This is a genomic window from Flavobacterium sp. (assembly GCF_027490375.1).
Taxonomy (GTDB): domain Bacteria; phylum Bacteroidota; class Bacteroidia; order Flavobacteriales; family Flavobacteriaceae; genus Flavobacterium.
This window is the reverse complement of the sequence record NZ_JAIXYH010000091.1, coordinates 1-40,841: the sequence shown is the minus strand read 5'-3', so window position 1 is coordinate 40,841 and position 40,841 is coordinate 1. Positions and strand designations below refer to the sequence as shown.

32 protein-coding genes, 1 tRNA gene and 1 CRISPR repeat array are annotated in these 40,841 nt (G+C 38.8%); of the genes, 18 read left to right on the top strand and 15 right to left on the bottom strand.

Going from position 1 to position 40,841, the window contains the following annotated elements; all coding sequences use genetic code 11:
- Nucleotides 1-236: 236 nt before the first annotated feature.
- The 5 genes from Q0064_RS13875 to Q0064_RS13855 form a co-directional block, all read right to left on the bottom strand.
- The gene (locus tag Q0064_RS13875) at nt 237-809 is read right to left on the bottom strand and encodes a nucleotidyl transferase AbiEii/AbiGii toxin family protein (protein ID WP_298148805.1); all 573 of its coding nucleotides are present in this window, start codon (nt 807-809) and stop codon (nt 237-239) included.
- Between the two features lie 75 nt (nt 810-884).
- Nucleotides 885-1,388, bottom strand: coding sequence for a HigA family addiction module antitoxin (locus Q0064_RS13870; protein WP_298148804.1), 504 nt, complete (start codon nt 1,386-1,388; stop codon nt 885-887).
- A gap of 269 nt (nt 1,389-1,657) precedes the next feature.
- Entirely contained in the window at nt 1,658-2,059 is a 402-nt protein-coding gene (locus Q0064_RS13865; protein WP_298148803.1) for a hypothetical protein, read from the bottom strand.
- A gap of 88 nt (nt 2,060-2,147) precedes the next feature.
- Nucleotides 2,148-2,888: a hypothetical protein gene (locus Q0064_RS13860; protein WP_298148802.1), complete on the bottom strand. Its 741-nt coding sequence runs from the start codon at nt 2,886-2,888 to the stop codon at nt 2,148-2,150.
- Nucleotides 2,889-2,892: 4 nt separating this feature from the next.
- On the bottom strand, nt 2,893-3,471 hold the full coding sequence (locus Q0064_RS13855; protein ID WP_298148801.1) for a hypothetical protein: 579 nt from the start codon (nt 3,469-3,471) through the stop codon (nt 2,893-2,895).
- A 510-nt stretch (nt 3,472-3,981) separates the two neighbouring features.
- On the opposite strand from Q0064_RS13855, the gene cas1 reads away from it, so the two are divergent.
- On the top strand, nt 3,982-4,863 hold the full coding sequence (gene cas1, locus Q0064_RS13850; protein ID WP_298148800.1) for a type II CRISPR-associated endonuclease Cas1: 882 nt from the start codon (nt 3,982-3,984) through the stop codon (nt 4,861-4,863).
- On the top strand, nt 4,854-5,183 hold the full coding sequence (gene cas2 / locus Q0064_RS13845; RefSeq protein ID WP_298148799.1) for a CRISPR-associated endonuclease Cas2: 330 nt from the start codon (nt 4,854-4,856) through the stop codon (nt 5,181-5,183). The genes cas1 and cas2 overlap by 10 nt, the downstream gene beginning before the upstream one ends.
- A 295-nt stretch (nt 5,184-5,478) precedes the next feature.
- Nucleotides 5,479-10,379: a CRISPR direct-repeat array (repeat unit 36 nt; unit sequence AATATCGTGTTTTCCAATCTTCAATCAAACCACAAC).
- A 121-nt stretch (nt 10,380-10,500) separates the two neighbouring features.
- On the opposite strand, the gene Q0064_RS13840 is transcribed toward cas2, so the two are convergent.
- Genes Q0064_RS13840 through cas9 form a run of 3 tightly spaced genes read right to left on the bottom strand, consistent with a single transcriptional unit; the run spans nt 10,501 to nt 14,422 of the window.
- Nucleotides 10,501-10,776: a type II toxin-antitoxin system RelE/ParE family toxin gene (locus Q0064_RS13840; protein ID WP_298148798.1), complete on the bottom strand. Its 276-nt coding sequence runs from the start codon at nt 10,774-10,776 to the stop codon at nt 10,501-10,503.
- Entirely contained in the window at nt 10,769-11,008 is a 240-nt protein-coding gene (locus tag Q0064_RS13835; protein WP_298148797.1) for a CopG family transcriptional regulator, read from the bottom strand. Before Q0064_RS13835 ends, Q0064_RS13840 begins: the two co-directional genes overlap by 8 nt.
- 45 nt (nt 11,009-11,053) lie before the next feature.
- Nucleotides 11,054-14,422 carry a type II CRISPR RNA-guided endonuclease Cas9 gene (gene cas9, locus Q0064_RS13830; RefSeq protein WP_298148796.1) on the bottom strand — a complete coding sequence of 1,123 codons (3,369 nt, stop codon included), beginning with the start codon at nt 14,420-14,422 and terminating at the stop codon, nt 11,054-11,056.
- Nucleotides 14,423-14,725: 303 nt separating this feature from the next.
- Here cas9 and Q0064_RS13825 point away from each other — a divergent pair, with 303 nt between their 5' ends.
- A complete protein-coding gene (locus Q0064_RS13825) occupies nt 14,726-15,835 on the top strand; it encodes an HNH endonuclease domain-containing protein (RefSeq protein WP_298148795.1) in 1,110 nt (369 codons plus the stop codon).
- Nucleotides 15,836-16,011: 176 nt separating this feature from the next.
- Here the strand turns inward: Q0064_RS13825 and chrA are convergent, their stop codons facing one another.
- On the bottom strand, nt 16,012-17,136 hold the full coding sequence (chrA, locus tag Q0064_RS13820) for a chromate efflux transporter (protein WP_298148794.1): 1,125 nt from the start codon (nt 17,134-17,136) through the stop codon (nt 16,012-16,014).
- A 316-nt stretch (nt 17,137-17,452) separates the two neighbouring features.
- Entirely contained in the window at nt 17,453-18,046 is a 594-nt protein-coding gene (locus tag Q0064_RS13815; protein WP_298148793.1) for a trypco2 family protein, read from the bottom strand.
- A 281-nt stretch (nt 18,047-18,327) separates the two neighbouring features.
- Here Q0064_RS13815 and rdgB point away from each other — a divergent pair, with 281 nt between their 5' ends.
- The 5 genes from rdgB (at nt 18,328) to Q0064_RS13790 (ending at nt 24,708) form a co-directional block, all read left to right on the top strand.
- On the top strand, nt 18,328-18,927 hold the full coding sequence (gene rdgB / locus Q0064_RS13810) for an RdgB/HAM1 family non-canonical purine NTP pyrophosphatase (RefSeq protein WP_298148792.1): 600 nt from the start codon (nt 18,328-18,330) through the stop codon (nt 18,925-18,927).
- A gap of 88 nt (nt 18,928-19,015) precedes the next feature.
- Nucleotides 19,016-19,843: an energy transducer TonB gene (locus Q0064_RS13805; RefSeq protein WP_298148791.1), complete on the top strand. Its 828-nt coding sequence runs from the start codon at nt 19,016-19,018 to the stop codon at nt 19,841-19,843.
- A 1,432-nt stretch (nt 19,844-21,275) separates the two neighbouring features.
- A complete protein-coding gene (locus tag Q0064_RS13800; RefSeq protein ID WP_298148790.1) occupies nt 21,276-21,713 on the top strand; it encodes a transposase in 438 nt (145 codons plus the stop codon).
- 285 nt (nt 21,714-21,998) lie between these two features.
- Nucleotides 21,999-23,852, top strand: coding sequence for a DEAD/DEAH box helicase (locus Q0064_RS13795; protein WP_298148789.1), 1,854 nt, complete (start codon nt 21,999-22,001; stop codon nt 23,850-23,852).
- Nucleotides 23,853-23,937: 85 nt separating this feature from the next.
- Nucleotides 23,938-24,708: a carboxypeptidase-like regulatory domain-containing protein gene (locus tag Q0064_RS13790; protein WP_298148788.1), complete on the top strand. Its 771-nt coding sequence runs from the start codon at nt 23,938-23,940 to the stop codon at nt 24,706-24,708.
- On the opposite strand, the gene Q0064_RS13785 is transcribed toward Q0064_RS13790, so the two are convergent.
- Entirely contained in the window at nt 24,705-25,373 is a 669-nt protein-coding gene (locus Q0064_RS13785) for an RNA methyltransferase (RefSeq protein ID WP_298148787.1), read from the bottom strand. The two genes, Q0064_RS13790 and Q0064_RS13785, sit on opposite strands and share 4 nt — an antisense overlap.
- A gap of 61 nt (nt 25,374-25,434) precedes the next feature.
- Here Q0064_RS13785 and Q0064_RS13780 point away from each other — a divergent pair, with 61 nt between their 5' ends.
- The 3 genes from Q0064_RS13780 to Q0064_RS13770 all read left to right on the top strand — a co-directional run bounded on the left by Q0064_RS13780 (nt 25,435) and on the right by Q0064_RS13770 (nt 29,955).
- A complete protein-coding gene (locus tag Q0064_RS13780; RefSeq protein WP_298148786.1) occupies nt 25,435-26,121 on the top strand; it encodes an NAD-dependent deacylase in 687 nt (228 codons plus the stop codon).
- A gap of 48 nt (nt 26,122-26,169) precedes the next feature.
- On the top strand, nt 26,170-27,516 hold the full coding sequence (purB, locus tag Q0064_RS13775) for an adenylosuccinate lyase (RefSeq protein WP_298148785.1): 1,347 nt from the start codon (nt 26,170-26,172) through the stop codon (nt 27,514-27,516).
- Between the two features lie 198 nt (nt 27,517-27,714).
- Nucleotides 27,715-29,955 carry a cation:proton antiporter gene (locus Q0064_RS13770; protein WP_298148784.1) on the top strand — a complete coding sequence of 747 codons (2,241 nt, stop codon included), beginning with the start codon at nt 27,715-27,717 and terminating at the stop codon, nt 29,953-29,955.
- Here the strand turns inward: Q0064_RS13770 and guaB are convergent.
- From guaB to Q0064_RS13755, 3 genes are all read right to left on the bottom strand, one after another.
- Nucleotides 29,943-31,415, bottom strand: a complete 1,473-nt coding sequence (guaB, locus tag Q0064_RS13765; protein WP_094485569.1) for an IMP dehydrogenase — start codon at nt 31,413-31,415, stop codon at nt 29,943-29,945. The two genes, Q0064_RS13770 and guaB, sit on opposite strands and share 13 nt — an antisense overlap.
- Before the next feature lie 574 nt (nt 31,416-31,989).
- Entirely contained in the window at nt 31,990-32,853 is an 864-nt protein-coding gene (locus Q0064_RS13760; RefSeq protein WP_298148783.1) for a hydroxymethylglutaryl-CoA lyase, read from the bottom strand.
- Nucleotides 32,854-32,895: 42 nt separating this feature from the next.
- Complete coding sequence (locus tag Q0064_RS13755) at nt 32,896-33,921, bottom strand: quinone-dependent dihydroorotate dehydrogenase (RefSeq protein ID WP_298148782.1); 1,026 nt, start codon at nt 33,919-33,921, stop codon at nt 32,896-32,898.
- Between the two features lie 319 nt (nt 33,922-34,240).
- Here Q0064_RS13755 and Q0064_RS13750 point away from each other — a divergent pair.
- A tRNA-Ser gene (locus Q0064_RS13750) sits at nt 34,241-34,325 on the top strand.
- 843 nt (nt 34,326-35,168) lie between these two features.
- Complete coding sequence (locus tag Q0064_RS13745; RefSeq protein WP_298148781.1) at nt 35,169-35,714, top strand: phage integrase SAM-like domain-containing protein; 546 nt, start codon at nt 35,169-35,171, stop codon at nt 35,712-35,714.
- A gap of 59 nt (nt 35,715-35,773) precedes the next feature.
- Here the strand turns inward: Q0064_RS13745 and Q0064_RS13740 are convergent, their stop codons facing one another.
- Nucleotides 35,774-36,016 (bottom strand): SEC-C metal-binding domain-containing protein, encoded by a 243-nt coding sequence (locus Q0064_RS13740; RefSeq protein WP_298148780.1) that lies wholly within the window; start codon nt 36,014-36,016, stop codon nt 35,774-35,776.
- A gap of 143 nt (nt 36,017-36,159) precedes the next feature.
- On the opposite strand from Q0064_RS13740, the gene Q0064_RS13735 reads away from it, so the two are divergent.
- From Q0064_RS13735 to Q0064_RS13715, 5 genes are all read left to right on the top strand, one after another.
- Nucleotides 36,160-37,017, top strand: a complete 858-nt coding sequence (locus Q0064_RS13735; protein ID WP_298148779.1) for a restriction endonuclease — start codon at nt 36,160-36,162, stop codon at nt 37,015-37,017.
- Between the two features lie 301 nt (nt 37,018-37,318).
- Nucleotides 37,319-37,528: a hypothetical protein gene (locus Q0064_RS13730; RefSeq protein WP_298148778.1), complete on the top strand. Its 210-nt coding sequence runs from the start codon at nt 37,319-37,321 to the stop codon at nt 37,526-37,528.
- A 229-nt stretch (nt 37,529-37,757) separates the two neighbouring features.
- A complete protein-coding gene (locus tag Q0064_RS13725; RefSeq protein ID WP_298148777.1) occupies nt 37,758-38,048 on the top strand; it encodes a transcriptional regulator in 291 nt (96 codons plus the stop codon).
- Nucleotides 38,049-38,128: 80 nt separating this feature from the next.
- Entirely contained in the window at nt 38,129-39,379 is a 1,251-nt protein-coding gene (locus Q0064_RS13720) for a type II toxin-antitoxin system HipA family toxin (RefSeq protein ID WP_298148776.1), read from the top strand.
- A gap of 77 nt (nt 39,380-39,456) precedes the next feature.
- On the top strand, nt 39,457-40,731 hold the full coding sequence (locus tag Q0064_RS13715; RefSeq protein ID WP_298148775.1) for a hypothetical protein: 1,275 nt from the start codon (nt 39,457-39,459) through the stop codon (nt 40,729-40,731).
- Nucleotides 40,732-40,841 lie beyond the last annotated feature (110 nt).

Here is a 40,841-nt window from a genome sequence, read left to right as displayed (position 1 = left end):
TTTAAGCGCTCGGAAAACAATGAACCTCACAGAATTTTGCGCAATAGGGTACCGTTGAGGAAAACACAGAACGTGTCAAGCCACCAAAAAATCGCACCAGCCTTCGACTAGCTCAGGCATCGGTCTTCGACAGGCTCAGGCAACGACGATACGCGGGTTCGGACGGGAAAACGATGCGTAAAATGGTGAATTCATCGATCCCGATAGCTATTGGGACTAGCTTCTAAAGTAATCCATCAATAATTCAAAACTTTCTCTTCAATATCTAACTTAATCAGCTCCCAATACTTACCTTTTAAACATATGGGGGCGAAATCTGAATCAGCATCACAAAAATCAAGCATTTTTCTCACTAGCTGATCTCTAGAAAAACCGTATGGATATCTTTTTTCATAAAATTCTAGAATCTCAGAAACGGAATAGTATTCCATTAATTCATGTAAATCCCAAAAGTCTTTTTTCCTTCCCCCCTGTCCTATAATTTCTAGCTTCATCGCCGTAATCTCTGCTAAATGAGATAATCTAACACCCTCGAAATCTAGATATGGAAACACAAAAGGATCCGTGTAAAAAAAATCTACTTTTATTAACTCATGTTTATCGTTTCCGACAAAGTACGTTCTGCCAATACTGTTGTTTCCTTCAGATCTCAGTTCCGTAAATGGAAAAGAGCTAAGAAACAAGTCGTCAATTCGCTTAAAATCAATCGAACCGTAGTCCGCAGCTGTAAACAAATCAATATCGACAGACATCCTATGACCCAACAATAAACTTAAAGAAGTACCCCCAACTAATTGAAATGAGCGCAACTCCTACAAATTCATCAATGTAGAAAGCGTGTTCCACAACAAGTCGGACACGGTATTTCTGTAGATTTTCAATTTTTATTTGTTGATAATTTTAAACCTAACTAGATTATGTTTGAAAGCCGGCAGAAAATCGTTGTTGCTGTTTTTTAATGCGTTTTTAACTACAAGTATTCCATAAAACGAGATGATTTCGTTAATTTCAACATCATTACCGCACTCAAAAATTCTCTTTATTACTGCTTTCTGCTTTTTTTGCCAGTCAATCTTTTTAAAATCTGTGTCCCAAAATAAAGCAGCTCGTATCTTACTTAAATCTGGCGTATTAGACTGTTTGGCTTCGATGGTCTTTTCAACATCATAACTTGCTTGAAGCAGCATGAAATAATCCTGCTCTGCACCAAATTGCCGACCTAATTTAATCGAAAGACTTGGATTAATACCTCGCTTTTCGTTTACTATTGAACTGATGGTTTGCGCGTGTTCATCCAATAAATTGGCTAATTCCTTACTTTTTAATCCACGCGATTTAAGCTCTCTTTTTAAGATTGCGCCTGGATGTATCCCTTTTATTTTAGACAACTCGGGCAACATAGTTTCTAATAATTTAATTCAAACTTACGCAATTATATAAAAGTAAACAAATTTGTTTATTTTTAGACGCAAAACTTTTTAAATCAATTATTTGCAATTAAAAATCGCTTAAAAAAACATAAAAACTAATAGGCCTATTTACCTTATCTTAAACATTCCTTTTGGTATCAATTCTTAATTTTCTGCATAAGTTGCGCTTTTGATAAAGATATTTACACCAAAATATATTGGTTTCTGTTGCAAAAAAAAGTAACAACTTATAAATTGTGATCCACAGCGTAGGTCAAAAACCAGCGACCGTTTCGAACTTCAAATCGATATTCACCCCAAAATCCGGAGTTTTCAAGCCAAAATTTCTCGTAAAACTGCGTATCCGTTTTCTCGTACCTAACTTTAATTTCTGTGGTATCCACATCGTGTATTCTAATCTTCAAAAGATTCCAATTTTCCTTTGTCCACTTGCGTTCAGGCCCGTTATCAAAAATACCTCCTTGGAGTGGAAATACGATTCTTGACATTTGAAATACCGAATCCTTGTGAAACCGATCGTAAAAAACCTCGAAATTTTCAATTTTTGAATCCGCAGTATCAGTTCCTTTCGTATTCGACTGGCAACTTGCTAAGATTAGTAAACAGAGTAAACCCAGGTAAGCTTTCATATCCTCATTAGATGGTTTTAAATTTTAAAATTAGATACTGGTTCATAAAACGTAGCTAAAATTCGACCATTAATCTACCCTACAGTTCTTATAAGTTAATTGCTGAAGCATTCGATTCGGAATCAAAAGTGGTCTTCGCTCTTCGGAAAATTCTAATTTGGGATTCAACTTTTTTATACCGATCCGTATATGGTTTACAGTTTCCGTCTAGAAAATTAGACGACCATGGAATCAATTTAGGCGCGTAAAATCTGTGTTGTTTTTTGAAGTTCAAAACCATTTTTTCTTCTTCTGTAGCCCTACGAACAACGTAAAAAGGCGCTCGAGGAACATGTTTTATATATTCAAAAAAATCATACAAGGCTTGATTCTTAATCGTATCTGTCTCACTTGCAAAGTAATAATGTTTGGCTCTATATTCATTAGCATTATCGAGAACATGAAGGTTGTTTTTAAAAAAACTGATAAAACTTCTGCTGCTCACCGTTACTAAATGCTCGGGTTTTAGTTCGATAAAGTTTGGAAAAGGATAATCGACCGAGCTTTCACCATCCAAATTATAAATCTTTGAAGTTTGATATAAATGAACGTCGTTGACACTGTCGAGGATAAAAACCATGTCCGTATAAAATCGATTTTGAAAATCCGGAGGAGCAGGCCGCGGAATGCTACTGTTTTTTTGTAGGGAATCCTGCTCAGAAATAACGTACAACCGCCGCTCGTTCTTTAAAGAACGTTGCTCACAGCCAAGCAACAGTAGCGAAAGCACAAATATTTTGATTGGAGCTATTCGCATAAAATGAAAAAATCCGGCAAGACTACTTTTCATTGTTTTAAACTTTATGATAGAAAAACAAAACACAAATTAAGCAAACAAGCGCAGTATTAATCCATAGCATAACACGTTCAATCGCTAAGCTTTTATCTGTGCTTCGAGTAAGTTTCGATGCTAAATTTACATTTCCGTCTTTAATTACAGTCGACATTCGAGGTATTTCGTAAAAAAGTGAGGTTCCGTTATCTAAAACCTTATTGAGGTAAACTATTTGATTTCTACTATCTTTTGCAACCAACCAGAAATTGCTGTTATCATTTTCAAGACAAAAGGCAGAAGTTTCGTTTGCACTCAATTCTGCGTGATAAATAGTGGCGCCCTGAGTCTGCCTATCAACATCATCCCAAAAAGTAATCGTATAAATTTTTAAGCGCTGCTCCGATTTATTGGTCAATTTTAGTTCAATAGGTGTCGACGCGCCAAAACAGGATTTATCGACACGGTAAATAAAGAACGTAAAAACACCAATTATCAAACCAAAATAAAGCACAGTTATGCTTTTCTTTTTTCCTGCAAACAGAAAATAGTACAAGAGTACCCCCGCTAGAAGCGCAGCTGTTAAAAGATATACATTCATTCAAATTAATTAAAAATCAATTACTTAAAAATTACTCACGATACTGTTCAAATACTTTGAAATGAACAACCTTTTGGCGAAACCGTGCAAGGAGCATGCAAGATTATAACAATTTTATTCCATAAACATTGTGTTCCCTGCAAAGCAACAGTACGATTATTGTGATTTTTTATTTGGGGGTGCCGGCGGTGCAATCGTAACGCTTCGCAAACGTTTCGCTGAACCGCCGTCGCGCCATCCGCTGTATCTTTTTTGCTTTAGCAGTAGTGGAAACTCCGTAGCGCAAAAAAGGATGTCGCTGCTGTCGCTCACCCAGGGGAAGGGGTTAAGAAGATTGGTTTTAAAAACAATTTCAATTATAAGAGCAGATTATAGAATTTTTTTCGAAAATTTATTAAAGTCTACAGCAATAGTCATCTTTACAATAAGCTCAAATAGAATAAAATAAAAAAGGCATAAGTTTTGTTGATTGAGTTATAAATAACCTATTAATAACCAATTTTTTAACTTATGATTAAGCGAAGTGTAATTATTGAAAGTAAAAGTTCATTAACGGTTTCGAATAACCAACTGAACATCGTTTCAGAAATGCGAAGTGGCAGCTTACCTATTGAGGATTTAGGGTATTTGGTACTCGATCATCATGAGATTTATGTAAGTATGCCTGCGCTTGTGGCATTGAGTGACAACAATGTGGCAACCATTATCTGTAATAAAAATCATTTACCTCAGGGAATGTTTCTAAGTTTAAACGCCCATCATATCCAACAAGAGATATTTTCTAGTCAAATACAAGCATCTGCCGCCTTAAAAAAGAATTTGTGGCGACAAACCATCGTAGAAAAGATTACAAATCAAGGCCTACTTCTTAAGCAAGTTAGAAATGAAGAAAATCATTTTTCTTTTTTAGCTAGTAAAGTTCTCAGCGGAGATAGTAGCAATATGGAAGCTGTTGCTGCTAGTTTTTATTGGAAACACCTGTGGGAAGCCGATTTTAAGCGCGAGCGGCACGGCGACTTCCCCAATTCATTCTTAAACTATGGTTATGCGATTTTGCGAGCCGCGGTAGCACGATCATTAGCTGCTGCAGGACTATTGAATACTTTGGGTATTCATCATAAGAGTAAGTATAATGCTTTTGCTTTGGCAGACGACATTATGGAACCCTTCCGCCCAGTTGTCGATGAAATTGTAGTTAATCTTGTAAGTGAAGGCATAACAGAACTTACACGCGAAGTAAAGGTAAAGTTTCTTGATATGTTAACCCGAACTGTCTACTGGAAAGACGAGGTTTCGCCACTAATGGTAGCTATTCAAAAAACATGTCAGAGTTTACGTCAGTGCTACGATGGCGATCGGAAGAAGATAAAATATCCGCAACTATGGAACTAAACGCCTACCGTATTATGTGGCTATTTGTATTTTTTGATTTACCAACCGAAACCAAGAAGAATCGGCGCGATGCCTCGATTTTTAGAAACGCTTTGTTGAAAGACGGATTTAGCATGATGCAGTTTAGTGTTTATATTAGGCATTGTGCGAGTGGCGAAAGTGCCGATGTACACGAAGCACGCGTAAGGCGACTGCTTCCTGAATACGGAAAAGTAAGCGTACTAAGAATAACCGACAAGCAATTTGGAAACATCATGAACTTTTGGGGTCGTGCACCGGTACCAAAAGAACCACCGCCGATGCAATTGGAATTGTTTTAATTAATAAAACGCGTCAATTTCGGGTTATCAATCCAAAAAAGACGCGTTTTTATCACGATATTTTCACTCTAAAACCAACAATATCAAAGGCTTACATCCGAACTAATATCGTGTTTTGGCTCCGCCGAATCTCCTTCGTCGATTTCCAATCTAAAAAATTCTTAAACCGATATTTAATCAAATTGCTTGAAAAGAAAAAACGCCTCAATTCCGGGTTATCAAGCCGAAAAAGACGCGTTTTTAGCACGATATCTTCAAATTAAAACCAACGATATCAAAGGCTTACAGCCGTGCTAATATCGTGTTTTCCAATCTTCAATCAAACCACAACGGAGCTGCGCAACAAAGCTGGGGAACTTTTAATATCGTGTTTTCCAATCTTCAATCAAACCACAACATAGTAACTGATAGATTGATTGGTTTTGCAATATCGTGTTTTCCAATCTTCAATCAAACCACAACAGTATCAGAGGACTATTATAGCAACACAGGAATATCGTGTTTTCCAATCTTCAATCAAACCACAACCATGTTTTTAGATTAAAGTGGTTAATACTAATATCGTGTTTTCCAATCTTCAATCAAACCACAACTAGCTGCTGGCGTTGAGGGTAAAACCATTAAATATCGTGTTTTCCAATCTTCAATCAAACCACAACAGGCAACGAGCTCGACTATTCGCACCTAAAAATATCGTGTTTTCCAATCTTCAATCAAACCACAACTGCTACGGGTACAGTTACTACCAACTTAAAATATCGTGTTTTCCAATCTTCAATCAAACCACAACAGTACTGCGACACGTTACAACCACCCGTTAAATATCGTGTTTTCCAATCTTCAATCAAACCACAACCTTCCGACGCTTTTAGTTTAACGCCTGAGCAATATCGTGTTTTCCAATCTTCAATCAAACCACAACACGGTTTGCGAATTGTTGTTATTTTGGTAGAATATCGTGTTTTCCAATCTTCAATCAAACCACAACTAACGTCATTATCAGATATGATAATCTGCAAATATCGTGTTTTCCAATCTTCAATCAAACCACAACTACGACGTAAACGTAATTTCATTTGACTCTAATATCGTGTTTTCCAATCTTCAATCAAACCACAACAGGGAATTGAATTGGTTTAATAAATAAAAAATATCGTGTTTTCCAATCTTCAATCAAACCACAACACCTGACAATATCAAACCTTTTCCAGCAATAATATCGTGTTTTCCAATCTTCAATCAAACCACAACTACTGATCATTATGCTTCTTCAATAGCGGTAATATCGTGTTTTCCAATCTTCAATCAAACCACAACCAATAGAACGTTCAAGTTCTTTACATTCATAATATCGTGTTTTCCAATCTTCAATCAAACCACAACTGCACCTGCTGTCATCTGTTTTTCTAATTAATATCGTGTTTTCCAATCTTCAATCAAACCACAACAGGTTTTCCGATTATTTGGAAAAACTACGTAATATCGTGTTTTCCAATCTTCAATCAAACCACAACTAACATTCCGCCGCCACCTGATGCCGTGTAAATATCGTGTTTTCCAATCTTCAATCAAACCACAACGTAAATATGGTTTACCCAAACTTATTGGCTAATATCGTGTTTTCCAATCTTCAATCAAACCACAACCTGTAATCTTTTTTCCATCGACGCCGTAAAAATATCGTGTTTTCCAATCTTCAATCAAACCACAACTCGAGAAAGAAGTAAAGGAATGCGATTCTTAATATCGTGTTTTCCAATCTTCAATCAAACCACAACCCGTAATCCCAAATAACGAAGCTACTTCTAAATATCGTGTTTTCCAATCTTCAATCAAACCACAACTCTGCGTCATACCATACGCCGTTAATTAATAATATCGTGTTTTCCAATCTTCAATCAAACCACAACACCTCGTGTGTGTTGGCTGTTTGCAGAACAATATCGTGTTTTCCAATCTTCAATCAAACCACAACGATTTGCCCATTTGCCGCAATGGCGGGACAATATCGTGTTTTCCAATCTTCAATCAAACCACAACCGCATTGCTCGAATTCGTTTACGATTGAAAATATCGTGTTTTCCAATCTTCAATCAAACCACAACGGCTTGGGGTTCAGCTTACATACATAGCACAATATCGTGTTTTCCAATCTTCAATCAAACCACAACTAAATAGACTAATTCTTCTAAATCAAATTCAATATCGTGTTTTCCAATCTTCAATCAAACCACAACTTTCCATTGTTTTTATGTTCCGAATCGTCTAATATCGTGTTTTCCAATCTTCAATCAAACCACAACGGTGGTAAGAGAGTTGTAAAATACCGTATTAATATCGTGTTTTCCAATCTTCAATCAAACCACAACGGTACTTTCAAAGTATAGTTTTTCTTTTGAATATCGTGTTTTCCAATCTTCAATCAAACCACAACTATTGGTTTGAATTGGTGCCGGTGTATAGGAATATCGTGTTTTCCAATCTTCAATCAAACCACAACTAACCGAGCTTTTCGGTGGTGCGCTTTGAAAATATCGTGTTTTCCAATCTTCAATCAAACCACAACACAACGGTTTCGCGCAAGCCGCATCTTAAGAATATCGTGTTTTCCAATCTTCAATCAAACCACAACTGTACGACAGTGTCCCTGACGTGCTGTCTGAATATCGTGTTTTCCAATCTTCAATCAAACCACAACTAAGAAATCATAATTGCTTTTAACTACTAAATATCGTGTTTTCCAATCTTCAATCAAACCACAACCAAATTCCCAAATAAGCTGATCAAATTCTAAATATCGTGTTTTCCAATCTTCAATCAAACCACAACGCGTTGGATGAAATTTATTTGCTTTATCTAAATATCGTGTTTTCCAATCTTCAATCAAACCACAACTGCAGTACGTCGAAGAGGTCGACGGTAAGCAATATCGTGTTTTCCAATCTTCAATCAAACCACAACTAAACTGTTTAACGGGCGCAGGAGTAGAACAATATCGTGTTTTCCAATCTTCAATCAAACCACAACCAGTTGTTCGATAATAACCTGAGCCGACAAAATATCGTGTTTTCCAATCTTCAATCAAACCACAACCTGTGGCAGTCGTATGTTTTGGTTCGACAAAATATCGTGTTTTCCAATCTTCAATCAAACCACAACCGTACCTGTCGATGTGCTTTGATATAGCCGAATATCGTGTTTTCCAATCTTCAATCAAACCACAACCCGTCGGTGTTGCACCTGTTTTCAATACACAATATCGTGTTTTCCAATCTTCAATCAAACCACAACGGCGTATTCTTTTTCTATTTCATCCCGCAAAATATCGTGTTTTCCAATCTTCAATCAAACCACAACTGTCGAGGGAACAATACAAAACCTTACCTAATATCGTGTTTTCCAATCTTCAATCAAACCACAACTACAAATCGTTGCTATGTAGTTTGCCCAATAATATCGTGTTTTCCAATCTTCAATCAAACCACAACTAAAAGGACATAAGTATTTACCTATTGACAAATATCGTGTTTTCCAATCTTCAATCAAACCACAACTTGTCGTACCTGTCGATGTGCTTTGAGATAAATATCGTGTTTTCCAATCTTCAATCAAACCACAACAACTCCGATAATTGGGATATGCCATTTCTAAATATCGTGTTTTCCAATCTTCAATCAAACCACAACTGTATATGTTTTTCACGCTCTTTGTGTAGAATATCGTGTTTTCCAATCTTCAATCAAACCACAACAAATATTTGCTGCACATTTAGTTCTAGGTAATATCGTGTTTTCCAATCTTCAATCAAACCACAACTCGAAAACTACGCAAAAACGACGTTTAAGAAATATCGTGTTTTCCAATCTTCAATCAAACCACAACCGTGTCGCCTTGAGGTGTATAAGCTTGTACAATATCGTGTTTTCCAATCTTCAATCAAACCACAACTACTGCGTCGCGTTGTTCTGAACTTCTTTTAATATCGTGTTTTCCAATCTTCAATCAAACCACAACACATGGTTTTCTATGTTTTTAATTACAGCAATATCGTGTTTTCCAATCTTCAATCAAACCACAACAAGCAACAGCCGTGTAAGCTGGAACGGAAGAATATCGTGTTTTCCAATCTTCAATCAAACCACAACAGACAAGTATTTTCTGCTTCCCGTGAATTTAATATCGTGTTTTCCAATCTTCAATCAAACCACAACTGATTTGTCAAAGCTGAGTTTTGATAAAGAATATCGTGTTTTCCAATCTTCAATCAAACCACAACGATTACGTTGTTATTGGAATTATCGCTTTAAATATCGTGTTTTCCAATCTTCAATCAAACCACAACGAATGGGAGTGTAAAAGGTCTTATTATCCAATATCGTGTTTTCCAATCTTCAATCAAACCACAACCCTGAACCTCAGAGAGGTGAAGCTGTTAAAAATATCGTGTTTTCCAATCTTCAATCAAACCACAACGGCGGTAAGAGAATTGTAAAATACCGCATTAATATCGTGTTTTCCAATCTTCAATCAAACCACAACGGTTGGTTTACGGTGACGTTTTTAGCTAAAATATCGTGTTTTCCAATCTTCAATCAAACCACAACGAGAACCCCCATGAGTGTCTAAAACAGTCAAATATCGTGTTTTCCAATCTTCAATCAAACCACAACGGTAGTATAATACAAACTTGAGCCTGAAGTAATATCGTGTTTTCCAATCTTCAATCAAACCACAACTGTTAAAATCTATTCTCGTGCCATCGCCTAAATATCGTGTTTTCCAATCTTCAATCAAACCACAACCGGTAGGGGTTCGATACCGATTTTCGGTAGAATATCGTGTTTTCCAATCTTCAATCAAACCACAACGAAATACCTTTACTTTTTTAACGCAACATAATATCGTGTTTTCCAATCTTCAATCAAACCACAACCGAATCGGAAATGGTTGATTTGCTTAAAGAATATCGTGTTTTCCAATCTTCAATCAAACCACAACCACCCCATCCTAAATTAGCCATCCACAGATAATATCGTGTTTTCCAATCTTCAATCAAACCACAACACGAAGGCGTTATCGACTTTTACAAAGCAAAATATCGTGTTTTCCAATCTTCAATCAAACCACAACTTTCGTAGTAGTAAGGCTCATTTAATAGTTAATATCGTGTTTTCCAATCTTCAATCAATTGCAATCACAAACACTCCTATAAAAAATAAAAGCCTGGTGTTTGTAAACCACAACGGAGTGACTGCGTAGAAACTCCGTTGTGGTTTGAGCTGTTTAAGAGTTGAGAAACATCTTTTCAAAGAATATTTTAGAAATCTTGCCTTCCAATTATTGCCATGATTTCCATTTCGTCTTCATTAACTCTATAAAAAATAGTGGCAACTCCACAAACACAGTAGCGGTACCCTTTTTTATAATGATCTGCACTTAGAAAAAGAAATGGGTTGGAAGAGATTTTTGAAAAACATTCAAAAAACATATCGTAGTACTTAGTTGCTTCATTCAAACCAAATTGACTCATTCCATATTCAAATATTCGGGTTAAATCTTCCTCAACCTGAATATTCAATCTATAGCTATACATTCAATTTTTTCTTAATATCTGCCAACAATTCTTCTTTAGTCTTTGTGCTAAAACCACTTTTTTCAGCTTTTTCTATTTTCATTCGCACAACTTCTACATAGGCATCTTGCTCGCGTGCTTGTTTAATTAAATAATTGATAGCCTCGCTTTTACTCGTAAATTCTTCGTTTGCTACTTGCTGTTTTAACCATTCATCGTTTTGATTGGCTAAAGTGATCGTTTGTCTTGCCATAATAAAACTGTTAAGTGGTGTAAATATACACCAAGAGGATTTGATTTACAACTTTTGGATTTTTCCTGAAACGGATACTTTTACTTTTATTGGGTTTAATAAAAATAATCCTTTCATACTCAAACGCTTTTCTTCTTTTTTAATATTAATTGAGGATGCTTTTGCTTCTCTGAAAAAATAATCACCTGATGTTAGCTTTTGCACTCTATACAAATGCTGTTTTAATACTTCATATTTAGGTTTTTCCCAATTAATTTCATCTTCTTTTAATCCAAGTAAGAACATGTCATTTATATGTAGTGTAGTTACAATCTCTTGCCCTCCTGCTGGTAGTTGATATGCCGATTGTCCTGTTCTTTTGCGTTCTACAACCGTCCAGAAAGTTACGACATCTTCACAGAGATTACCCTTTTCGTCCTTGTAAATCAAAACATGATGATTGTTTCTTGGGTTAACCCATTGATTCAAATTATCCTTAAGCTTTTCAGCTCCACCAATATTTTCTTTTATACGGACTTTTAAAATAGGCACCGGCTCTCCATTTTTATTTGGTAAAAAGATTTGTGGTTGTTTTACTCCTTTTTCGTTAACCACAAAAAAGGAATTTGCTGGAACTTTATCTTTTACAAAACCTCCTAATTCGTTTATTCTTTTTAGGATCAATTTTTTCACCGTTTCGTCTACTACTTTTTCAATTTGCTTTGCTGTTTCTAAACTGTCAATTGGTTTTCTTACATGGAATGCTTCATCACCATTGACAGTTCTTTTCCCAAAAACAGTCTCCTTATGTAACTGTCCTCTAGCAGCAACTCCTTTATTTACAAACTTTTTTCCATTTTTTTCTACCGTTTTGAAACGAACTGTTATATCATTGGAAACTTTTTTATGCGAAACTAGTATTTGTTCTACTGCTTTTTCTGCATCATAATTGAAGGTTTCCCAAGGCGTCGGGAAATTTTTCATTTCATGCGTTTTCTTATATCTGTTCCAACGAGACAATTCCTGTACATACGATAGTTTGGTGCACGCCATAACTAGTGCGTCAATAGCATGGTGGCGGTGGTCTTCCCTAGTCTTTTCGTTTTCGTCATTTAAAATATGATTTAAACCCCATTTTTGCCGCAAGTTCGATGTAGCCTGACCCAGAGAAACCATAACGTTTTTACAAATTTTTGACAAATAGTTTTTGGCTTCTTTGCTAATATACCGCGTGTCGTTTAACTGTCTTGACGAAAAATCGTCATCGTATTTTTGTTGCACGAAACGTTTAAATTTATGATAAGCATTTGGATACTCTTTAGTATCGGAAAACAAATACAAAGCCCGTTCCTTGATTTTTAACCAATTCCCCTTGTCAGTTCCATAAAACTCGTAAGGAGTTTTATCACCTTTCTTCCTGTTTTCATCGGCAAAACATAGTGTCTTGTTAGCAAAACTATCATTTAAAGACCTACTCCAAGGATGGATATGTTCAATTTGCACTTCTCCAGAAAATAATTGTGTTAATGAAATTGATTTCCCAGTATAGGGGCATGTTTTTTTACATTCTTCCCATAATTTATAAAGCAAGAGGTTATCGTGAGTTACACGCTGATTATTTTCAACTAATCTCGCTTTAACTCTATCGTTTTCCCGCTCTAATCGTTGCTGATTCCTTCTAATTTCGTTTCGCTGTGATTTAGATATCTTTAAATCTCGAGCCATTTCCACTTTGATTTCGTCAATTTTTCCGTGCTGGTCTATAAGCTCATTAACTAATTTTCGTAGTTCAAACAAAGCGGTAATAACTATTGGATTTTTTATTTTTTGAATTTCTTTGTCGGCTTCTTTATCTACTGGTAGTCTTTCCAACAATTCTGAAACATCAATTGCCGCGGAATGATGATATAACTTGCTAAGTTGCGCATCCGGAATACTATAGTCATTTCGCAAAATATCCTTAATAACCTCTATAAAACCGCCTTTGGTTTTGGAGCGCACAATTTCATAAACATTATCGTAGAAAAAGTCACTTTTCTCAGATGATAATGTATCCCATTTACTTCCAAAAACATTCTTTATGCCACCTAGTACAACAGCTACGTCATATGTATAACCCAGTTGCAAAAACGGTAAAATATTAGAAATTGCTTTTCGGCTTAAACTAGCATAACCATCTTTTACATTAAATTTTGATATGGATACTGCTTGGTCTTCTGTAAACTTCCAGTTTTTAACAGCGTACTCTTTTAGATTTGATTTACTATCAAAAAAATACAACACGTGCCAAATATCTTCTTGTTGCTTTTCCGAAAACTCGAACCACTGTGTCCCAAAATATTTTTTACTCGACAGATTAGAAATAGTATGTGTTCCTACTATTTTATCTTCATCTTTGTAATTAAATTTGAATTCTGCACCTTCTTTTTTTAATACTTTTCGAATCTTCTTGAATTCCAATTTTTCTTGCGAATAAAGGAGATCTACTACTTTTTCTCGCTCTTCTTTACTTATCTTTTCACCATTACATTCAACGGTGTTAACCCATTGCCATACTCTAAACTTTTCAAACGGTATCGCGCTTATTGGACATTTTGTTTTCGTCGGTTCAAAAGAACAATTTCCAACTAAATGCTTCTGAGAGCGCAGTGGGCGTTGGTGAAACAGAATGCCGTCGGTAGGGTAATTATCTAATTTTCTTCCACCTAATAACGTCTTAAGTTCAAAAGTTAACTCAGCATGAAATTGCGATTGCTTTTCCCAAATCAACTCGAATTCATCAACATACATTTTTCGTGTCGTGTACCGATTTCTAATGCGCTCTAATCCGATTTGATAAGATTGATTTTCTTTTGGGTAAATTTCAAATAAGTAGGAACCTAACGATTTATCTTGAATACTTTCTTGAGTCACTGTTATTCCAATCTTGCCTTCTTTAGGCACTCCTTTGAAAATAGTTCCTTTTTCATCGTCTTCACCTCCGCTTTTTCTGCTGTTACTTAAAAATCCGCGTCTTTGGATTAAGTGATAAAAAATTCTTCCAATTTCCTCTAAAGATAATTTTTCGCTCAACGATTTTTGTCTTAGTTCGTAAGGATTTAATGCAAACCATGATGATAATTTTTGCGACGGAAACTCTTTCGTTTTCTTCCAATCCTCAAAGTCGGACACTGAGATTGGACACATTTTGTTTTCTGAAAGTGCTTTTAGAAGTATTTTTTTTCTCAAACGTCTTCTGAAAAATTGTCTTCTAATGCCGCGTGCTGCAGTTCTTCCAGCATTTTTTGATATCTCCCTTCCCTCACCTTCACCAAGATTCTCTACACCCATAGGAAAAATACGACTACCAAGTCCAATTATCTTGTTTGAATTATCATCAACAATCGCCCAACCAATACTATTCGTTCCTAAATCTAAACCTAAAATGCGTGCCATAACGTTATTCCTTTTATAATGTGAATATACAGAAAAATACAACTTAACGTAAAAAAGTATTGCAGTATAAATTTTTTTGCTACTTTAGCAACAGATTAATATTTCCAATCTTTAATCTTATCACAATAAGGCTACATGCCGTAGACGAATGTCTTTAGTCCTGCTTCGGTGGGACTTTTTTTTAACTTGAATCGCGTTAAAGTGTTGATAAACGATGAGACAAATGTGTGTTAACATAAAATCGTTTTGCTTTTACTATTTTCGCCTTTAAGCATTCATTTAATTTCAGTCTAACCGCCCCAAATGTCCCCAGAAATATTCTCCAACATCAGTAAAATTATAGAACGCGATAGTAAGTCGACAACCTATAAATTTGCCCTTTTGCGCGGAGTCATCGAGATTATTCAGGATAACTCGCCCTACATTACCTTTTTCGAAAATCGGGTGTACATTCCTACCGGCTTACTCGTCGAAAAATGGTTATTGTATTACTACCCGTTGTTGCAATCGAAAACGCTCATTCCGCAAATTAACGGAACCACAGATCTGGCCTTTGCTACCGAATTTCGAAAACTTATTGCATACTACGAATCGCGCGGCGGCTTGAGCGCATTTTACAACGACCTGAAAACTAAAGGCATTCCTGAAGAAATTCGCGCCGACTTCACCGCACTCGCCCGGAAAATTCGCGCCACCGTCGTAAACATGCCCATGAAATACATCGGACGCTCGCTATCCGACGAATACTACTCTATTTTTGAACATAAACGACAAGCACTTGCCCGTTCACAAAACCTCGACCTGGAACGCATGATCACCGATTTCGGATCGTTTTCCATACCGGCCGATTATTACGAAGCGTTTAAAATTCTCGGTAGCTTCATGTCCGGACAAGATTCTATTCTATTTAAATGGGCCGAATTTTCGGTGAACGCCTCCGGAAAGCACCTATCTATGGAACGCGTCTTGAACGAAATTCTCGACTCACCCATCACCGAACGAAATATCGCCGAATCGAAAAAATTATACCGCGATATCTTATCCAAAAACGGAACCGTGTACTGCGTGTGGACGGGCAGGAAAATCAATACGTACGACATCGATCACGTTATTCCGTTTTCCGTTTGGAAAAACAACGATTTATGGAACCTCCTCCCCTCCGACTCCAAAATCAACAACCAAAAACGCGATAAAATTCCGGCGCCCGAACTCATCGAAAAACGCAAAGACCTAATCGTCGATTACTGGCAACTCATACACGAAACGCAAACCGCACGCTTTCGAAAAGAAATTCAACTGGCACTTTTGGGTCAAAACACCTTCTCCGGCTGGGAACAACAAGCCATTTCACGCCTGCAAAACAGCTGCGATTACCTCATTGAAGGCCGCGGCTTTGAACGCTGGATGGTGTGAGGTTTTTGGCATGTGGAAACTCCAAAACGTGCGTTCGACCTACTATCTCGGTCTACAACTGCTTTTAACATTTGCAGTTGCTTAAAACCGCACCCACACAAGCTACAAATACAACTGTTTGCATTCTTTTTTGCAGCCGTTTGTCTTATGTAAGTAATTAATTAAGAAGCAGTTATTTAATCTAACAAATACCCCAAAACGGCGCCGCCCAGCAATACAAAAACACTGTTCACATTTTTGTAGCGCAAGCAAATGATAAAACTAATCACAGCAATTAAAACCGTTTTCCAGTTGGTTATTGCTGTTGAGGTTAAATCGATGCAAACGCTTAGAATAAGTACAATTGCGGCCACGTTAACGGCATCAATAAAAACAGAAAAATGCGGCGATTCTCGAAGCCACTTTACCAACGGATTTAAAAATGCCACAAATAAAAACGCAGGTATAAAAATGGCAACCGTACTGACTATGGCCGCGGTAATTCCCTTGATTTGATACCCAATAAAAGTAACAGCCGAAAAAACAGGTCCGGGTGTAAATTGGCCCACAGCAATTGCATCGACAAGCGTTTGTTTTGAAAGCATGCCTGTAGCAACCAACTCGGCATCTAAAAAGGCAAAGAGTACGTAACCACTACCGTAAAGTATCGAACCAATTTTGAGGAAAACAAAAAACAACTTCCAATTGCTGAGGTTAACCTCGCACTTTGCTATTTTATCCGTTAAAAGGAATGGAAAAAGTAAAAACGTTGGCGCTATTTGTGCTTTTTTGATATACGCAACAATTAATGCTGCAAATCCGGAGCCGAACAACAATACCAGTTCGTTTAGCTGTAAAAAGACCCCTACTCCAACAAATAAGGCTAGCCATAAAAGTGCACGCGATTTAATCGATTTTCGAGCTAATGGAACAAGGGCGCCTGCCACTACAGCAATAATCGCTGGCTGAATTCCGTACACATATTGCCGTAATTCGGGAAGCTGTCCGTACTCTTTGTACGCGTATGCAAAAACAAACGTTATGAGAACCGCAGGCAAAATAAAACAAACACCTGCAAGAACTAATCCGCGCCATCCGCCTTTCTCTTTCCCGATGTGAATGGCTAATTCGGTACTATTCGGACCCGGAATTAAGTTTGTAGCACCTATCAAATCGAGGAAATCTTGTTCGGTGAGCCACTTTCGTTTGGATACTACCTCGCGATGCATCATGGCGATGTGTACCGCAGGTCCGCCAAAGCCTGTAATTCCAAGCTTTAAGAATAGTAGTGCAATGGCTTTTAAATGGGCGTTTCGACTCATGCTTTCTTAGTAGTTGCATTGGGAAGGTATTGCTTTTTATAAACGTAGAGTTAACGAAATCATTAAATTTTGAAGCTATTTCGAAGTTCGGAACGCGGTTCACTAAGCGTTGGTAACGCTTTTCCTAGCCCGGACGGCAGCGGCAGCCCGTAAGAAAAATACGGCTACGTGAACCGTGTTGCAATGGCGACCTAAGAAGCCAGAAGCAAGACGTGTGAACGTGCCGTATTTTTTGCGGACTAAAGCGAACAGCCGGAATAGCTTCTCAAAAGGAGTGTAATAACAGTTAAAATTCTGGCTATCGCATTTCTTTTAGCTACTTTTTTTCAGTTTTTTGAAGCTTTACGGTGATCGAATGTACCGCCTGTTTCGTTCTATCTAATTTCACTGAAGGAGTTACTGGCACTAATTCTATTTCACCTCCAAGAGCTTTGCTGCATGTAATAGTAAATTGAACGTTAACCTCGATTTCTTGCAAGGCAAACGTGCCTTCACCTGTTACACCTTTAGCTGAATTTAAGACTGATTTTAAATACTCCTTAAATTCTTTAATATTCTTGTCATCGGTAAATGACTCTAGCTTCGTTTCAGCCTGCTTAAATGTGTATGTGACTGATTTTGAACGAGACTGGTTTTTCTTGAATTCTCCACTGATGACAAAAACCTTAGCAGCATATTCTTGTGTAAACTCGGTAGTTGTAGCAAACGATAAATCAACACTTTTTAAGGTCATTTTACTGTCGTCAACTTCTGCCATAACTTCTTGTGTGGCTTTATAAACCTGTTTAAATGCTTTATCTACGTCGACTTTGACATCCTTGCATTTTGAAATTCCGCCTGCTGATCCACATGAAACTAGCATCATTACAACACCAAGAACAAAAATTTTTTTAATGTGAAATTCTTTCATAATCTTTTAATTTAGGTTAAAACTAACGCGCATTTTTAAATTACTTCCCCAGCAGGAAAAGCTAATTTGATGCATCGAAGTTATGCGGTTCAACTTTCTTAAAACTACCTACTTATAGGTATTTTTCGCGCCACCTTAAAAAATCATGCCGTCTCAAATACTTACTAACTTTTCGCGAAATACCGCGGCCATTGCAAACTTTTTATTAGTAAGATCAATACTTTTAAACACCAATTTAACCAAGACTTTACGTAAGTTTGAACCTATAAACACCATTCCAGATGACGCTTTTTTTCGCCTCAGCCAACGCCAATAAAGTACGTGAATTGCAGCAAATTTTCCCGCCTTCGTACGAATTAAAAAGTTTACTGGATTTAACGGAAGTTCCGGATATTCCCGAAACGGCAACAACTTTTGCAGGCAATGCGCTCCTTAAAGTAGAGTACCTTTCGGAACATTACGGCGTGTTGGGTTTCGCCGACGACAGTGGATTGGAAGTCGCCGCGCTAAATGGTGCTCCCGGCGTGTACTCGGCTCGTTATGCTGGCGAACACGGCAATGCCACGGCCAACATCGAAAAACTCCTGTGCGAATTGCAAAATGAAAGTAATCGAGCGGCGCGCTTTGTTACGGTTATTGCCTTAAAACTACCCGAAGGCGTGCACTATTTTGAAGGCGAGATTCGCGGAACCATCACCACAGAACTTCGCGGTCAGGAAGGATTTGGTTACGATCCGATTTTTATTCCGGAAGGCAGCACGCGCACTTTTGCCGAAATGAGTAAAGACGAAAAAAATGCGATTTCGCATCGTGGTCGCGCCGTCCGAAAACTACTCGACTTTTTAGAACAGCGCGCCTTGAACGAGTCTAAAGAAATTTAAGTCGCTCGCAATAAGAGCTCTGCCTTCTGCGTTATGAAGAAAAGAGCCGTTATGACACACCACTACGCTAACCAAAATTTTTATTTTTATGAGAACAGTGAGCGTTGTAAGTGCGTCGTGGATCGCCTTAGTATTCGAAAACCGCAATCAGGAGTATGGAGCTTATGAATTGCGTAAAAAATCCAACCAAATAACGGCCAAAGCCTTTTTCTTAGCCATTGCACTTTTATGTATGGGCGTTTCTGCCCTCATGTATGCGAGCAGAACGGATGCAACTGCAACTACTACAGACAACGGTCCGGAATATCTTGTAACTCCGGTACGACTGTCTAAAGTGACGTTAGAAGAACCCAAGCCAGAGCCAAAAGCTATGGAGCAGCCTAAAAAACGCACTTCAGTTGACCCAACCGGAAATTTAGGTTTTGCCACTGTTACTACTGCCACAGATGCATCGCCAGTCGAAGCATCTACAGTTACTACCGCGAAGTCGGATACGGGCGAAACGAACACAACGGGTAGTCCGCAGGGATCCGAAAACGGTACAGCAATTACGGGCGTTACAACAGATACGGGTAGTTCGGAAGCGGGTACGTCCGACAAGCCGCTAACTGCCGGCATGGTAGATAAAATGCCGGAATTTCCGGGTGGATTGCCCGCATTTTACCGCTATATCGCAGAAAATTTCGAGCGTCCAGATGTGGAGAGCGGTACCACCTTAAAAATTTTGGTTTCGTTTGTTGTAGAAACCGACGGAACGATTACCAATATCGAAGTATTACAAAATCCAGGTTACGGAACCAAACGCGCAGCAATTCGTGTTTTAAAGGATTTACGCACTAAATGGAAACCGGGCATGAAAGCAGGTAAACCGGTCCGTACAGTGTACAATTTACCAATAAGCATCCGAAATAATTAGCCTTCCTTTTTTTGGGCGTTCCGGCAGCTGCATCGAGTTTATTTAGAACTTGGTGCAGCTGCCGTCGCGTTTTCCGCTATATCTTTTGCCTCCGGAACTCCGGCAAAAGGATGTCGCTCCAACCGCTAACGCGAAAAATAGTGCACAGCTATCCAGTAATTAAAAAAGTGATTTTTTAGCAAAATCAGCGACTGTTTTTGCGGTTGTGCCATCGTCTAAGTTAGACAACGGTTTTCAACAATTAAATCATTGGCTATTACTATTTACGGCGACTTCAATTGTTTTTGATGTTTAACAAGTTTTTTGAAATATGCGGGAATTCCGTAATAAAGACTGGAGAAAAAGCGGTACTGTCAGATAAGTGGTAGATGGGGACGGTTTTCCAGGGAATGGGGTTGGTTGGGGTTGGTTGGGGTTGGTTGGGGCTTTTTGGGGCTTTTTGGGGTTGACGGTGGTAGATTGGGGTTGATGAGAGTTAGTTGCGTTTGGTTGGAGTTAACGGTGGCTGATTAGGGTTCGTTGTTTTTTTTTTGGGGGGGGTGATGAGAATTGGTTGCGTTTGGTTGGAGTTAACGGCGTTTGGTTACGGTTGGTTGCACTTTGCCAGAGTTGTTCGGGATTGATTGCATATTTCTGAGACCGAACGCTGTACATCTTCTGTAGCGTAGATCAGTTAGTGATAGCTACCCTATATCGACATGTATTGCAGTAACCTAGGAATAATAAGTATTGTGAAGTGATGATCGAGATTAAACACACTAGATTCTGACCAACCGGAGTTTCTAATCGTTACAGAAGATTCGTCGTGGATAGTCTTAGAAATTCGTAACTAGTCGTGGTTAGTAGTAACTTGTCGTGGTTAGTAGTAACTACTCGTGGTTGATGGTAGCTAGCCATAGTCAGCCATAGTTAGTTCTTCCTAGTAGTGGTTAGTAGTAGCTAACCGTAGTTAGTAGTAGCTAACCGTAGTTGGTAGTAGGTAGCCGTAGTTAGTTCTGCCAAGTGGTGGCCAGTCGTAGTTAGTCGTTTCGGGGCATGGTCAATTGTACCCTATCGTGGTCGTCCAAGACCAGCCAAGACCAGCCAAGACCAGCCAAGACGAGCCAAGATCAGCCAAGACTAGTCGTAATCAATCACTACTGTCTACACTAAGTAAAATCTAATTTCCCTAGATAATTATCAATCATGATTTATCCCTGTCGGCTGCTGTTAAAAATATGTATTCAAAGTATCTACTCCTTTTTCGCGAATACCATCATTTGTTCATTATTAAAGCGTGATTCTAAGTCCTAGTACACGCTTTGATACTTAGTCCGTTAACTCCACTCAAAAAAAATTACTTTAAAATCAAAATTTACGGAAAACCCGTAACCGCGTTAAATATTGACTTGTTACTTTTACATCTCTTAATCTAATTTTAAATATATACGCCATGACTGCAAAAGAAACTCACAACCTCGTTCGGGTAATTTGGGCAACAAGAGATGAAAGAAAAATCATTAATTCAGAATGCGAAAAAGCAATCGTGAATCTTATTCAACAACAATTGTCCATTAAATCTTGCCAACTGCACTTTATCTACAACGAAGAACACTATGTAGATATCATCATCAATCTACATGTATCTACTGATCTTTCGTCGGTTATGCAAGTTGTAAAAGGATCTATTTCCTATCACATCAACAGAAATAACCTTACTGAAATGAAATTTATTTGGAAAAAAGGATTTCATTCTGAACCAAAAACTCTTGAATGCCTTGAGAAAGCAATCGATACAGCTGGAGTAAAAAGAAAAACGACATACAGAGAGGAAACTAATGCGATAAAAAAACGCATTCGCCGTTTAGCAATGCTCGCTAAATACGCTTAAAAGCCGTATGAAACGCAAAATTTCTCAATTAATCGATAAGGTTAAAGAACCAAAAGTACAGCTCAACAACTACCTTTCAATCTCTTTTCTGAGCTTTAATTACAGTTACTTTTAGCACGACACGTCCGCTGTCCGACCGATTTCAACCCACAAAATTTAATCCCAAATCAACGACAGAATATTAAATAATTGATTTTCAAATACTAATAATTAAAAACCTTTACAACAAACGTTAGGCAGTGCCGATTTAACGACGTACTTTTGCAGCAAATTTTAATACCCTTTATGAATAACTTTGAACAATTAGGATTGAGTGATTCGCTACAACGCGCGATTGTCGATCTGGGATTTGAAAATCCTACCGAAATCCAGCAAAAAGCGATTCCAATTCTATTGGAGCAAGAAACAGATTTAGTTGCATTGGCACAAACCGGTACAGGCAAAACAGCCGCCTTCGGTTTCCCGCTTATCCAGAAAATGGACCTAAGCCAACGCGCAACTCAGGCACTGATTCTCGCTCCCACACGCGAACTGTGCTTGCAGATTACAAACGAACTTAAAAATTACGCCAAATACGATAACGGTCTTCGCGTAGTAGCCATATACGGCGGAGCGAGTATTTCTGAACAAGCACGAGAAATCAAAAAAGGCGCACACATCGTTGTGGCCACACCAGGTAGAATGCAGGACATGATCAACAGAGGTTATGTCGACATCTCTCAAATCAACTATTGCGTTCTCGATGAAGCCGACGAAATGCTAAACATGGGCTTTTACGACGATATCGTGAGCATTCTTTCTACAACGCCCGACGAAAAAAGAACTTGGCTTTTCTCGGCTACAATGCCCGCAGAAGTGGCACGTATCGCCAAAAAGTTCATGGAAGAACCAATCGAAATTACCGTTGGTGCTAAAAACTCGGGCTCAGCTACAGTATCTCACGAATTTTACCTCGTAAATGCTCGCGATCGTTACGAAGCTTTAAAACGCTTAGCCGACGCCAATCCGGATATTTTCTCTGTAATTTTCTGTAGAACAAAACGCGATACACAGCAAGTTGCTGAAAAATTGATTGAAGACGGATACAACGCAGCAGCTTTGCACGGCGATTTATCCCAAGCACAACGCGACGGTGTAATGAAAGCATTCCGTGGCCGACAAATCCAAATGCTTGTAGCTACAGATGTTGCTGCACGCGGAATTGATGTCGACAACGTTACACACGTAATCAATTACCAACTACCCGACGAAATTGAAACCTACAACCACCGCTCAGGACGAACCGGTCGTGCAGGAAAATCGGGTGTTTCTATCGTAATCATCACTAAAAGTGAACTGCGTAAAATATCTGCTATTGAGCGTATTATCAAACAGAAATTCGAAGAAAAGCCAATTCCTTCAGGAATCGAAATCTGCGAAATTCAGTTACTGCATTTAGCAAACAAGATAAAAGATACCGAAGTTGATCACGACATCGACAACTACTTGCCAGCAATTAATACTGTTCTCGAAGGTCTTACCAAAGAGGAACTTATTAAGAAAATGGTTTCTGTAGAATTCAACCGATTTATCAACTACTATAAAAAATCGAAAGATCTTTCTTCATCTGGCGAAAAACGCAGCAGCGCCGAACCACGTGAATTCTCCGGCGGAGCTATTCGCTATTTCGTGAACATCGGTTCTCGCGATAATTTCGATTGGATGTCTTTAAAAGATTTCCTTAAAGAAACACTCGACCTCGGAAGAGACGCAGTGTATAAAGTTGACGTTAAAGAAGGATTCTCATTCTTCAACACCGATCCGGAACATACCGATCACGTGATGGAAGTTTTAAACAACATGACGTTGGAAGGTCGCCGTTTAAACGTGGAAATCTCTAAAAACGAAGGCAGCAACAACCGCAGAGATCACAACGGTAGAAAATCGTTCGGACCTCGAAGCGAATCGAAACCACGCGAACAATTTGGCACGCCAAAAAGAGAGCGTACATTCCGTCGTACCGACAGTGCTCCAACGGAAAATAAAGGACGCCGATCTTCTTTTGCAGATGTCAAAAAGTCCGATCAACCCAATAGAGCATCACGCCGCGCCAATCAATTTGGTGCTGGAGACAAACCAAAAAGCCCTAGACGAAGCTAAAGTTTGTTAATTTTTGCTTACAAAGAGCGGAACGCAGCAAAATATATCCGAGTTTTACAATTCCAAAAACGATGAATAAACTCAAATGAAATATCTTGTTGCGTTGCTCTTTTTTTGTTTTATACCTTTCTCATTTGCGCAGTCTGATTCGCAGCAAACAGTTATTTCCGCAACTGTAGTTAATGAAGTTGATAACCGCCCGATTGCTAACGCTAACATCATTAACATTAATACCGTAAAAGGTGCTATTACCAACGAAAACGGTAAATTCACCCTAGCAGCTTCCGTAAACGATACCTTGCACGTTTCTATGCTCGGATTTAAGTCGCTGCGTTTACGTGTTACAAACGACTGGATTAAAAACAAAGAAACAACCATTTACCTCACCGAAAAAGCCTACGCTTTGGAAGAAGTTGTGCTGCGTCCGTACACACTTACCGGATACATTGAAGTTGACGCGAAAATTGTGCCTGTAAAAGAAAATTACCGGTATTCAATCAGCGGAATATCCGCGGGTTACGAAGTCGGTGACACTTCGCCACAAGCTTTTAAACGCGTGGTCGAATCCATTTTCAATCCGACCGACTTACTGTATAATGTCTTTGGGAAAAAGCCGCGAGAGCTGAAACGTTTACGCGAAATGAAAAAAGATGATACCGTTCGAAATCTGCTTGAATCCAAATACGACCGCGAAACCATTTCCATCCTGTTGGGCGTTTCTCCAAAAGAAATCAGCGAAATTCTAGAACGCTGTAACTATTCCGAATCGTTTATCAAATCGGCAAACGATCTCCAAATTATGGATGCAATCAGTGCCTGCTACGAAGAGTATAAAATCCTGAAAAAGAGAAGCTAACTCAAAGTACTAAAATACCGCTCTTCAATTAATTTTATATCTTTTATCGACGCTTTCGTCCAACGCAGTTTCGTTTCGTAATACGAGCGTTCATCGAGTTGCCAGTGCGGTACTTCGCGCCGAATCCGATCTGTTAATTGCTGAATGATAATAGCAGCACTTACCGAAATATTCAAACTTTCCGTAAATCCAACCATCGGAATTTTCAAAAACCGATCGGCTTGATCCAACACTTCCGCACTCAATCCGTGACGTTCCGTTCCAAAAAACACCACAAACGGCTGCTGAACGTCGAAATCGTGTAAATCGCAGTCGGTTCCACGCGGACTCGTAGCCACAATTTGATAACCGCGATTTTTCAAATCTAAAACGCAAGCATCCACACGATCAAATCGATGCACATCCACCCACTTTTGCGCTCCCATCGCAATTTCTTTATCGATTCGCTTTCCAAAACGCTCTTCAATAACATGCAGCTGCTGCACACCAAACGATTCGCAACTGCGCAAAACCGCACTGGTATTGTGCAACTGATAGACATCTTCTATCGCAACCGCTATATGATTGGTTCGATTTACCAACACTTCATCAAACCGAGCCTTACGCGCATCGGTCAAAAATGTTTCTAAATAGTGCAAATAATCAAGTTCAGCTTTCGAAATCATTTTCAGAAAATTCTTGTGTCAAAAGTCGGCGAAATTTCCGTATTTTGATAAAAATTGACGTATGAAAGAAAAATTAGTTGTACTCACAGGCGCAGGAATTTCAGCTGAAAGCGGCTTGAAAACTTTTCGCGACGCCGACGGACTCTGGGAAGGCCATCGCATCGAAGACGTTGCAACACCCGAAGCTTGGCAACGAAATAAACAACTGGTTTTGGACTTCTACAACGAACGCCGACGCCAGTTATTACAAGCAGAGCCCAATCCGGCACACTTTGCATTAGTCAATTTTGAAAAACACTTTCACGTAAATATCATTACACAAAACGTCGACGATTTACACGAACGCGCCGGAAGTTCAAACGTGTTGCACTTGCACGGCGAATTGCGAAAAGCTCGAAGTACCCGCAATTACAAATATGTGGTGGATTTTGATGGAGATATGTCGGATTCCGATCGCGACGACCAAAACCACCCGCTTCGACCACACATCGTCTGGTTTGGAGAAGCCGTTCCCGAATTACCCAATGCCGCAAATATCATTGCCGAAGCCGACGTAGTTTTCATCGTAGGTACTTCCATGCAAGTATATCCGGCGGCTTCTTTAATCGATTACGCGCCGCCTCACGCCCAAGTGCTTTACATCGATTTAAATCCGGCCGACGTAAGTCATATTCGCAGAAAAATCGCCATTCACAGCGGAAAAGCAGCCGAAATTTTACCTGCGCTTTTTCAAAAATTCACCAGCTAAATCGGGTTTTCTGGCTATCTTTGCCACTTCTTTAAAACAACAACAACTATGAGCGCTCTTAGTGCTTTAACTGCCATTTCACCGATCGACGGTCGCTATCGTAAAAAAACAGAAGCTCTTGGATTATTCTTCTCCGAACGCGCACTAATGTACTACCGCGTGCGTGTAGAAATTGACTACTTTATAGCTCTGTGCGAAATTCCACTTCCACAGCTTAAAGATTTTCCAAAAGACAAATTCGATGCGCTAAAAAGTATCTATCAAAATTTTAGTGACGAAGATGCGAAGCAAATCAAAGAGACCGAAAAAACGACCAATCACGACGTAAAAGCGGTTGAGTACTTCATTAAAGCTAAATTCGATTCCTTACAATTATCTGATTTTAAAGAATTTATACACTTCGGTTTAACCTCGCAAGACGTTAATAACACGGCGATTCCATTATCGTTAAAAGAAGCGTATTTCAAAGTTTATTTGCCGCTTTTCACCGAACTTACCGCGAAACTCAAAGAACTATCCATCACTTGGAAAGATATTCCAATGCTGGCACGCACGCACGGACAACCCGCCTCTCCTACCCGTTTGGGCAAAGAATTCGAGGTTTTTGTTGTACGACTCGAGGAGCAGTTGCGCTTGTTGCAAAACATTCCCTTCGCAGCAAAATTTGGAGGCGCAACCGGTAACTTTAACGCACATGCTGTGGCCTATCCGCAGATAGATTGGAAGCAATTTGGAACCACTTTCGTGGAAGATATACTCGGACTAAAGCACTCTTTTCCGACAACACAAATCGAACATTACGACCATTTAGCGGCTTTTTGCGATGCTCTTAAACGCATTAATACCATTGTTATTGATTTAGATCGCGATATCTGGACCTACATTTCTATGGATTATTTTAAACAGCGCATCAAAGAAGGCGAAATTGGCTCGTCGGCAATGCCGCATAAAGTAAATCCGATTGATTTTGAAAACAGCGAAGGAAATCTCGGTCTTGCAAACGCTATCTTTGAACACCTTGCCGCAAAATTGCCGATTTCACGTTTGCAACGCGACCTAACCGACAGTACCGTACTTCGAAATTTAGGTTTGCCCATTGCCCACACCATCATCTCGTTCGATGCTACGTTAAAAGGACTTAACAAACTGTTGTTGAACGAGCAAAAAGTTGCCGCCGATTTGGAGGACAATTGGGCAGTTGTTGCCGAAGCAATTCAAACCATTTTGCGTCGAGAAGGTTTCGAAAATCCGTACGAAATGCTTAAAGATTTAACGCGTAAAAACACAAAAATTGATCGCCAAGCCATTGCCGATTTTATCGAAAATCTTCGTGTTTCCGATGAATTGAAATCAGAACTCAAAGCAATTTCTCCTGCAACCTATGTAGGAATTTAATTTTTTTGGGGGTTCCGGCAGCAATTCGTAGCAGCTTCGCTAAAAAAGTAGGCTGCCGTCGCGCTTTACGCTGCAATCTGCTTTTGCCCTTCCCAATGCCTTGCCAAAAGCAGGATTTACGCTGCAATCGCTAACCCGGGCAATCGTTGCCGAAAAACGTTGTAAAAAAATCGTAACTTCCGACAACAAACTGTAACTATGCTTGCATTAGCTTCTTCTACGTTTCATCTCGATCCGTTGATCTACGACCTCGGACTCATTCTCTGTTCCGCGGGAGTTGCAGCACTCATTTTCAAACGTTTAAAACAACCTTTAGTTCTCGGTTATTTAATTGCCGGCTTCCTAGCTGGGTCAAAATTCGATTACTTTCCAACGGTAACCGACATCAAAAGCGTGAAAGTTTGGGCTGAAATCGGGATCATCTTTCTCTTGTTCAGTCTTGGTTTGGAGTTTAGTTTCAAAAAACTTCTTAAAGTTGGCGGAACGGCTTCGGTAACAGCGGGCACGCAAATTGGCGGTATGCTCGTTTTAGGCTATCTCTGCGGAACGGCGCTTGGCTGGAAAACCATGGACAGCATTTTTCTAGCAGCCATGCTTGCCGTTTCATCGACCACAATCATTTTGAAAACATTCGAGGAATTGGGCGTTAAAACCCGACGCTTCGCAGTAAACGTCTTGGGTTCGCTGATTGTCCAAGATATTTTGGCCATCATCATTTTAGTACTGCTCAGCACCATAGCCGTAACCCAATCGATTTCTGGAATTGCGCTCGTTACAGTTATTGTAAAACTGGTTTTTTTCTTAACACTTTGGTTCATTACCGGCATCTTCTTTATACCCTCGCTGTTGCGCTATGCCGGCAAATTAATTACCGAAGAAATGCTGTTAATCATTGCCATTGCACTTTGCTTAGTCATGGTAATTTTAGCGGCAAACGTAGGTTTTTCGCCAGCCTTGGGTGCTTTTGTTATGGGTTCTATTATTGCAGAAACCACCAAAGCCGAGCAAATCGAACATTTGCTTAAACCCGTTAAAGATCTTTTCGGAGCAGTTTTCTTTGTTTCCGTTGGTATGCTTATCGATCCGGTTACGTTGCAACACTACGCAATACCTGTCCTGATACTTACCTTAGTAACTATATTCGGTCAAAGCATTCTTGCTACTGCCGGCTCGCTGCTTTCGGGAATGCCACTGAAACAATCCGTTCAAAGCGGCGTGAGCTTTTCACAAATCGGAGAATTCTCGTTTATTATTGCAACACTCGGTGCCTCGCTTGGCGTTACAAGCGAATTCCTCTACCCGATTATAGTTGCCGTTTCGGCTGTAACAACTTTTACTACTCCTTACCTTATTAAATCGGGAGATCGCGTTGCCTTATTTGCCGAACGTATTTTGCCTCGAAAATGGATTAAAAATATCGAGCGTTACAGCGCAAACGCACAATCGATTCGGGCACAAAACGATTGGCACATTTTATTGCGAAAGTACTTTTTACACATCGCGTTGCATGCCAGTATCATTGTTGCTATCGTTTTACTTTCCGAGAAATTTATCTTGCCCTTTGCAAAAGACAACAGCAGCCTTCGATTTGTCGTTGCATTGGGTACGTTATTCGCCATAGCTCCTTTTATCTACGCCTTGGGCTGGCACAAAACCTCAGAAATTCAGGTACAAAACCTACTAAACAACAAACGTTATCGCGGTCCGATTGTCATGATGGTATTGTTCCGGTTTATGTTGTGCGTTTTACTTGTCGGTTTTCTAATCGACCATTTCTTTAGCACGCTGTTTGCCATCATTTTATTGGGTGTTTTCATTAGTTTGTATCTACTTTTTCCCAGAAAACTTAAATCGCAATACGCTAAAATCGAACGTCATTTTATTCACAACTTAAATGAACGAGAGATTTACATGCGAAACCGCAGCCGAAGCGACTTAACTCCGTGGGACGGACACATGACCAGTTTCGAAATAGATCCGGCTTCCGATATTTCTGGTAAAACGCTCGAAATATTGAAGTTACGCGAACTTTTCGGCGTGAATATCGCTTACATCAAACGTGCGGATTTCGTAATTCCAACACCCGACAAAAACGAAAAACTGTTTCCTGCCGACGAAATTTTCATCATCGGAACAGACGAACAAATTCAGCGGTTCTCTAAATTCCTGGAAGATCACGAAGTACATCCAGCATCGACCATAGCCGATCCGGATATTTCCCTAAATCAGTTTGTACTTAAAAACGAAACGTTTATCGGTAAATCGATACGCGATTCGAAGATCCGAGAAGAAACTTCGGGCATCATAGTTGGTATCGAACGCCGCGGCAACCGCACGTTTAACCCAGAATCGGATATGATTTTGGAGAAAAACGACATTTTATGGATCGTCGGAAACCGTCGTAAGCTAATCGATATGATTGAATCTTATCGCGAGTAATTCGGTGCTTCTTTCGTAATCGTTACGTTATGCGGATGGCTTTCGGTAATTCCGCTTGAGGTAATGCGTACAAAACGACCCGTTTTTTGCAGCGTTTCAATGTCTTTTGCACCACAATAACCCATTCCGGCGCGCAAACCGCCCACAAATTGCTGCATGGATTCGTTTAACTCGCCTTTGTACGGAACGCGACCCACAATTCCTTCCGGAACCAGTTTTTTAATGTCGTCTTCAACATCTTGGAAATACCGATCTTTTGATCCTTCTTGCATGGCTTCTACCGATCCCATACCGCGGTACGACTTGAACTTTCGTCCTTCGAAAATGATGGTTTCGCCCGGCGATTCTTTAGTTCCGGCCAAAAGCGAACCCAACATCACACAAGACGCTCCGGCTGCAATAGCTTTCGGAATGTCGCCAGTATAACGAATTCCACCATCGGCAATAACGGGAACACCACTTCCTGCAGCGGCAGCAGAAACTTCTAAAACCGCCGAAAATTGTGGATAACCAACGCCGGCAACCACACGTGTAGTACAAATTGAACCCGGACCAATACCCACTTTTATACCGTCGGCGCCGTGCTCAATTAAATATTTGGCTGCTTCGGCTGTGGCAATATTTCCTACCACAACATCCAAACTTGGAAATGCAGCTTTTACGGCTTTCAGAATTTCAACAACGCCTTTGGTGTGTCCGTGCGCCGTATCGATAACAACCGCGTCGACGCCAGCTGCTACCAGAGCCGCTGCACGTTGAACCGCATCTGCCGTTACGCCCAAAGCCGCTGCTACGCGGAGTCTGCCAAAATTGTCTTTGTTGGCTATCGGTTTCTGTGTTAGCTTGGTAATATCGCGGAAAGTAATGAGTCCGACGAGCGTATTATCTGCGTTTACAACAGGTAATTTTTCAATTTTGTTTCCTTGTAACACCACTTCGGCTTCTTGCAAAGAGGTGCCTTCGGCTACGGTAATCAATCCTTGAGAAGTCATTACTTCAGATATGGGTCGGCCGTTATCTTTTTCAAACCGCAAATCGCGATTGGTAACAATACCTTTCAACTTTTTGTTTTCGTCGACAATTGGAATACCGCCGATTCCGAATTCGCGCATTGCAGCTTTTGCATCGGCCACGGTCGAGTTTTCGGGTAAGGTAACCGGATCGATAATCATGCCCGATTCGGCGCGTTTTACTTTGCGTACTTCGGCGGCTTGCGCTTCGGCAGTCATGTTTTTGTGTAGCACGCCAATACCGCCTTCACGTGCAATCGCAATAGCCATAGCACTTTCGGTAACGGTATCCATCGCTGCGGAAACAACGGGAACGTTTAAGGGAATATTTCGCGAAAAATGTGATTTAATACTGACTTCTCTTGGTAAAACCTCCGAAAAATTCGGAACCAGAAGCACATCATCGTACGTTAGACCTTCGGCGATGATTTTTGAAGAATTTGGAAGCATGGCAATTATAGTTGTGTGATAATTGCGTGCAAATATAGTTCAAATCTGCGAGTTTCTGAAACCTAAATAGCTTGCCTTTTCAATCAGTTGTAGCATTATTTGGGCGGCATTTCGCGCTTTTCGTTGCAATACCGCTTTGTTGCGGTGGTTTGGGCAGTGTTTCGCTCAGCTTCCGTTGGTCGCTGTGCCAAAAACGCCCGCACACACCGCCACTTCGGCGCTATTTCCACTGCAATCACGGCCGCGGCGATCGTTACCAAGGAATTCTTTTTCAGAGACGTATTTTCGCACAAGGGAATGCAACGGAAAGCCGTGCTTTTGAACAGCGATTGAAGCCGCATTTTTTGCATGCGACCAGCGGAAGCCCAGAAAAAGGCAGGCTGAAACGCTGAGCAAAAGTGCGCCTTGCAGTGAAATGCCCGACCTGCCGCTGCGGTATTTCCACTAATTTTTTGCGGCAGGATGTGCCAAAAAATATTTAACGTGAATTCGATATAAAAATCTTTGTTAGAACGCTTGAATTAAGGAGTTTAAATGTTTTCTAACTTTAATTTTTACAGCGAACTCACGTTAACTAGTGATATTGCGTGAAAATCTTTGTGGCTTCGTTGTAGGCGCTTTCGAAGTTAATGGCGTGGAGCTGTGAATCGGCTTTTTGTGCGGTGAAATACGACAGCAATTTCTCGGTGGGCATGTTACCCGTGAGTTCGTCTTTGGCCATCGGACAACCGCCGAAGCCTTGAATGGCGCCGTCGAAACGCAAACAACCTGCTTTATACGCAGCATCTACCTTTTCAAACCATTTATCGAACGTGGTGTGCAAATGGGCGCCGAATTCTATGTTTGGATACATCGGGATGAGCTTGCCAAACAAATACGTAATAATTTCGGGCGTTGAACTGCCAATGGTATCCGAAAGTGAAATGATTTTAATGCCCATTTGCGCCAATTTTTCGGTCCACTCCCCTACTATTTCCACGCTATATGGGTCGCCGTACGGATTTCCAAACCCCATAGACAAGTACGCCACAACCGATTTTTTATGCGTGTCGGCTATCTCACAAATTTCCTGCAAAGTTACCAGCGATTCGGCTATGGTTTTGTGCGTGTTGCGCATCTGAAAGTTCTCGGAAATCGAAAACGGGAAACCCAGATAGTTAATTTCGGGATGTGAACTGGCGTCGATGGCTCCTTTGGTATTGGCAATGATAGCCAGTAATTTCGAGGACGTTTGCGATAAATCGAGCTTAGATAAAACCTCGGCCGTGTCTTGCATTTGCGGAATGGCTTTCGGCGAGACGAAACTTCCGAAATCGATCGTATCGAACCCAACGCGCAAGAGCGCTTGGATGTAATCGACTTTTTTTTGTGTAGGAATAAAGTCTTTGATGCCTTGCATGGCATCGCGCGGACATTCAATGATTTTTACTGGCTTCATCGGGGTCAAAGATAACAATCGTTACGAACTCACGAAATCGTTTTAGTTGGGAATTCGATTTAAGATAGCGCGATTGATTTCTTTGATGAGCGCTGGGCCTTCGTAAATGAAACCGGTATACAATTGCAGTAAACTGGCGCCCGCATCGAGTTTTTCTAGGGCGTCTTGTGCCGAGTGAATACCGCCAACGGCAATGATTGGAAATGCACCCTTACTTTTGGTGTGTAAAAAACGTATCACTTCGGTTGATCGTTTGCTGAGCGGTTTTCCGGACAATCCGCCTACTTCGGTGCGATTTTCGCTTTTTAGTCCGTCGCGAGCAATCGTTGTATTGGTTGCAATGACGCCGGCAATTTGCGTTTGCTGCACAATGTCGATGATGTCTTGTAACTGCTCGTCGGTTAAATCGGGAGCAATTTTAAGGAAAATGGGTTTCGGGTTTGCGTGCGCTCTGTTTTCGTCTTGGAGCGTTGCCAATAAATCGGTTAAAGGCTGTTTTTCTTGCAGTTCGCGTAGGTTTGGCGTGTTGGGCGAGCTTACGTTTACGACAAAATAATCGACTACCGGGAAGAGTTTTCTAAAGCAAAGGAGGTAATCGGATACGGCATCGGCATTGGGTGTGACTTTATTTTTACCGATGTTTCCGCCGATGAGTACCGATTTGTGTTTTGCTAAACGTTGGGTTACTATATCGAGTCCGCCGTTGTTAAAACCCATGCGATTGATAATGGCTTGATCTTCTTTAAGGCGAAAGAGTCGCGGTTTTGGATTTCCGTCTTGCGGTTTAGGCGTTACGGTTCCTATTTCGATAAATCCGAATCCGAAATTGCCTAATTCGTTAAAAAGTTTGGCGTCTTTATCGAAACCCGCGGCGAGACCCACGGGGTTTGGAAATCGGAGTCCGGCAACATTGCGTGCTAAACGTGGATCGGAAACTACGAAGGTGCTTCGGATGAGGTTGGAAACGCCGGGAATGGCATGAAAAAACTTAATGGCTTTGAACGAAAAATGGTGCACGCGCTCGGCATCAAACTGGAAAAGAATGCTACGAATGACTGATTTATACATGGTAGTTGTGTTGCTACAAAGCTAAAAAAAGCGATTGGAACTCTGTGGATGGAATTGGTTTGAATTTCTTGTAATTGTAAAGAGTAGTTAAATAGATTAGGTATTCGATTTAGTCTTTTATAAGTGAGAAACGAGAATAGACTAATCGATCTGAAAATTTCAAAAACTGAAAATGCACTAAAATATTGACAGAAAGAAACTTATCATTAAAAGTAAAAAAAGTGTCAACAGCAAGGACATTTATTTTAGCGAGAAGGTTTTGAAAATCGATTTTTTGTCTATATTTGCACTCGCATTACGAAAATGATGCGCTTTTATTGGAGAAATGGCAGAGTGGTCGATTGCGGCAGTCTTGAAAACTGTTGACTGTAACAGGTCCGGGGGTTCGAATCCCTCTTTCTCCGCAGCGGAAACCCAAAATCGAAAGATTTTGGGTTTTTTTATGCGATTTGGTTGCTCAAACTTTGTTTGAAAGCAAGCAAAGCGCATAAAAAAACAAAAGTTTGCAAAACTTTTGGGTTTTTGCTGCAGGTTCTCCCCTTTTGGGATCAACGAAGTTAATCCCTCTTTCTCCGCAGCGGAAACCCAAAATCGAAAGATTTTGGGTTTTTTTATGCGATTTGGCAGCGCAAATTTCATTTGCAAGCTGACAATGAGCATAAAAAAACAAAAGTTTGCAAAACTTTTGACCTGAAATCGATTTAAAAATTAAAGTCAGAAAATATTTAAATGGTTGAATACGAGGCGCACTTTATTTGGGATACTGTAGTATCGCAAATAAATGCAACGAAGTAAGCGACCGTTTAAATGTTTAGCGACCGCCATTTACACAGATTTTGTGCAGGTCTAAATCCCAAAATATATTGTTAAACCGCGATCTGACAAAGATTTTTAATCGAGTTCAGGTCATGGGTTTTTGCTGCAGGTTCTCCCCTTTTGGGATCAACGAAGTTAATCCCTCTTTCTCCGCTGAAAAAAATCCTAAATGGTGTCAAAACCTCGAAAATCCTATGATTTTCGGGGTTTTTTGCTTTAACAAACTTTCCAAATTATTCATCGAATCTTATCCATAAAGGGACTAAATCGAGACCCTAGAAGAAACTAGAAATCTAGGGTCTCGCTAAAATCCCTTAACCCTTGCAAACACAGGGATTACGATTGAAAAACTATAGCTTGTTCATTCAGTAAACATCTTGTTTGGCTTGGATTAGGAATTTAAATTGATAAATAATTAATCAGTCAGTAAAATGAAAGCAAAAGTAAACCTGCATTTCTATGCAAAATTTACAAAGGTTAATGCCAAAGGGCAATTTCCGATTTATGTCCGTCTTACTGTAAACGGCATTAGAACAGAATTCAGTACAAAAAAATTCATTGAGCCAAGTCGATGGTTGTCTGAAGCGTGCAAAATGAAAGGAACTACAGAGGAAGCTCGTTCAATTAATAGTTATCTTGATTTGCTTAAATCTAAAGTATTGGATATTCAAATGGAGCTAATTCATAAAAATCAGGAATTGAATATTGAAAATTTTAAAGAACTGCTTTTTGGTTCTGAAGAAAAACAACGAATGCTTGTTCCCATACTTCAAGACCATAATAATAAGATTAAAGAATTAGTCGGTAAAAAATATGCACCCGGAACATTAGAGCGTTATACTACTTCTTTGAAGCATACAATTGAATTTTTGGAATGGAAATATAACATTTCAGATATTGAGATTTCTAAAATAAATCATGCTTTCATTACCGACTATAAATTTTATTTAAGAAGCGTTAGAAACAGTTCAAATTAGGGGAAGCCTACATTTGAAGTTACAAAACTTTATCTAAAGCAAAGTTAGATATGATAGATTTACTTGATTAGTAACTGGTTTCTTTGATAAACAGCAATTTTATACTCGTTAGTTTCTCGTAAGGCATGAAGAAAAAGATTAATGTTATCCAAACTTAATTTAGATAGAACATCATAGCTTTTCTTATGACATTTTCTATACTTCTTACCACTTCCACAAAAGCACATGGAAACTCTATCTATTTTTTTTTCTTCAATAATTTGGTTTAATCCAAATTCAATATTAAAGAGGTTATTAGTCATAAAGGCTTCTTTAAAAAACTCAATCCAGCCCAGTCATTATTTAATGATGAATTGAAACCTCAGTACCATTTTTTATTTTACACATTATCAAATTGTTATTTAACTTTGGGTTAAATAGGAATGTTCTCTTTAAATGAATTGATATGTCCGGAAATAAAGACTTAGATTGGAAAATTTACGAATCAATTACTAAATACATATACGAAACGCTCGGTCGTCAATCCGGTGTTACAATTAAAGGGTATGGTAAAAATTGTGTACTAGTTGGTAAGTCTGGGGTAAGCCACCAAATTGATGTTTTGACTTCACATTCCGACGGAATTCACAACTTTGAGACCGCCATTGAATGTAAATTCTGGAAACAGAAAGTAGATAAAGATGTAGTGATGAAACTAGCTGCAATAATGGAAGATGCAGATATCAGTAAAGGAATTATTGTGTCAAGGAGCGGCTTTACAAAAGACGGTCAGGACTACGCCAAATTTAAAAACATTGGTATCGTTATCCTAAGGGAATGGGATGAAAAAGACCAGGATGAAACACCAAAGGAATTTGAATTTGGAATTTTGCAGATCAATATGAATATCCTGGTTACGGGACCGAAAATTTTACAAATTGCCATAGGTAATAATCGATTCCTTGACGTACAAGATGAATTCGATCTCTTTAATTACTACCTCGAGCAAAAAGATAAAAACCGTGTTGCTTTCTACGACTATGTTACCGATTTTCGTTTGGATATAGCCAAACAAAACAAGATGCAAGTTGAAATCACAAAAACTTACAAACTTTCGGGAAGTAGACTTTATAGACGGGGCATAAGCGAAAGCGTAGAGTTGGACGAAATAACGATAACGGGTAAATTGACCCAAAGGGACGAAAGCAAAAAGCTGGAATATAGCTTAGTTGACAAAGTATGGCTGATAATGAAATCAATTTTTGACGAACGAACATTTACTTTTTCGGAAAATGGTTTACTGATAGAAAATAAAAACCTTTAATTTAAAAAAATGACTCTTGAATACGTTAAACAGCTGGTAAATGAAACAGAACCAAAAATTCCAATAAAACTCGAATGTATTTACAAATATCTTGGCATAACAGAGAATGGTTTTTATCTCACATTTGATAAAAGTTAATAAGATAATATACTTTACCCAACCGAAATAAAATCAATAATAGCCTCCAGTGTAGGATACTATGCCGAATTCAAAGTCAGTATTCCAAAAAAAATTAAAGAAATCACAGAAGAAGTATGTGCATTTGCCAATGCCACAGATGGTATTGAATTAATTGACGTTGATGAGGCAAATACAAGAAAAGGAACAACAATTGATTATACTATCACAACTTTGCGAAGCAGTTAATGTCCTTATCGAACATCTAATCGGAGAAAAAGCATTTGCCAATGCTATTACGTTTATTGAAATCGAGCAATGGGAAGGGGAGGAGGAAAATCAAATCGAATTGTATTATCTGAAATCATATATCGATGCTGAAATCAAGAACTAACCTTCGGCATCTAAACAATTAGGATTAACCTTACACAGCAACTATAAGTTTTAATTGTTTAGGCTGCATTTCGCAATATGAAATAGTTGTCCCAATTAAAGTTGATAAAACGATAAAGGAGCTGTAGTGGATGTAATAAATGGTAATTGTAAAGAAAAAACAAAACATAAAATGTTTGTTATTATGAACAAAAAAACTAATTTTGTACATAGTAATGAACATTTTTAAAATGAGCAGAAAGAAACAAACACTATTTCCCAAGCATATAATGCTGTTAGAACAGATGGGAGAAAATATAAAGTTAGCCAGAAAAAGAAGAAAATTAACTACAGTGCAAGTGGCTGAAAGAGCAGATATTGTAAGAACTACTTTATACCTAATTGAAAAAGGAAATCCAAGTGTAGCAATAGGAGCTTACTTTAATGTGCTTAGAGTATTAGGGTTACAAGATGATTTTCTGAAACTAGCTGCAGACGATGAATTGGGTAGAAAATTACAAGATTTAGAACTTCTTAAGTAAGACACAAAAGCGGTTAAAGTGACTTCTGTGAAGCGAAGCGGAAAGAAAAAAGTATCGAGATCAAACTAACGAAACCAAAAATGGCCAACCATAAAATCGACATATTCGTCTACGCCCATTGGAAAGGTATGCCAGAGCCAAAACGGATTGGAATCCTATCAGCCCACCAAGCCAAAGGCAAAAAAGCATTCAGTTTTGAGTACGACAAAGATTGGCTCAAATCAGACCAAAAATTCTTGATTGATCCCGACATACAATTGTATGGGGGTCCGCAATATCCAAATCAAAAAGAAAATTTTGGAATTTTCCTCGACAGTATGCCCGATACCTGGGGACGAACATTAATGAAGCGAAGAGCCGCACAATGGGCAAAAGAAAATAAGGAGAAAGTACCAACACTACACGATATTGATTTTCTTTTAGGGGTTTATGACGAAAGTAGAATGGGAGCGTTGCGATTCAAAATTGATCCTGATGGGGACTTTTTAGACAATAATAAAACAGCCTCAACACCTCCTTGGTCATCTATTCGAGAATTGCAAAATGCTGCACACATTTTTGAAAATGACAATGAAAATGAAGAAGTCAACAAATGGTTGGGAGTACTCATAGCACCAGGTTCTTCCTTAGGTGGAGCAAGACCCAAAGCCAATGTTTTGGATGCTGATAAAAGCATTTGGATTGCCAAATTTCCATCCAAAACAGACACCATTGATAAAGCAGCTTGGGAATTTTTAGCCTATCAATTGGCTACAAGAGCAGGAATTGAAATGGCACCATGTCGAATAGACAGAATCATTGGGAACCACCACACATTTTTTACCAAACGTTTTGATAGAGTGAATGGAGAGAGAATACATTTGGCTTCAGCAATGACAATGACTGGAAACAACGAAGAGACCATCCGTGACAATCAGGCAAGTTATTTAGAAATCGCCGAGTTTATAAGCAATCACGGCACAAACATAGAAGCCAATCTGCACCAACTATGGCGAAGAATTATTTTCAACATAGCCATTTCCAACACCGATGATCATCTACGTAATCATGCTTTTATTTTAACCAAAGAAGGTTGGATTTTATCGCCGGCTTATGACCTCAATCCTTCCATAGACAAAGACGGCCTGGCCTTAAACATCGACACCGATAACAATGCTCTTGATTTTGAGTTAGCAAAAAGTGTAGGTGAATATTTTCGTTTAAACAAGAATCAAATGGAGGAAATTATCCAGCAAGTCTTGAGAGTTACAACCAATTGGAAAACAATGGTAAATGAAATTGGAATTTCCAGAAGCGAAAAAGAATTGATGGAAAAAGCATTTTACAATTAATATAAATACTGTAAACATACTTAGGCTTTTTTTTAAATTTAGAACTTAAAATTCAATTAATCGATTTAATAAAAAACATGTGGGATTCATTCACTACTTATGGTGGCAGTTATCAAAACTCATTTGAAATATTATGTAATCAATTATTTGAAAGATACCTTTATAGAGAATATACAAATTCAATTGATGAGTTCAAAGTAATAAATGGTGCTGGTGGAGATGGCGGAATAGAAGCTTATTGTAAACTATCAAATGGAAATTTCATTGCCATACAATCAAAATGGTTTAGACAGGCATTAGATAGTAATGAAATAAAACAAATAAAAAATTCTATAACGACAGCATTAAAGATAAGACCAAATATTATTGAATATATTATTTGTATTCCTCATAAAGTTAGTTCTGTTAAAATTGGAAGAGGAAATAAGCCAACAAAAAATAGCGAAGATGTTAGAATTAAAAATTTTGAAAAAGAAATAAATGAATCATTTAACAATATAAAAATTACTTGGTGGTTTGAGCAAACTATTTTAAACGAATTGCAATTTACCGAAAACGAAGGAGTAAATAAATATTGGTTTGAAAAAGAAGTAATTCATTCTAGTTTTTTAAAAGATAAATTTGACTTACAAAAAACTAATTATTGGCTAAAAGAAAGATATGTGGGTAACTTACACACAAAAGGAGATATTCAAAAAATAATTGACAAACAACTTTATAGTTTACCGTTTAGAAAAAAAATAATTTCTAATATAATTGAGCTTAAAAAAAAGATAAATAATTGGTTGTTCATTTCTGAAAAGTTTATAAAGATTACATCAAATTCCAATGAATTCATTAGTAAGCTTAAAATAATTAATGTTTTTTTTGAAGACTTAATTAATAGTGCATCAGAAATAGAAACAAAATTAGTAGATGGTATTGAAATCAACTTATGTATCAATGATGATGATGAGCTTTCAATTGCAGATACTATTTATGAAGCAATTGATTTGCTTGAAAATATGAATCCTACAGATTTACAGAAACCATTATACCAAAAAATAAAAATTCGGCTAAGAGAACTCAATGATGAAATTATTAATGAGTATTTAAAGATTGAAAATGATTTAACCCAGATCTCAACTAGTTTAATTTTGGGTAAGCCAGGAACAGGAAAAACGCTTGGCTTGGCTTACGCTGTTGAAGAATGCGTAAAAAAATCAGCACCAGCCATATTAATTCAAGCGAAAGGAGCTAATTCTGAAGATTGGTCACAATTATTATCTAAAGAATTGGAGTTAAGTAGTTGGAATAAAAATGAAATTTTTAATGCCTTAGAAATATTAGCTCATAGAAAAGATTGTCGGTAAGTGGCTGGTTTTTTTGAACAGGTTAAAAATAGAGTTAAATTAACCTTTTAAAAGAAAAACAGTATGAAGACATCAAAATTTTCAGAGGAACAGATTATTTCGATCTTAAA

Excerpts from the sequence above, each read along its gene's own strand:
- cas9 (WP_298148796.1), bottom strand. The coding sequence starts at position 14,422 with ATGGCACGCATTTTAGGTTTAGATTTAGGAACGAATAGTATTGGTTGG.
- rdgB (WP_298148792.1), top strand. The coding sequence starts at position 18,328 with ATGACGCTTTTTTTCGCCTCAGCCAACGCCAATAAAGTACGTGAATTG.
- chrA (WP_298148794.1), bottom strand. The coding sequence starts at position 17,136 with ATGAGTCGAAACGCCCATTTAAAAGCCATTGCACTACTATTCTTAAAG.
- Q0064_RS13795 (WP_298148789.1), top strand. The coding sequence starts at position 21,999 with ATGAATAACTTTGAACAATTAGGATTGAGTGATTCGCTACAACGCGCG.
- cas1 (WP_298148800.1), top strand. The coding sequence starts at position 3,982 with ATGATTAAGCGAAGTGTAATTATTGAAAGTAAAAGTTCATTAACGGTT.
- Q0064_RS13745 (WP_298148781.1), top strand. The coding sequence starts at position 35,169 with ATGAAAGCAAAAGTAAACCTGCATTTCTATGCAAAATTTACAAAGGTT.
- Q0064_RS13760 (WP_298148783.1), bottom strand. The coding sequence starts at position 32,853 with ATGAAGCCAGTAAAAATCATTGAATGTCCGCGCGATGCCATGCAAGGC.
- Q0064_RS13800 (WP_298148790.1), top strand. The coding sequence starts at position 21,276 with ATGACTGCAAAAGAAACTCACAACCTCGTTCGGGTAATTTGGGCAACA.
- Q0064_RS13840 (WP_298148798.1), bottom strand. The coding sequence starts at position 10,776 with ATGTATAGCTATAGATTGAATATTCAGGTTGAGGAAGATTTAACCCGA.
- Q0064_RS13735 (WP_298148779.1), top strand. The coding sequence starts at position 36,160 with ATGTCCGGAAATAAAGACTTAGATTGGAAAATTTACGAATCAATTACT.
- Q0064_RS13855 (WP_298148801.1), bottom strand. The coding sequence starts at position 3,471 with ATGAATGTATATCTTTTAACAGCTGCGCTTCTAGCGGGGGTACTCTTG.
- Q0064_RS13785 (WP_298148787.1), bottom strand. The coding sequence starts at position 25,373 with ATGATTTCGAAAGCTGAACTTGATTATTTGCACTATTTAGAAACATTT.
- Q0064_RS13740 (WP_298148780.1), bottom strand. The coding sequence starts at position 36,016 with ATGACTAATAACCTCTTTAATATTGAATTTGGATTAAACCAAATTATT.
- Q0064_RS13865 (WP_298148803.1), bottom strand. The coding sequence starts at position 2,059 with ATGAAAGCTTACCTGGGTTTACTCTGTTTACTAATCTTAGCAAGTTGC.
- Q0064_RS13780 (WP_298148786.1), top strand. The coding sequence starts at position 25,435 with ATGAAAGAAAAATTAGTTGTACTCACAGGCGCAGGAATTTCAGCTGAA.
- Q0064_RS13730 (WP_298148778.1), top strand. The coding sequence starts at position 37,319 with ATGAGGCAAATACAAGAAAAGGAACAACAATTGATTATACTATCACAA.
- Q0064_RS13835 (WP_298148797.1), bottom strand. The coding sequence starts at position 11,008 with ATGGCAAGACAAACGATCACTTTAGCCAATCAAAACGATGAATGGTTA.
- Q0064_RS13825 (WP_298148795.1), top strand. The coding sequence starts at position 14,726 with ATGTCCCCAGAAATATTCTCCAACATCAGTAAAATTATAGAACGCGAT.
- cas2 (WP_298148799.1), top strand. The coding sequence starts at position 4,854 with ATGGAACTAAACGCCTACCGTATTATGTGGCTATTTGTATTTTTTGAT.
- Q0064_RS13770 (WP_298148784.1), top strand. The coding sequence starts at position 27,715 with ATGCTTGCATTAGCTTCTTCTACGTTTCATCTCGATCCGTTGATCTAC.
- Q0064_RS13805 (WP_298148791.1), top strand. The coding sequence starts at position 19,016 with ATGAGAACAGTGAGCGTTGTAAGTGCGTCGTGGATCGCCTTAGTATTC.
- Q0064_RS13720 (WP_298148776.1), top strand. The coding sequence starts at position 38,129 with ATGGCCAACCATAAAATCGACATATTCGTCTACGCCCATTGGAAAGGT.
- Q0064_RS13725 (WP_298148777.1), top strand. The coding sequence starts at position 37,758 with ATGAGCAGAAAGAAACAAACACTATTTCCCAAGCATATAATGCTGTTA.
- purB (WP_298148785.1), top strand. The coding sequence starts at position 26,170 with ATGAGCGCTCTTAGTGCTTTAACTGCCATTTCACCGATCGACGGTCGC.
- Q0064_RS13715 (WP_298148775.1), top strand. The coding sequence starts at position 39,457 with ATGTGGGATTCATTCACTACTTATGGTGGCAGTTATCAAAACTCATTT.
- Q0064_RS13815 (WP_298148793.1), bottom strand. The coding sequence starts at position 18,046 with ATGAAAGAATTTCACATTAAAAAAATTTTTGTTCTTGGTGTTGTAATG.
- guaB (WP_094485569.1), bottom strand. The coding sequence starts at position 31,415 with ATGCTTCCAAATTCTTCAAAAATCATCGCCGAAGGTCTAACGTACGAT.
- Q0064_RS13790 (WP_298148788.1), top strand. The coding sequence starts at position 23,938 with ATGAAATATCTTGTTGCGTTGCTCTTTTTTTGTTTTATACCTTTCTCA.
- Q0064_RS13755 (WP_298148782.1), bottom strand. The coding sequence starts at position 33,921 with ATGTATAAATCAGTCATTCGTAGCATTCTTTTCCAGTTTGATGCCGAG.
- Q0064_RS13860 (WP_298148802.1), bottom strand. The coding sequence starts at position 2,888 with ATGAAAAGTAGTCTTGCCGGATTTTTTCATTTTATGCGAATAGCTCCA.